The organism is Kitasatospora sp. NPDC015120, assembly GCF_043080305.1.
Lineage (GTDB): Bacteria > Actinomycetota > Actinomycetes > Streptomycetales > Streptomycetaceae > Kitasatospora.
Genome location: NZ_JBIBVJ010000004.1, coordinates 424,190 through 481,031, shown reverse-complemented (window position 1 = coordinate 481,031; position 56,842 = coordinate 424,190). Strand labels below are relative to the sequence as shown.

Below are 56,842 nucleotides of genomic sequence, written 5' to 3'. Positions count from 1 at the left end.
CGACCGGCAGGGCCGGCTGCTGCTGCAGCGCCGGGCGCTCGGCAAGTACCACTCCCCCGGCGTCTGGTCGAACACCGCCTGCGGTCACCCCTACCCCGGCGAGCAGCCGTTCGTGGCCGCCGCCCGGCGCACCGCCGAGGAGCTGGGCGTCGCCCCGGCGCTGCTCTGCGAGGCGGGCACGGTCCGCTACGACCTGCCGGACGAGGCGTCCGGGCTGATCGAGCGCGAGTGGAACCACCTGTTCGTGGGCCTGGTCACCGGGCCGGTGCGGCCGGCCCCGGAGGAGGTGGACGACTACGCCTTCGTGACCGCCGAGGAGCTGCGCGCGCTGCAGGAGGAGCGGCCGTTCTCGGTGTGGTTCCGGACCGTCTTCGAGGCCGCCCTGCCGGGGATCCGCGAGATCGCCGGGAACACCTGGTAGGTCCCGCCGGGCAGCCCCCCATTCAGGCGCGGTCCCCCCGGGGGAGCGGCAGCGAGGCCCAGATCACCTTGCCGCCCTCCCCCGCCTTCTCCACGTCGCAGACCCCGCCGGCCTGCAGCGTGACGCTCTTCACCAGCAGCAGCCCGCGCCCGCCGGTCCGCCCGGCGTCGGCCGCCAGCGCCTTCGGCCGGTACGGGTCGCCGTCCTGGACGGCGACCCGTACCCAGCCGCCGCGCACCGCCAGCTCGGTGGTCACCTCCGGCGACAGCTCGGCGGCGTGCGTCACGGCGTTGCCGACCAGCTCGGAGACGATCAGCAGCAGGTCGTCCACCAGCTCCTGGTAGCGGATCTCCGCCAGCCCCTGGGCCAGCAGCCGGTCGCGCACCGCGTGCCGGGTGCGCGGCACCGACGCCTCCTCGGCCGGCACGGTGAACCGCCACACCCCCTCGACGGGCCCGCCGCGTGCCGCCGCCTCGTCCTCGCTGATCCGCTCCACGTCCAGCCGTCCTTCGTCCGCGACCCTGGAATCAGGCGTTCCGCTCACGGCGCCCTCGGTCCACAGAGGCTAGGAGAGCGGCCCCCGGGCCCGGGGCACCGTCGACAACTTGCCCGTGTCGGACCACCTCCGCGCGTTCCCGACTGTTCACCGTCCACAAGTCGACCGTTTACCGCCGTCGAACCACCGCTTCGCGCACACCTGCGAGCCGTCCCCCGGACCCCCACCATCCCCACCGGGGAAACGCAGGTGAGAAGCACTCCGAAACCCTGGTAATGTTCTCTCTGTCGCCGAGGGGGCGCGCAGAAATCCCCCGAAGCACACACCCCGTCCGGGTGGCGGAATGGCAGACGCGCTAGCTTGAGGTGCTAGTGCCCTTTATCGGGCGTGGGGGTTCAAGTCCCCCCTCGGACACCATGGATTCCCCGTGGGAACTCGAAAGAGCTCCCACGGGGAATTTCCTTTTCCCGGCCATATTCCGGCCGGTTCCGGACCCGTTGCGGCCGCCTTCCCGCCGCTTTCCGGGCGCCCGCCCCGGCCCCGGCCACCCCCGCAGGCGACACCCCCGGCCACCCCCGCAGGCGTCGGCGCGGCATACCGCCAACAGCGTGATGGTGCGGGCACGGGATGACAACGATCAGGTGTTTTCGCTCGCATTTGAGGCTGATCTGAGGTTTCGCCCGATTTCGCCGTTTAGGCTGTCTCCGTTTGTCCGGAAAACCGCGTGACACCATGAGACAGAGGACCGATACGGTGAGTGAACCCGAGTCGACGACGGCATCCCATCAGCACTACCGCCGCTCGCTCGGCACGATCAGCCTCACCGCCGTGGGTCTGGGGTCGATCATCGGGTCCGGCTGGCTCTTCGGGGCCGAGCGGGCGGCACGGCTGGCCGGGCCGGCGTCGATCGTCGCCTGGGTGATCGGGGCGGCCGTCGCGCTGACCATCGCGCTCACCTACAGCGAGCTCGGGTCGATGTTCCCCAAGGCCGGCGGCATGGTCCGGTACGGGCAGTACTCGCACGGGTCGCTGGCCGGGTACCTGGCCGCCTGGGCCAACTGGATCGCCATCGTCTCGGTCATCCCCGGCGAGGCGACCGCCTCGGTGCAGTACATGAGCTCCTGGGACTTCGGGTGGGCCAGAGGGCTCTACGACGGGCAGGAGCTGTCGGTCAGCGGTGTGGCGCTGGCCAGCGTGCTGCTGCTGGTGTACTTCGCGCTGAACTGGTTCGCGATCACGCTGTTCGCGAAGACCAACACCGCGATCACCGTCTTCAAGGTCGTCGTCCCCACGCTCACCGCCGGCGCCCTGCTGTTCGCGCACTTCGACACCGGGCACTTCACCGATCACGGCGGCTTCGCCCCGAACGGCTGGAGCGCGGTCTTCACGGCGGTGGCCGTGTCCGGCATCGTCTGGGCGTTCAACGGCTTCCAGTCCCCGCTCAACCTGGCCGGCGAGGCCCGCAACCCCGGCAAGTCGCTGCCCAAGGCCGTGATCGGCTCGATCCTGATCGCCCTGGTGATCTACGTCGCGCTGCAGATCGCCTTCCTCGGCGCCGTCCCGACCGCGGACCTGGCCGACGGCTGGAGCGGCCTCGGCTACACCTCCCCGCTCGCCGACCTGGCCATCGCCTGGGGCCTGAACTGGCTCGCGCTGCTGCTGTACGCGGACGCCTTCGTCTCCCCCAGCGGCACCGGCATGATCTACGCCGCCACCACCTCCCGGATGATCCACGGCGTCCAGGAGAACGGCCACCTGCCGTCCGTCTTCGGCAGGGTCGACCCCAGGACCGGCATCCCGCGCCCGGCGCTGGTGCTCAACCTGGTCGTCGCCTTCGGCTTCCTCGCGGTCTTCCGTGGCTGGGGCTCGCTCGCCGAGATCGTCTCGGTGGCCACCGTCATCTCCTACATCACCGGCCCGGTCGCCGTGATGGCGCTGCGCCGCCTGGCACCCGAGCTGCCGCGCCCGGTCCGGCTGCGCGCGATGCCGGTGATCGCCCCGGTCGCCATGGTCTTCGGCTCGCTGGTGCTCTACTGGGCCCGCTGGCCGCTCACCGGCAAGGTCATCCTGCTGATGGCCGCCGGCCTGCCGATCTGGGCCTGGTACGAGCTGCGCAAGCCGTTCTCCGAGCTGAAGCCGCACCTGAAGGCGGGCGCCTGGATGATCGCCTACCTCTTCGTGATGGCCGGCGTCTCCTGGGCCGGCTCCGCCGACTTCGGCGGCCACGGCTACCTGCCGGAGGGCTGGGACCTCCTCGTCGTCGCCGTGATCGGCCTCGCCTTCTACGCCTGGGGCCTGCGCAGCGCCTGGCCCAACCCCACCCTCGCCGCGGTCAAGCGCGAACTCCTGGACACCGACGGCGCGCCCAGGCCCGCCCCGGAGGGGGCCGCGGTTCCCCAGGCCTGACCGCCACCGCACAGGGGAAAGCGCCGGCCGGGCGTCGTCCGGCCGGCGCTTTCCTCTGCGGGTTCAGGGGGGGCAGCCGTACGTATTTCGTTGGTCAGGGGGCAATAGTTTCATCATCTTCCATTCAGCCGGGGGCGGCTGCCAGCATCGGCGGACCGTCACCGCCTGAGGGAGATGCCGATGAACCGCCCCCGTCCTCTGCGTTGTCTGGCCGCGCTGGCGCTGGTGGCGCTGGCCGCCACCGCCTGCGGGCGATCCGACCAGGGTTCCGCCGCCGCACCGGGTGCGGGCGGCGGGGCCGCGGACACCGCCGGGAAGAGCTCGGCCGAGCTGGTGCCCGGAAAGTACAAGCAGGCCGGTGTGCTGAGAGTGGCGACCGCCGTCGGATACCCGCCGATGGAGATGTACAAGCCCGGCACCACCGAGCTGACCGGCGTCGACCCGGACCTCGCCGCGGCGATCGCGGCGAAGCTCGGGCTGAAGCTGGAGATGACCAACGCCTCGTTCGACGGGCTGATCCCGGGCCTCCAGGCCGGCCGGTTCGATCTGGTGATGTCCTCGATGACCGACAGCGAGCAGCGGCGCCAGGCCGTGGACTTCGTCGACTACTTCCGCACCGGCGGGGTCGTCATGACCACCAAGGACAATCCGCTGGGCATCAAGTCCCTGGAGGACCTCTGCGGCAAGCAGGTGGTGCTGGCCAAGGGCAGCTCCAACCTGGAGATCGGCGAGCAGCAGAACGGCAAGTGCGCCGAGAAGATGACCATCTCGCAGAGCGAGGACGCGCCGACCGGGCTGCTGCAGCTGGACAGCGGGCGGGCCGTCGCCACCATCGTGGACTACCCGGTGGCGCAGATGTTCGCGCAGAAGAACACCGCGTACCAGGTGCTGCCGGAGCAGTACGGGACGGCGCCGTGGGGCATCGCGGTGGCGAAGAAGGAGAGCGGGCTGCGCGACGCGGTGCAGCGGGCGCTCCAGGAGCTGATCGACTCGGGTGAGTACCGCAAGGTGCTCGACACCTACGAGGTCGGCGGCAGCGCGGTCACCAAGGCCACCGTCAACACGGTCGGGCAGTGAGTGCGATGGCGGGTGACGGCATGGGAGGGGCCACGGCGACCGCGCCCGTGGCGAAGGTGACCGAGGACGACCTCGCGCTGCGGGTCACCGGGCGGCCCCGGCCCGGCCGGTGGGTGGCCGTCCTGGTGGCGTCGTTCGTGGCGGTCTGGCTGGCGTACACGATCATCGTCAATCCCAACCTGCATTGGGACATCATCGCGAAGTACCAGTTCGACGGGGTGATCCTGGAGGGCCTGTGGGTCACCGTCCAGCTGACCCTCATCTCGCAGGTGGCCGGCATCGTGATCGGTGTGCTGGCGGCGGTGATGCAGCTGTCGGACAGCCCGGTGCTGCGGGCCACGGCCGGCGCGTACACCTGGTTCTTCCGCGGGACGCCGCTGCTGGTGCAGCTGATCTTCTGGTTCAACCTCGCGCTGCTGATCCCCGAGATCAGCATCGGGATCCCGTTCGACGGGCCGAAGCTGGTCAGCTGGCAGACGAACTCGCTGATCACCGGCTTCGTGGCGGCGCTGCTGGGCCTGTCGATCAACGAGGGCGCCTACATGTCGGAGATCGTCCGGGCCGGCATCCAGAGCGTCGACCCCGGGCAGCGGGAGGCCGCGGCGGCCCTGGGCATGTCCAACCGGCAGATCCTCGTCCGGGTGGTGCTGCCGCAGGCGATGCGGGTGATCATCCCGCCGTTCGGGAACCAGTTCATCTCGATGCTGAAGACCACCTCGCTGGTCTCGGTGATCGCGGGCGCCGACCTGATGACGGTCTCGCAGCACCTGTACCTGGCGAACTTCGAGGTCATCGCGCTGCTGGTGGTGGCGTCGATCTGGTACCTGGTGCTGACGACCATCGCGAGCGTCGCGCAGCACGCCGTGGAGCGGAGGTTCAACCCCGGGGCCCAGCCGGCGCGACCGGCGCTGGGGCAGCGGGTGCTGCGCAACCTGCGGCCCGGCGCGGGGAAGAGGGGCGCGAAGACGGACGTGAAGACGGACGTGAGGACCGGTGTGACGACGAAGGGGGCGGCGAAGTGACGGTGGCGACGGACGAGGTGATCCTCTCGGCGCGCGGCGTGCGGAAGCGGTTCGGCGAGCTGGAGGTGCTGCGCGGGATCGACCTGGAGGTGCGGTGCGGGGAGGTGCTCTGCGTGATCGGGCCCTCCGGCTCCGGCAAGTCCACCCTGCTGCGCTGCTTCAACCACCTGGAGAAGATCGACGCCGGGCGGATCGCCGTCAACGGCGAGCTGATCGGCTACGAGCCGGCCGGCTCCGGCGGCACCACATTGCGCGAGCGGCGGCCCAAGGACATCCAGCGCCAGCGCGAGCGGATCGGCATGGTGTTCCAGCGCTTCCACCTCTTCCCGCACCGCACGGCGGTGCAGAACGTGATGGAGGGACCGGTCGCCGTCCAGGGCCGCGGCCGGGCCGGGGCCGAACGGCAGGCCCGTGAGCTGCTGCACCGGGTCGGCCTCGCCGACCGGGCCGACCACTACCCCGGCCAGCTGTCCGGCGGGCAGCAGCAGCGGGTGGCGATCGCCCGGGCGCTGGCCATGGAGCCGACGCTGATGCTGTTCGACGAGCCCACCTCCGCGCTCGACCCCGAACTCGTCGGGGAGGTGCTGGGCGTGATGCGCGACCTGGCCCGCAGCGGGATGACCATGATCGTGGTCACCCATGAGATGGGCTTCGCCCGCGAGGTCGCCGACCGGGTCGTCTTCATGGACCAGGGCGCGGTCGTCGAGGCCGGACGCCCGGACGAGTTCTTCACCGCCCCGCGCCACGAGCGCACCCGGGCCTTCCTGGCGACGGTGCTGTGATGGCGGCCGTGGAACTCCTGGTGCGCGGCGGCCTGCTGGTGGACGGCACCGGCGCGCCGGCGCGGCCCGCCGACCTCGCGGTGGCGGACGGGCGGGTCACCGTGCTGCCGCCCGGGGGCGGTGCGGGCGCGGCCGGCGACCACCGGGTGCCGGTCATCGACGCGACCGGACTGGTCGTCACCCCCGGGTTCGTCGACGTGCACACGCACTCCGACGCGCTCGCCGCCGTCGGCGGGCCGGACCCGGCGCAGGGCGCCGCCCCCGGGGACACCGCGTGGGACGCCCTGGAGGAGCTGCGGCTCGCCCCGCTCCTCCAGGGCGTGACCACCGAGATCAGCGGCAACTGCGGCAGCAGTCTCTTCCCCTGCCTGCCCGAACGGCTCCCGGAGCTGGCCGAGCACCTGCGGGTGACCTTCGGCATCGGCCCGGTCGGCCCGGCCGAGGACTTCGCCGCCTTCGCCGCCGCCCAGCGGCCCGCCCTGCGCCGCAACCACCTGGCCTCGCTGGTCGGCCACGGCACGCTGCGCGCCGGGGTGATGGGCTTCGCCGACCGCCCGCCGCGGCCGGACGAACTGGCCGCGATGTGCGAGCTGCTCGACCGGGCCCTCGCCGAGGGCGCGGCCGGGTTCTCCACCGGACTGATCTACCCGCCCGGCACGTACGCCGACACCGCGGAGATCGTGGAGCTCGCCCGCGTCGCGGCCCGGCACGGCAAGCCGTACGTCACCCATCTGCGGGACGAGATGTCCCAGGTGGAGAAGGCCCTGGAGGAGGCGCTGGAGATCGCCGAACGCTCCGGCGCGCCGCTGCAGGTCTCCCACCACAAGACGGCCGGCCGGCACGCCTGGGGCGCCACCCTGCGCACCCTGCCCCGGCTGGAGCAGGCCCGGGCGGACGGCCTCGACGTGCTGTGCGACGTCTACCCCTACACCGCGGGCAGTACGGTGCTGCACGCGATGCTGCCGCCGTGGGCCAGCGAGGGCGGGATCGGCGCGCTGCTGGAGCGGCTGCGCCGCCCGGAGGTGCGCGAGCGGATCCGGGCGGACATCGCGGGCGGCGTGGACGGCTGGGAGAACACCGTCGGCAACGGCGGCTGGGACCTCATCGCGGTCGCCGCCGCCCCGGCCCGCCGCGCGGCGGAGGGCCACCGGATCGCCGGGCTGGCGGCCGCGAGCGGCGCCGACCCGGTCGACTACGTCTGCGACCTGCTGCTCGACTCCCAGGGGGAGGTGACCATCATCAGCCACTCGATGCGCGAGGACGACGTCCGCCGGGTGCTGGCCAGCCCGCTGTCGATGATCGGCTCGGACGGCGTGCCCAAGCCCGGGCGGCCGCACCCGCGCTGGGCGGGCAGCTTCGCCCGGGTCCTCGGCCACTACGGCCGGGACGAGGGGCTGCTGTCGCTGGAGAGCGCGGTGCACAAGATGACCGGGCTGCCGGCGCAGCGGTTCCGGCTCACCGGGCGCGGGGTGGTCCGCGACGGTGCGGTGGCGGACCTGGTGGTGCTGGACCCCGGGGCCGTGCGGGACGCGGCCACCTTCGAGCGGCCGCTGCTGCCGCCGCAGGGGGTGGCGGCGGTGCTGGTCGCCGGGCAGGTCGCGGTGCGCGACGGGCGGGCGACGGACGCCCGGGCCGGAGAGGTGGTACGGGTCCGATGATCCTGGCGCAGGTGGCGGCCGCCGCACGGTCGGCGGCCGCACTGCCGATGACCCTGGCGGTCGCGGCGGTGGACGTGGACGCGGACCTCGACGCGGAGCCGGTGCCCGGCACCGGCGGGGAACCGGCCGGGGGCCGGGGCGCGAGCTGTGGCACGGGTCACGGCCGGGGTTCGGTCGGGGTGGACGACACGGTGGTGCTGCCGGTCGCCAGTGCCTCCAAGCTCCTGCTGCTCGCCGAGGTGGCGCGCCGGCTGGACGCCGGGGAGCTGCGGGCGGACGCGGTGGTGCCGATCGAGGACGAGGACGTGACCGGGGGCACCGGGCTGCTGCGCCGGCTCTCGCGCACGGGTGCGGGCGCGGCGGGGGGCGCGGGCGGGAACGCGTGCGGCTGGACCGTCGAGGACCTGGCCTGGCTGACCGCCTCGGTCAGCGACAACACGGCCACCAACGCGCTGCTGCGCACGGTCGGCCTGCCCGCCACCGAACGGCTCGCCCGGGACCTCGGGCTGGCGGACCTGACCCTGCATGACCGGGTCCGGGACGTCCGCGGGCCCGGGGTGCCGCCGGTGTTCGCCACCGGGACGGCCCGGGACCTCGCGCGGCTGGTCGCGCTGGCCGTGCGGGGCGACCTCGTCTCGCCCGGCGCGTCGGCGCGGCTGCTGGAGTGGATGCGCTCCAACACCGACCACGGTCTGGTGCCGGCGCTCGTCCAGCACGACCCGTACGCGGAGTGCTTCCCCGACCCGCTGCCCGGCGGCCTGCTGGTCGCCAACAAGACCGGGACCGACACCGGGGTGCGGGCCGACGCCGGGGTGCTGGTCGGCACCCGGCGGGTGGCGTACGCGGTGATCGCGCACTGGGACGTGGCGCTCGGGCCGAGCACGGAGCGGGCGGCGGTGCACGCCATCCGCGAGGTCGGGCGGGCGCTCGCGGCGGGCGCGCAGCGCGGTGAGCCGGCGACCTGCGCGCTGGTGCGGCAGCCGGGCGGGTGAGCGCGGGAGCCCGGGCCCGGTGGTGAGCGGCCGCCGGGGTGGTCAGGACCACTGGAGTTCGAGCAGTGACCTGACCTCCCCGGCGGCCGCGCGCAGTTCGCCGAGGAAGGCGCGGACGGCGGGGTTGCGGTTGGTGGCCCGGGTGGCCACGCCGACCCGGCGGTGCAGCTGGGGGTGGTCCAGGCGGCAGACGTGCACGCCGGCGGTGTCGGCGAGGCCGAGGGCCGGGATCAGGGCGACGCCCATGCCGGCCCGGGCGAGGTTGATCGTCACCTGGTAGTGGTCGCTGCGGCAGCGCACCCGGGGGCGGAACCCCTCGGCGGCGCAGGCGCGTTCCAGCACCGGTTCGCCGGTCGAACCGCCGTGGGTGCCGATCCAGCTCTCGCCGTCGAGCTCGGCGAGCCGGACCAGGGCCCGCCGACCCAGCCGGTGGCGCAGCGGCACGATCAGCAACTGCGGCTCTTCGAAGTAGAGTTGGACCTCGGCCACGCCCTGGCGGCTCGCCTGCCGGATCCACGGGTCGAGCGGGTGCTCGAAGACCACCGCCGCGTCCAGGCGGCCGGCCTCCAGGTCAGGGAGCAGTTCGTGCGGCTGGCCCATGATGAGTTCGAGCTCGACCTGCGGGTGGCGGGCGGAGAACGCGGTGAGCGCGCGGGGCAGCAGGTCGAGGCCGGCCGAGGCGAAGAAGCCGAGGCGCAGCACACCCGCGGTGCCCTCGGAGTGGGCGCGCAGGTCGTCCTGGGCGACGGCCATGAGGTCGGCGATCGCCTGGGCGTGCTCGGCCAGGCGGACGCCCGCCGGGGTCAGCCGCAGGGACTGCGGCTGGCGTTCGACCAGCGCGACGCCCAGCTCCTGTTCGAGGCGGGCGAGCTGGTGGGAGACGGCGGAGGGGCTGAGGTGGAGCGCCTGCGCCGCGGCCACGATGGTGCCCCGGCGGGCGATCTCCAGCAGGACGAGCAGACGGGCGCTGTTCAGCATCGGGCCAGGGTAGGTCATCGTGGCTGGTCAGGGGCGGAGGGCGGCTCGGCGGGCCGCCGGGCCGCGTCCTCGGCGCGGGGGTCCCCGGCGCAGGGTCACCGGCGCTGGGGTCCTCGGCGCAGGGTCACCGGCGCTGGGGTCCTCGGCGCGGGAGGTTCGGTGCGGGAAGCAGCAGAGCAGAGCAGACCGGTCCACCTGGTCCGTCGGGAGAGCTCGCGACGGGTGGACCGGTCTGCGGACGGCCGCCGGATCAGGCCGCCGGGGCGGGGGCGGCAGCAGCGGCGGCGGGGGCCGGGGCGGGGCCGTCGGCGTCGAGGCGGAGGAGGTCCTCCTCGGTCTCCCGGCGCACCACCACCCTGGCGTCGCCGTCCCGGACGAAGACCACGGCCGGGCGCGGCAGCTTGTTGTAGTTCGAGGCCATCGCGTACCCGTAGGCGCCGGTGACCGGGGTGGCGAGCACGTCGCCGATCCGCAGGCCGGCCGGGAGGGCGGCGTCGTCGACGATGACGTCGCCGCTCTCGCAGTGCTTGCCGACCAGCCGGACGCGCAGCGGCCGCGGCTCCTGGGGGCAGCGCGGCAGGAAGGCCTCGTAGCGCGCGCCGTACAGGGCGGGGCGGAGGTTGTCGCTCATCCCGCCGTCGACGCTCACATACGTCCGGACGCCGGCGATCCGCTTGACCGTGCCCACCTCGTAGAGGGTCATTCCGGCCCGCGCGGTGATCGAACGCCCCGGCTCGACGCCGACCTCGCCCGTCCAGCCGGCCCCGCGGACGGCCGCGCGCACCCGGTCCGCCCACACCGCGAAGGACGGTGCGCTCTGGCCCGCGAGGTACGCCACGCCGAGTCCGCCGCCCACCGTCAGCCGGGCGACCCCGGTGTCCACCGCGAACCGGGCCACGGCGGCGGCGCCGTCGGCGAGCTCGGCCGGGTCCAGGACCTGCGAGCCGACGTGGGCGTGGACGCCCTCCAGCCGGATCGCCGGGGAGGCCGCGGCCCGGCGGACGGCGGCCTCGGCGGCGCCGTCGGCGAGGCCGAAGCCGAACTTGGAGTCGTGCCCGCCGGTCCGGATCGCCTCGTGGGCCCCCGCGGCGACCCCCGGTGCCACCCGCAGCTGGACGCGGGCCGGCGGCAGGCCCTCCTCGGCGACCAGGCGCTCGATCCGGTCCAGTTCGTCGAAGCTGTCGACGACGACGTGCCGCAGTCCGGCGGTGAGGGCGGTGCGCAGTTCGGCCGCGCTCTTGTTGTTGCCGTGCAGCACGATCCGGTCCGGGGCGACCCCGGCGTGCAGGGCGGTGCGCAGTTCGCCGCCGGAGGCGACGTCCAGCAGCAGGCCCTCCTCGGCGGCGAGCCGGGCCATCGCGGTGCAGAGGAAGGCCTTCGAGGCGTAGGCGACGTTGTCCGGGCCGAAGGCGGCGACGGCCTCGCGGCAGCGGCGGCGCAGGTGCTCCTCGTCGTAGACGAAGAGCGGGGTGCCGAACCGGCGGGCGAGTTCGGTCAGCGGCACGCCGCCGACGGCCAGCCCGGCGGGGCCCGCCCCGGCGGTGAGCGGCAGCAGCCCGGCGTCGACGGGCGGCGCGGCGGCGGGCTGGAGATCGGCGGACCGGACGTCGGCGGACGACGCGGCGGCGGGCGAGACAGGCGACACGGATTCCTCCCGGCGGGCTGGTTCGCCTGCCATCCTCGGCCGGGCGGGAGGAGTCGGAAAAGCGCATTCTTCCGACCCTGAGCGGTACCGCTTTCGATGCTCCGCCGTCAGCACGCCCCCGCGCCCGGGCACGGCGGCGCGCCGGCCGCGCAAATCCCGCCGACGGGGTTTGCGCGGCCGGCGGCCGAGGGGCTGGAGCGTCAGCCGCGCCGGGCGCGGCGGATGGCGGAGGTGACCACGGGCGGCAGCAGGTCGCCCACCGCCCGCTTGGCGACATTGGCCGGACGGCGGCGCTCGGCGGCGCGGGCCCGGCGCTCGGCGAGGGCGCGGACGGCCTCGTCGCGCTCGCGCTCGGCGGCGCGCAGGGCCTCCTCGGCGGCCCGCGCGCGCTCGCGGCGCTCGGCCTCGACGGCCAGCCGGGCGTGGTGGCGGGAGAGCCGGAACGGCTCGGCGCCCTCGTCGCTGCCGCTGATCCGGACCAGCCGGTGCCCGGCGAGCGTCTCGGTGGTGATGTCGCAGTGGGGCAGGGTGCCGCGGCGGGCCAGCAGGTCGAGCTGGGCGGGCTCGGGGTCGCCCCAGGTGCCGTAGAACTTGCTGTCGGTGAGCACGACCGGCCGCAGGCCGTGGTTGAACACCGCCTCCCAGGTGGCGGCGGCGACGCCCGGGGTGTGCGCCGAGCGGTAGTCGTCCAGCACCACGATCCCCTCCGGGGCGAGCGCGGTCCGGGCCACCTGGAGGTCGCCGGCGACGTGCTCGTAGAGGTGCGAGGCGTCGATGTGGATGAACCGGAACGCGGCGGGCGGGATACGGCCGTCGGCCAGCGTCGAGGTGGTGGCCTGGATGATCTCCGGCAGCCGGTCGTGGAAGGAGAGGTAGTTGGTCTCGAAGGCGGTGCGGGTCAGCGTCCTGCGGTAGGAGTAGTCCATCTCGGCGGCGTTCTCGTCGTCCGGCGCGTCGGAGTCGAAGAGGTCGCAGACCGTGAAGGTCTCGGCCGGCTGGAGGTGCGCCCCGATGACGATCGCACTGCGGCCCAGGTAGGCGCCCATCTCCAGGAGGTCCCCGGTGAAGCCCGCCTTCTCCTGGCGGCCGAGGAACCAGTCGAAGAGGTGACGGTCGTGGTCCCAGAACCAACCGGGCACGTCGTCGAGCACCGCCGGCTCCGCCGGCTGCTGGTCGGCACTGCGTGCGGCGTCGTTCACGAGGCGGCTCCTAAGACGGTACGAACGACCATGGGCAGGATCTCCGGGCTCGGAGGGGCCGGTCCCCGGCGGCCGGCGGCCGGCGGTCCTCGCCGGTACCGGGCCAGGGCGGGGTGGTGCCCGGGCGCGTGGACAGGACCCGGCCTGCCGCCAACCGTAGTCCGGCACGCCCGAGTGCGCTGCAATCTACTCGCCACCGAGCGGAGTTGGGCGGACTCGTGACGAAGAATTCCGCCGCCCGGCCATTTGTGGGCGTACTTGACGGATCCGCGGCGAACGGCCTGCGGTTCGTCCATACTGCAACCGGGCCACCCGATTTGTCATCATCAGAGGAGATGACCTTCACCCGGTCGGCGTCCCCGGGGAGGGCCGGTCCGGCACCGACCGGGCCCGGGAGCGGCCCGGTCCTTGCACCCCCGGTGCGCGCGCCGTTGACTGGTCCGGGGCCGGCCGTACGGAGGGCCGGCGGGGATCGCGGGGGCCAGTGGAAGCCAGTGGAAACGGCACGAAGGGGCAGCACATGGCGGGCGAGACGGACCGGGCCGAGGGGTACGCCGAGTACACCGATCAGTACGTCGACGGCGCCTGGCGGCCCGCCCTGGACCAGGGGTCGATCCCGGTGCTCGACCCGGCGACCGAGCGCCTGCTCGCCACCGTCCCGGCCGGCGGCGCGGCGGACGTCGACGCCGCCGTCGCGGCGGCCCGCCGGGCGGCCCGCGCCTGGGGCACGACCACCGTCGCCGAGCGGCTGGTGCCGCTGACCCGGCTGCGGGACGGCCTGGCCGCGCACCAGGAGGAGATCGCCGCCACCGTGTCGGCCGAGCTGGGCGCGCCGATCGGCTTCGCGACCTCGGTGCAGGCCACGCTGCCGCTGACGGTCACCGAGTCGTACCTGGAGCTGCTGGCCGGGTACCCGTTCGAGGAGCGGATCGGCCACTCGGTGGTGCACGCCGAGCCCGCCGGGGTGGTCGCGGCGATCACGCCGTGGAACTACCCGCTGCACCAGATCGCCGCCAAGGTGGTGCCCGCCCTGGGGGCCGGCTGCCCGGTGGTGCTCAAGCCCGCCGAGGACACGCCGCTGGTGGCCCGGCTGTTCGCCCGGCTGGTGGACGCGGCGGGCTTCCCCGCCGGGGTGTTCAACCTGGTGACCGGGACCGGCGCGGTGGCGGGCGCGGCACTGGCGGCCCATCCGGACGTGGACGTGGTGTCGTTCACCGGTTCGACGGCGGTCGGGCGGACGGTCGCCGAGACGGCCGGGCGCGGCATCAAGCGAGTGGCCCTGGAGCTGGGCGGCAAGTCCGCCAACGTGGTGCTGCCGGGCGCCGACCTGGCCCGCGCGGTGAAGGCCAACGTCGCCAACGTGTGCGCCAACTCCGGCCAGACCTGCAGCGCGTGGAGCAGGCTGCTGGTCCACCGCGACCAGTACGAGGAGGCCGTGGCGCTCGCCGCGAAGGCGGCCGACGGTTACGTCCCGGGCGACCCTGCGGACCCGGGCACCCGGATCGGGCCGGTGGTCAACGCCCGCCAGCGCGAGCGGGTGCGCGGCTACATCAACGGCGCGCTCGCCGAGGGCGCGCGCCTGGCGGCCGGCGGCGCCGAGGCCCCGGACGGGCTGACGACCGGGTTCTACGTGCGGCCGACGGTGCTCGCCGACGTCACCCCGGACATGACGGTGGCCCAGGAGGAGGTGTTCGGGCCGGTGCTGGCGGTCCTGGCGTACGAGGACGAGGACCACGCCGTCGACCTGGCCAACGGCACCGAGTACGGCCTGGCCGGCGGGGTCTGGGCGGCCGACACCGACACCGCCGCCCGCTTCGCCCGCCGCCTGGACGCCGGCCAGGTCCACCTCAACGGCGCCCGCTTCAACCCCCTGGCACCGTTCGGCGGTTACAAGAACTCGGGCCTCGGCCGCGAGCTGGGCCGCCACGGCCTGGAGGAGTTCCTGCAGTACAAGTCGCTCCAGTACTGACACCCCAGGAGTAGTGACCTACGTCTCCCCCGAGCGGCACCACGCTGGGCAGCCTCCGCGATCGCGCATCCACAGAATGGGGCTCTCGCCGCGCCCGCGTAGGACTCAGCAGAAGGGGACGAACATGCAAACGGGCACACCCGCTGGACCGGGCCACCGACCGGTGACCCGGTCCACCACCCCGTTGACCTCGTCCACCATCGAAGTCATCGGCGAACTACAGCGCACCGATGCCAAGGCCGCCGGGATCGGAGCGACCTCGGCGGCCGGTCTCACCACCGCTGCCGCCCTCTGCAGGACGCTGCCGCCCTTGACCTGGACTACGACCGCGATCGTCGCCGTCGCCGTCACCGCCCTGGCCGGCGCACTCGGGCTGGCTCTGGTCGCCGTCCGGCCGCACCTCAAGCACGGGCAGCACCTCGCCGTCTCTTACCTCGACTTCGCCCGCCTCACGCCCGACCAAGTGCTCGAAGCGGTCGCCACGCACCACAACGCCGACGCACTGGACGCTTCGCACGCGCAGAGGCTGGTGGCACTGTCCCGCCTCGCCCGCCGCAAGTACCGGCTCCTTCGTCTCTCGGTGGACCTCCTGTGCGGCGGGCTGGCCCTCGGCGCGACAGTCATCACCCTCTCCTTGCCGAGCCACTGACGGCCGGTCAACCACGTACCATCGTTCCGCGCCCCCGACTGTCTGTGGACAGCAGCACCAGCCCGGCCTTGGCGCGGGTCCGGACCGCATCACGGGAGGCCACGATGCCGACGTCCCACCGAGAGGCCCTCGGCAAGAACCACTGGGAGACGCTCCGGGAGCTCACGCCGATCCGCTTCCGCCCCGCGCAGAGCGAGCTCCTGCGGCAGAACCAGGCCGGCACCTGCGTGATGCTCCTGGAGACCGGGAGGGTGATGGTGACCGCGACCGGGCCACTCGGCCGGGAGCAACTGATCGCCGTCCGCGAGAGCGGCGAGATCCTGGGCGAGATGGCCGTGTTGACGGACATCAAGCGCAGCGCGACCGTACGGACCCTCACCTCCTGCCAGATCCATGTCATCCCCGCCGACGAGTTTCGCGCCTTCGTGGCCGAGCACGGGCTCCTCCAGCCGCTGCTCCAGCACTCCTACGGCCGGATCCGCGAGTCCGAGCAGAGCAGGCTGGAGCTGGCCACCGGTTCGGTCGCGCTCCGGCTCGCCTGCCTCCTGACGAGGCTTGCGGGGACGGCATCCGCCGACGCCCCGGCGCGGATCAGCCTGGGCCAGGAGGCCTTCGCCCAGTTGATCGGCGCCTCGCGCAACGCAGTCGGGAACGCGTTGAAGGAATGGCGTGACCGCGGCTGGCTCACGACGACGCCCAGTGGCGGAATCACCGTCACCGACATCGCCGCGTTGTACGACCACGCGACCACTCCGTAACTCGGGGCCGCCGCCGGTCCCGACCGCGTGGCACAGCTCACCCGCCGCATGCCCAGCAATGGGCAGCGCGGTCGCTCGGTCAGCGGTGATGATCGAGTCATGGTCACCGAGTGACCTGGATCTCCGACCGGAACGGAACACCACCATGGCCCAGCAGACCGCCGCGAACTCTCGCGACCTTCCCCCCGACGTCGCGCTCTTCGTGGTCGACATCGTCGGCTACAGCAAGGTCCACGAGACCGGGATGCCGAAGCTGCGGTCCGCGCTCGACAACGCGCTCGCGGAGTCGTTCGACCAAAGCGGCCTCTCCGACGAGTGGGCGGACCGGGCCACCGCCCGCGACACGGGCGACGGGTGGATCAAGATCCTGCCGGCCGCCCACGTGGCACAGCTCGTGGATCCGGGCATCGCCCTCCTGGAGGAGGCGCTGCACCGGCACCACTGGCAGCGTCGCGCCTCGGCTCCCGTGCTTCGCACCAGGGTGAGTGTTCATCTGGGGCCGCTGTCCGCGGACTACCGGGGCGACGCGATCAACGATGCCTGCAGGCTGGTCGACAGCGATGCGGTACGGGCCGCGGCCGAAGTCGCGGCCGCGCACGAGTCGTTCACGGCGGCGATCCTTTCGGACGAGGTGTACCGCCGGGTCGTCGCGGCCCGCCGTACCGTCCACCTGTCTGAGCGGGACTTCCTCGAAGTGTCCGCCACGGTACGGCACAAGCAGTTCAGCCGCACCGCATGGGTGCACGTCCCCCGGCTCTCCCCCGCCGTGCTGACGGTCGGCGAGCCGGGGCCCGATCCCGTATCGCCCGCTCCGCCTTCCCCGGGAGGCGCGATCCACATCGCAGGGAACGTCGGAACGGTAGCCAACTCGATCGGGGCCATGACCGTCGGAGACATCAACTTCGCATGACAGAGCACGCCCTGGAACGCCAGCTGGCCTTCCTGCCCGCGCCGAAGAGGGGCACACCGCACGGCCCTGCGCCGAGCCCCGACCAGGTGGTCGCCTCGACCGCCGTCGCGGAAGCCGTGCCCGGTGGTAATGGGACGTTCCACGTCGGCAATGCGGGTGTCGCCGCCTGGCACATCGGCACCGTGGTCCAGGAGGTGCGGCGGGACCTCCTGTGGGCCAGGCCGCTCAACCGGGGGGAGATCCTCGGCTCCCGCACCTTTGCGCGCCCGGCCGGCTGGAACGGCGCATGGGATCAGGGGTGGGCCGCCCTCGCCGACCCCGACATCCGGGTGATCATCGTCGTGTCGCCACGGGGTTTCGGTTCGACCACCTTCGCCCACCAGTTGCTGGCCGCTCGGACGCCGGGGCGGATGCCACTCGTCCAGCTCGAACCGGACTGGCCTCGCCCTCAGGTCGAGAAGCTCCACCTCGAACCCTTCCATGCCTATCAACTCGATCTCAAGAACCCGGAGAAGGACCGGCCCTCCCAGGCGTTTCTGACGGACCTGGCGAAGAAGGTGGAGAAGCTGAGGTCCGACAGGTCGCTCTGGGTCCTCACCGTGGCCGCCGAACTGTGGGCGAGCCATTGGGCCTGGTCGGCGCCAGGTGTCCAGGTCATCGAACTCCGGTCGCCACCGGAGCCCCAGGCCGTCGTGGAGAACGCGCTCGCCGCTTCCGGGCATCCCTGGCTCACCGAGTACGTCCGGACGCCGGCCGCCCGAATGCAGTTGTCGGCGGTCCGGGATGCCGTCCAGGCCGTCCAGGTCGCTTCCTCGGTCATCGGCCAGTGGCGGGAGTACCGCCATGAACGGCCGCTGGAGGCCCACGCCATCGCGGTGAGCCGCCCGGTCGAGACCGGCCGACCGCCGGGCAACGGTCTCGACACCGATCTCCGGCAGCGAATCGAGAACGCGCTTGGGGACTGGCGCGCTGAGTTGGACGAGACCTTCGCCGGGGGCGGCGCCGGAAGGACGCTGTCACTGGAGGACCGTTGCCTCCTGCTCTCGCTCGCCGTGCATCGCCGCGCGCCCGCGGCGGTGATCTACAGGGACGCGCGGCTGCTGGAGAAGTTGATCGCCGAGTCCGACCGCACCACGCCGCCGACCAACCTCGGACGGGTTTTCGCGGGCCGGGGGCTGCGCCAGCGGCTCACCGACCTACAGGCCGACGTGAACTCCCAGGACGTCGTCGACTTCCACCGCCCCGGATTCGACGGCGCCGTCCTCGGCTACGTCTGGGATAATTACGAGGGCATGCGTCCGGTGCTGCTGCGCTGGCTCGTGGAAATCGCTCCGCCGGGCAATCGTCGCTCCGACCTGGGCATCGCCTCGCTCACTGCCCTGGCCGTCCGGCACCAGGATCCAGCGGTACTGACGGACATCCGCGATGCCGCTTCGGGCCTCGGCCGGCCGGACGTGTGCGCTGAGGTCATGTCCCACGCCCTGCGGGCCGAGCGCATGGAGTGGGCCGTCTGGGCCAGGCTCTACGACTGGGCAGACCACCGGGCGGAGACACAGCTCCTCGTCGTGGCCGTGGCCGACCGCGTTCTGGCCGACCCCGAAGGCACACCGACCGCCCGCCGCAAGGCCGTCACCCGGCTTCGCCGGGTCGCATCGACCTCGAAGGACGTATCGGTGCTCCGCGCGGTCCACGAAACCTATCGACAGCTGGGCGCCGAAGAATCCGGACGGGATCTGCTGCTGTCCGAGGTGGTGCTGTGGAAGCTCGAACGAAAGGCTCCGCTGCCCGGAAAGATCGCGCTGCTGGCCCTGGCGATGGATCAGCACACGACGGACCACGCGCTGCCCTGGCTGCTCCGCATCGACAACCAGGAGGTACGACCCGCCGTGGAGGACGGACTGCGTGAGCTGCTGTCGGACCCGGCCTTCGAAGCCGATGCGGTGGAGGCGATCGCCAGGTGGCTGCAGACCGCCGCCGGCGACCTGTCGGCATACCGGGTGGTCCTCAAACACGCGGTGCCGCTGCTGCGAGGCCGCCCGTCGCGGACCGCGGGTGTCCATCTGATGCGCAGTATCGAGGGACTGGTCCTGCCCGACGGCACCAGTGTCGGGGACGACGTGTGGGACGCGCTCTCGGCCGTGCCCTGACGGCGTGACGGCCCTCTGGCCGTCACGCCGCGGGCCAGGGTCAGGCCAGGTCGACGCCCGGGTAGAGCGGGAAGCCGGAGAGCAGGTCGGCGGCGCGCTTGGCGATGCCCTCGGCGACCGCCGGGTCCAGGGTGTACTGGGCCTTGGACGGCGCGCCGGAGGCGGTGAGGGCCGGGGTGGTGGCGCGCAGCACGGTGTCGATGAGGGCCGCGATCTCGTCCATCTCGGCGGTGCCGAGGCCGCGGGTGGTGAGCGCCGGGGTGCCGATCCGCACGCCGGAGGTGTACCAGGCGCCGTTCGGGTCCTGCGGGACGGAGTTGCGGTTGGTGACGACGCCGGAGTCGAGCAGCGCGGCCTCGGCCTGGCGGCCGGTCAGGCCGTGGCCGGAGACGTCGGCGAGCACCAGGTGGTTGTCGGTGCCGCCGGTGACGAGCGTGCCGCCGCGGCGCAGCAGGCCCTCGGCGAGCGCCTGCGCGTTGTCGACGACCTGCCGGGCGTAGGTGCGGAACTCGGGGCGGCGGGCCTCCGCGAAGGCGACCGCCTTGGCGGCCATGACGTGCGAGAGCGGGCCGCCGAGGACCAGCGGGCAGCCGCGGTCGACGTGCTCGGCGAGTTCGGAGGTGCACAGCACCGCGCCGCCGCGCGGGCCGCGCAGCGACTTGTGGGTGGTCGTGGTGACGATGTCGGCATGCGGCACCGGGTCAAAGTCGCCGGTGAGCACCTTGCCCGCGACCAGGCCGGCGAAGTGCGCCATGTCGACCATCAGGGTGGCGCCGACCTCGTCGGCGATCTCGCGCATCCGGGCGAAGTCCACCAGCCGCGGGTAGGCGGAGTAGCCGGCCACCAGGATCAGCGGGCGGAACTCGCGGGCGGTGGCGCGCAGCGCGTCGTAGTCGATCAGGCCGGTGGCCGGGTCGGTGCCGTAGCTGCGCTGCTCGAACATCTTGCCGGAGATGTTGGGGCGGAAGCCGTGGGTGAGGTGGCCGCCGGTGTCCAGGGACATGCCGAGCATGCGCTGGTTGCCCAGCTCCCGGCGCAGTTCGGCCCAGTCCTGCTCGGTGAGGTCGTTGACGTTGCGGACCTTGGCGCGCTCCAGGGCGGGGCTCTCGACCCGCTGGGAGAGGACGGCCCAGAAGGCGGTGAGGTTGGCGTCGATACCGGAGTGCGGCTGGACGTAGGCGTGGTCGGCGCCGAAGAGGGCGCGGGCGTGCTCGGCGGCGAGGGTCTCGACGGTGTCGACGTTGCGGCAGCCGGCGTAGAAGCGGCGGCCGGCGGTGCCCTCGGCGTACTTGTCGCTGAGCCAGTTGCCCATGGCGAGCAGGACGGCCGGGGAGGCGTAGTTCTCGCTGGCGATGAGCTTGAGCGAGGCGCGCTGGTCGTCGATCTCCTGGCCGATGGCGGCGGCGATCCGCGGCTCGACCTCGCGGACCACGTCGAGGGCGGAGCGGAAGGCGGTGTTGGCGGCGGGGGTGGCGGCCGTGTGCGGCTGCGGGGCCATGGCGGTCTCCTGGTGGGGAGGTCGGGGGGCCCAGGCGCTCGGCAACTGCGTCGTGATCCGGCACGGGGCCGCTTCCCGATGGTCGATTCCATCCGTGCGCGCCAGTCGCGGCCCGCCGGAATCGTACCAATGCCGGACGGCCTGTGGCGGACATCTCACCATACGGGACGGCAGCGGACATGACATGCACTTTGCCCGGCTATGTCCGTTCTCCTGCTACGGCAGTATTGCGACGGAATGAAGCCGTCACAATTCCCGAAACAAAGGGCCCGAACCACTCCCGGACCACCTTCGGAATGATTTGCGAAACCCCCCTCCGGTCCGATCTGATGACGCCTGCCGGCCCTCCGGGAAACCCCCGGAAGGACCGGCCGGAAATGCACGTCGACGCACCCTCACCCACGGGGCGGCACAGAATTCGGGGAGTACGCCTCTCATGGCAGTGGTCGAACAAGTCGCAGCGCCGGACGCCCCGGCACCGCCCCCGGCGCCCGCCCCGGCGGGACTGCTGCGCCGCGTGTGCCGCGACCGCACCGGAGCCGTCGCGCTCGGCGTGGTCCTCCTGTTCCTGCTGCTCGCCCTGGCGGCCCCGCTGATCGCCGCGCTGTACGGCAAGAACCCCACCGAGCACTACGGCCAGAACACGCCCGGCCTGCTCAGCGACGGCGGCCTGCCCGTCGCGCCGAACGGCGGCATCTCCGGGGAGTTCTGGTTCGGCCTGGAGCCCGGCCTGGGGCGCGACGTGTTCACCCAGCTGCTGTACGGCATCCGCACCTCGCTGCTGATCGCCTTCGTCTCGGCCGCCGTCACCACCACCCTCGGGGTGCTGGCCGGTGTCGCGGTCGGCTACCTCGGCGGGATCACCGACCGGCTCTTCGGCTTCCTGTCGAACGTCCTGCTGGCCTTCCCGACGCTGCTCCTGCTGCTCGCGCTCAGCCCGGTGGTGCAGTCCCGGCTGGTCGATCCGGGCACCGCGGAACCGGAGTGGATGCAGTTCCTGGTGCTCGTCCTGGTCTTCTCCGCGTTCGGCTGGATTCCGCTGGCGCTTTCCCTGCGCGCCACCGTCCGGTCGCTGCGCGAAAGGGATTTCGTGCAGTCCGCCCGGGCCCTCGGGGCGAGCGGATTCCACATCGTCCTGCGCGAACTCCTGCCGAACGTCCGGGCGCAGCTGCTGGTGCACGCCACCATGGCGGTGCCGGCCTTCGTCGCCTCCGAGGCGGTGCTGTCCTTCCTCGGCGTGGGCGTCAACGAGCCGGTCCCGGACTGGGGCCGGATGATCTCCCGCGGCTCCGAGGTCTTCCAGGCCGACCCGACGTACATGGTCTTCCCCGGCGCCGCGCTGCTGCTCTTCGTGCTCGCCTTCAACCTGCTCGGCGACGCCGTCCGGGACGCCCTGGACCCGCGCGCCGCCCGCTGAGGCCCCACGCCACCGTCCCCCGTTCCACCCGTTCCCTCCGTTCCCTCCGTTCCACCCTTTCACCCGACCCGCCCCGGAGCCCCGGGGCAAGGAGAGATTCGCCATGCGCTGGATCAGACCGTCCCTCGCCGTCCTCGCGACCGCCCTGCTGGCGACCTCCTGCTCGGCCGGCGCCGGCACCGGCTCCTCCGGCGCCACCGGCGCGGCCAAGGACACCTCGCCGCTGACCGCCGCGCTCGGCACCGAGCAGGAGAGCGCAGGCCCGGCCCCCGCCGTCGCCGGTGCCCGCCCGGGCGGCACGGTGAACGTCTACAACGCCACCGACTTCCGCCACCTCGACCCGCAGAAGGTGTACGCGGGCGCCACCTACAACACCTCGCTGCTCTGGGGCCGCCAGCTGACCCAGTACCAGGTGGTGGACGGCAAGGCCAAGCTGGTCGGCGATCTCGCCACCGACACCGGCACCCCCGGCGACGGCGGCCGCACCTGGACGTACCGGCTGAAGGAGGGCGTGGCCTGGGAGGACGGCCAGCCGATCACCTCCCAGCAGGTGAAGTACGGCATCGAGCGCTCCTTCGGCAAGGGCTACGAGGTCGGCCCGCCGTACTGGCCGCAGTGGCTCACCGGCGAGGCCAGCTACGAGGACGCCCGCAAGAAGTACGGCGGCCCGCAGGACGGCGACCTCGCCGCGATCGAGACCCCGGACGAGCGCACCGTCGTCTTCCACTTCCCGCAGCCGCAGGCCGACGTGCCGTACATGGCCGCGCAGTCCTCCTCCTCGCCGGTGCGCCAGGACAAGGACACCGGCACCGACTACGACCGCCAGCCGTTCGCCACCGGGCCGTACCGGATCGTCGAGCACGTCCAGAACACCCGGCTGGTGCTGGAGCGCAACCCGCACTGGAAGCCGGAGACCGACCCGATCCGCAGCCAGTACCCGGAGAAGTTCGTCTTCACCTTCGGGAAGGAGGCGCTGAACATCAACCAGGAGATCCTCTCCGGGCGCGACGGCGGCGAGAACGCCACCACCGCGGCGACCGTGCTCTCCCCTGAGCTGTACCAGACCGTGGACACCGACCCGAAGGCCAAGGACCTGGTCGTCTCCGGCCGCCAGGGCGCCTTCGTCACCTATCTGATGGTCAACAACGAGCGGGTCGCCGACGTCGAGGTCCGCAAGGCCCTCAACCTCGCCTACCCGCGCCAGCAGGCCCGCCAGGTCCAGGGCGGCACCCGGGCCGGCGAGCTCGCCACCACGCTCAGCTCCCCCGCCCTGGTCGACTGGCAGAAGTACGACCTGGACCCGGCGAAGCCGGAGGGCGACCCGGAGGCGGCCAAGTCCGCGCTCGCCAGGGCCAAGCAGGCACCCGGCCCGCTCACCTACGCCTACGCCAACACGCCCAACGGGCAGCGGGTCGCCCAGGTGCTGGTCGACGGCTTCGCCAAGGCCGGCCTCACGGTCGTGCCCAAGCCGGTCGACCCCAAGGCGCTGCTGGACGAGGTGCACCGCGCCGACTCCCCGTACGACCTGTGGGAGGAGACCAGCTCGGTCGACTGGCCGACGCCCTCCACCCTGATCCCGTTCTCCTTCGACGGCCGCGCCGGCACCGACCTCAACTCCGCCCGCTACCGCAACCCCGCGGTGGACAAGGAGATCGACCGGATCAACCAGATCGGCGAGCCGCACGCCAAGGCCAAGGAGCTGTACGCCCTGGAGCAGACCGTGATGAAGGACCTGCCGGTCCTGCCGTTCACCTACCCCACGGTCAACCAGCTGCGCGGCTCCAACGTCGGCGGCGCGTTCATCCACCCGATCTACGGGACGGTCAGCCTCGCCTGGCTCTACCTGAAGTCCTGACCCGCCCGAACTCACCGGACGGTCCCGCCGCGCGCCTCCCCCGGGAACGCGCGCGGCGGGGCCGCCGCCCCGACGCCCACCGAACCCGGACCGGCCACCATGCTCTCCTTCGCCCTGCGGCGGATCCTCCAGGCGCTCGCCGTCCTGGCCGCGGTCTCCGCCGCCGCCTTCGCCCTCTTCTACGCCGGCCCCGCCGACCCCGCCCGGGCCGCCTGCGGCCCGCGCTGCGACACCGGCCAGGTCGCGGCGGTCCGCACGAGCATGGGCCTGGACCAGCCGCTGCTCGCCCAGTACGCCGACTACCTCACCGGGATCGTCGCCGGCCGGGACATCCAGGACGTCGACGGCTCCACGATCCACTGCGAGGCGCCCTGCCTCGGCTACTCCTACCGGCTGCACCAGCCGGTCACCGAGGCGCTGGCCGACCACCTGCCGGTCACCGTGTCGCTGGCGGCGGGCGCGCTCGCCGTGCTGGTCCTGTTCGGGCTCGGCACCGGCTTCGTCACCGCGCTGCGGCACGGCACCCGGACGGACAAACTGCTCTCCGGCTTCACCCTGGTCGGCGCGAGCGTGCAGATCTACTTCCTCGGGTACGTCGCCCAGTGGGGGCTGGTCTACACCACCGGGCTGCTGCCGCTGCCCTCCTACACCCCGCCGGCCACCGACCCGGCCGCCTGGGCCGGCGGGCTGCTGCTGCCCTGGATCGTCCTCGGCTTCGTCAACTCGGCGGTGTTCGCCCGGCTGTCGCGCTCCCAGCTGCTGGAGACGATGAACGAGGAGTACGTCCGCACGGCCCGCGGCAAGGGCCTCGGGCGGCTGCGCGCCCACCTCAAGTACACCTCGCGCGGGGCGGCCGGGCCGCTGGTCCAGCTGCTCGGCCTGGAGGCGGGGGCGCTGCTCGGCGGCGCGGTGATCACCGAGACGGTGTTCGGGCTGAACGGCGTCGGCCGCTTCGCCATCGAGGCCGTCGAGGGCCAGGACCTGCCGGCCGTGGTCGGCGCCGTCCTGCTGGCCGCCTGCTTCGTCGTGCTGTTCGTCGCGCTGGCCGACCTCGTGGTGGCCTGGCTCGATCCGCGCATCCGCCTCGGCTGACCGTCCCCGTCCCGCTCTGGAGCCCTCCCCGTGACCACCTCCACCTCCCCCGCCCCCGCCTCCGGGCCGGACGCCGAGCCGGTGCTCAGCGTCCGGGACCTGCGCGTCGGCTTCGCCGACCCGCGCGGCGGCGCCCCGGTCGCCGCCGTGCGCGGCCTCTCCTTCGACCTCGCCCGCGGCGAGGTGCTCGGCCTGGTCGGCGAGTCCGGCTCCGGCAAGTCCGCCACCGGGCTCGCCGTGCTCGGCCTGCACGACCCGCGCACCACCACCGTCACCGGCTCGATCCGGCTGGCCGGGCAGGAGCTGGTGGGCGCCGGGGAGTCCGCGCTGCGGCGGGTGCGCGGCGGCCGGGCGGCCCTGGTCTTCCAGGACGCCCTCACCTCGCTCAGCCCCTTCCACGGCGTCGGCGCGCAGCTCGCCGAGATGTACCGGCTGCACCACCCCGGCGCGGGCCGCGCCGAGGCCCGCCGGCGGGCGGCGGCGATGCTCGACCGGGTCGGCATCCCGGCCGCCCGGGTGCGCGACTACCCGCACCAGTTCTCCGGCGGCATGCGCCAGCGCGTGATGATCGCGATGGCGCTGATGAACGACCCCGACGTGCTGATCGCCGACGAGCCGACCACCGCGCTCGACGCCCGTGTCCAGCGCCAGGTGCTGGACCTGCTGGGCGAGCTGCAGCGCGAGCACGGCACCGCCGTGCTGCTGGTCAGCCATGACCTCGGGGTGGTCGCCGGCATCACGGACCGCACGCTCGTGCTGCGCGACGGCCGGCCGGTGGAGAGCGCGCCGACCGCCGCCCTGCTGGCCGCGCCCCGCGAGCCGTACACCCGGGCCCTGGTGGGGGCCGCGCTCACCCTGGACTCCGTCCCGGGCACGCCGCTGCCGACCGTCGACGACCCCTCGCCCGCGCCCCGGGCCGCCGTCCGCCCCGAACCGGCCGCGGCGCCGTCCGGCCGCTGGCTGGCCGAGGTCGAGGACCTCTCCGTGCACTTCCCCGGCCGCCGCGGCCGCCTCCCGCTCCCGGGGCGCGGACGGCCCGAACCGGTCCGGGCGGTGGAGGGCGTCAGCCTGCGCATCGCGCCCGGCGAGACGCTCGGCCTGGTCGGCGAGTCCGGCTCCGGGAAGTCCACCACCTCCCGGGTGCTGGCCGGCCTCCAGCCCGCCACCTCCGGCACCGTGCGCTACGACGGCGTGGACGCCACCGCGCCCGGCCGGGCCCTGCGGCGCCGGCTCGCCAAGGAGGTCCAGCTGGTCTTCCAGGACCCGTACTCCTCGCTCAACCCGCGCCGCACCGTCGCCCAGACACTGGACACCCCGCTGCGGCTGCACACCGCGCTGGACGCCGGGCAGCGGCGCGAGCGCTCCGCCGAGCTGCTGGAACAGGTCGGCCTGCCCGCCGCCCACCTGGACCGCTACCCGCACGAGTTCTCCGGCGGCCAGCGCCAGCGGATCGGGATCGCCCGGGCGCTCGCCCCCGAACCGCGGCTGATCATCGCCGACGAACCGGTCTCCGCCCTGGACGTCTCGGTCCAGGCCCAGGTGCTCAACCTGCTGATGGAGCTGCGCGAACGCCTCGGCGTGGCCTTCCTGTTCGTCTCGCACGACCTCGCGGTGGTCCGCCACTTCTGCGACCGCGTCGCCGTGATGCACCGCGGCCGGCTGGTGGAGTCCGCCGACCGCGACCGGCTCTTCGCCGCCCCGCACACCGCGTACACCCGCGAGCTGCTCGCCGCCGCCCGCTGAGCGGCGGGCAGGGGGCGGCGGGCAGGGGGCGGCGGGCGGACGGCAGGCGGTGTCGCTCCCCCGTCCGCGCGGACGCTGCGCCTACGATCGGTCACCGACCGTGCGTGCACGGCCACCCGTCCCCCGTCCCCGGAGAAGGGGTCTTCCGATGACCACGCTCGTCCGCCGATCCGTCACCCTGGTCGCGCTCGTCGGCCGCCTCAATCCCGCGGCCCTGGACGGACTGATCCCCCACGAGGCGGGCCACGGCGTCCTGGACGGCCTCCTGGCGGCCCGCGCCGAGGACGGCGGCGAGGCGGCCGGGCTGAACCCGCAGCCGCTGCCGCCCGTCGCCGCCGCGCTGCGGCTGTCCGTCGCCCGCACCGTCACCGCCGTGGCCAACGCCGCCATCACCGCGCAGGTCTCCGGCGGCGACGCCCGGCAGGTGCTCGCCGAGGTGGGCGACGACTGGTGCGGCACCCCGCACGGGCGGATTCCCTGGCCCCGGCACTGGCCGCTGCCCTGGCCGCCGACCGGCCCGCTGCCGATCGACGCCGGCTACGCCACCCCGGCCGTCCAGGCGCAGGCCGCGCTCGCCTTCCAGGGCTACGCCAACGGTGTCTCGGACGGGCAACTCCAGGAGGTGTTCGGCGAGTTGGCCGAGAGGCTGGCGGACGCGGCGCTCCAGAACGCGGGCTGAACGGCGGCCCCGGGAGCCGGCCGGGTGCCACTTCGCGGCTTCGGCTGCGCACCCGGCACCCGGCGGGTTAGCGTGCTGCGTCCGACCGTTGTGACTGCTTCTGTTGTGATTGCCGGGACCGACCAGCCGGGGGATGACGGGTGTCCGAGGAACTGCTGCTCGCCAGGATCAACCACGGGTTCGACCACCTCGACGCCGACGGGGACGGCCTGCTCACCGAGCACGACCACGTCCTGATGGGCCGTGCGGTGGCCCGGTCGCTGGGCCACGCGGAGGGGTCGGCCACCGAACAGCGGATCGTCGCCGCCTACCTGGCCATCTGGCGCGACCTGCACGTCTCCCACCTGCCGGTCGGCACCACGGCGATCAGCCGCCGCCAGTTCGTCGCCTCGACCCGCGCGCTCGCCGACGACCCGGTGGCCGCGCGGACCGTCTTCGGGGCGCTCGCCGAGGCGTTCCTCGCCGTCGCCGACGTGGACGGCAGCGGCACGGTGGACGCGGGCGAGTTCTTCGTCTTCCAGCGCGGCCACTTCTCCGCACTCTCCCGCGACGACGCGGACGAGGCCTTCCACCGCCTCGACCTGGACGGCGACGGCACCCTCTCCGCCGAGGAGTTCATCTCCGGCCTCATCGAGTTCTGGACCGGCCGCACCCCCGACGCCCCCGGCCACTGGTGGGCCGGCCGCCCGCCCTACCTCGCCTGACGGCCCGCCGCTCGACCGCAGCCCCGGGAGCCGCGCAGCGGGCGGGGGGTGGTACCGGCGGAGAAGCGTGGCCGGGCCCGGCCGGGTGCGGCGTGCACCGCCCGCAAGGAACCGCCCGCAGGTCCAGCACCACCCCACCGCGCACACCACGCCCGCCGCGCACGTCAGCCGCCCGGCGCTCGCCCTCGGCCCGTACACCGTGCCGGCCGAGCGGATCCGCGGGGACATCCTCGCCCGCACCCACCGCACGCCTCCGGCCCTGCGCGGGGCCCGGGGCCGGATGGTTCCGCCGGCCGCCCGGCGGAGCGCGTGGCACTCCCCGGTCCCCCGGCGGTTCCGGGCGGGACCTAGGCTGGCCCGCATGCTCCTGTGGATCAACGGACCGTTCGGCGGCGGCAAGACCCAGGTGTCGCACGAGCTGCGGCGGCGGCTGCCGGGCAGTGTCGTCTGCGACCCCGAGGAGGTCGGCTTCGGCCTCCACCGGATGACCCCCAAGCCGCTGCGCGGGGACTTCCAGGACCTGCCGGCCTGGCGCCAGGGGGTGTTCGAGGTGCTGGATCGCACGCTCGCCCGCCACCGGGGCACGGTGATCGTCCCGATGACGGTCACCGAGCCCGCGTACTTCGACGAGACCGTCGGCCGGCTGCGCGAACGCGGCCACGACGTCCGGCACTTCGCGTTGCTCGCGGAGCGCGCGGAGGTGCTGCGGCGGCTGCGCGAGCGCGGCTTCGGGCGCGCCGTGCAGCTGGTCGCCGGGAAGCAGGCGCCGTTGCGCCGGGAGTCCTTCGCGGTCTCCCGGCTGGACCACTGCCTGGAGCGGCTGAGCGGCGCCGGGTTCGGCGAGCACGTGCACACCGACCACCTGACCGTCGCCGAGGTCGCCGACCACCTCGCCGCCTCCGCCGGTCTGGCCCTCGCCCCCGACACCGACGGCCCGCTGCGCGCCCGGCTGCGGCGCGCCGCGGTCGGCGCGCGCCACATCCGCCTCGGCTGAGCCCGCCCGGTTCAGCCCGCCGGGACGGTGCGGGCGACCAGGGTGTCGACGAGGGCCGGGAGGTTCTCCGGTCCGAGCACGTCGGGCAGGGTGAGGTGCTCGACGAGCAGGCCGGTCATCGCGAGATAGAGGACGACGACGGTCTCGCGGTCGCCGGGGAAGCCCTCGTCCAGGTGGTAGGCGATGTTGGCCTCCAGCTCCTGCCGGACGGTGGCGGTGAGCCGGGCCCGCACCTCGGGGCGGCGGGTGGCCTCCAGGCGCAGTTCCAGCATCGCGAGGTAGCCGGAGCGGTCGGCGTCGATGCGGCGCAGCAGGTCGTGCATCAGGGCGGTGACCAGGGCCCGGTCGCGGGGCGCGTGCAGCAGTGCCCCGATGACCGCCGGGTCCGGGGTGAGCCGGTGGTGGATGTGCCGGGCGGTGTGGTCGAGCAAGTCGTCGCGGTCGGCGAAGTAGTGGGACGCGGTGCCGGCCGGCACGCCCCCGGTGGCGATCGGCGCCGGAGTGCCGCTGTTCCGCGCGGACTTCGCCCCGCACGCGTTCGCGCTCACCGACACCCGCGTCTTCCCCAACGGGGTCGTCGTGCGGACCTACGAGCGGACGGGCGCGCCGACGAACGGCTGACGCTCACCACCAGGCAGACGCCCGCGACCACGATCGCCCCGCCCAGCACGGTGGGACCGGTCAGCGGCTCGGCCAGCACCAGCCAGCCCAGCAGCACGGCCACCACCGGGTTCACATAGGCGTAGGTGGCGACCAGGGTCAGCGGCGCGGAACGCAGCAGCCAGGCGTACGCGGTGAAGGCGACCAGCGAGCCGAACACCACCAGGAAGCCCAGCGCCAGCCAGGAGCGGGCGGAGATGTCGCCGGGGTGCAGGCCGTGCTGCTCCCCGCGGAGCAGTCCGATCAGCGCGTTGCCGAGGCCGCCGGCGAGCATCTGGTAGGCGCTGGAGGCCAGGACGTTGCCGGGCATCCGGATGCGCTTGGCCGCGAAGGAGCCGGACGCCCAGGTCAGGGTGCCGCAGAGGATCGCGACCACCCCGGCGGGCGCGATGTCCCCGCCGATCGCGGGGGCGGAGAGCACGGCCAGGCCGGCCAGCCCGAGCAGCACCCCGCCCAGTTCGGCCGGCCTCGGCCGGTCACCGCCCGCCGCCGTCAGCAGCACCATCCACAGCGGCACGGCGGCGACCAGCAGCGCGGCGAGGCCGGAGGGGATCCAGGTCTCGCCGAGCACCACCAGCCCGTTGCCGCCGGTCAGCAGCAGGCCGCCGACCAGGGCGGCGGAGCCCAGCTGCCGCAGGTCCGCCCGCAGCCCGGCGCGGCCGTGGCGGACGGCCACGAACCCGGCGAGCAGCGCTCCGGCGGTCAGGAAGCGCGCGGCGGCGGAGAGGAAGGAGGGCATGGTCTCGACCGCGATCCGGATCGCCAGGTACGTCGAACCCCACACCACGTAGACGATGGCGAGCGCCACCCACACGCCCGCCCCGAGCCGGCCGGTGGCGGGCGCGGCCCCCGCCGCCACCGGGGCGTCGGCGGGCGCGGCCGGGGTGCGCTCGGCGCGAGCTGTCATGGGTGTCCCCCTTGGACGGTACTGGCAGGTGCACCCGCCATGACACCGCATCGGCCGCCCCCCGCGCCAGTGGGTATCACCGGTCGGGGAGCATCGACCGTCGACCGGCCCCCGTCCAGGAGGAACCCCTCGTGCCCGAGCACCCCGCCACCCTGCCCTTCTTCGTCTACGGGACCCTGCTCACCGGGGAGCGCAACCACGCCGCCTTCCTGGCCGGCCGGTGCGCCGGGGTGCGGGCGGCGGTGCTGGAGGGCGCGGCGCTGCACGCGGGACCGGGCTTCCCGTACGCCGTGCCGGACCCCGCGCCGGGGCGGCGGATCACCGGCGAACTGGTCACCGTCCGCCCGGAGGCCTACCGGCGGACGCTCGCGGCGCTGGACCGGCTGGAGGACTGCCGGCCGGACGGCCTCGGCACGTACGTGCGCGAGCGGCGCGCCGTCCGTACGGCGGACGGCGCGCCGGCGGAGGCCTGGGTGTACCTGGCCGGACCGGCGGTCGCCGCCCGGCTGCGCGCGCACCCGGCGCCGATCGCCTCCGGCGACTGGCGCCGGTACGGCCGGGACCACGGCTGAGGGCGCGGGCCCAGCTGGACCCGCACCCCCGGCGCCGGCCCGTCAGTCCTTGCCGACGCCCTTGGCGACCCGGTCGCCCAGCGCCTTGTCGACATTGCGCCAGTACTGCACGGCCCGCTCCAGCACCGGAGCGCTCACCCCGCCCTGGAGGTGGTTGACGATGTTGGAGACCAGCCGGTCGCGCGCCGCGTCGTCCAGCACCTCCCGCACCATGGTGCCCGCCTGCCCCCAGTCGTCGTCCTCGGCGTGCAGCGAGTACGCCTCGCGCACCATGTCGCCCGAGCTCTGCCAGCCGGCCGCCGGGTCGTCGTACACCTTGGGGTCCGCGGCCGGCCCGCCGTAGGAGTTCGGCGCGTAGGGCGCCGCCGTCCGGGCCGGGTCGAAGCGCATCGGCCCGTCCTTGGCGTAGGAGTGCACCGGCACGTGCGGCCGGTTCGGCGGCAGCTGGGCGTAGTTGGGCCCGATCCGGTACCGGTGGGTGTCCGGGTAGGAGAAGATCCGGCCGAGCAGCATCTTGTCCGGCGAGACGCTGATGCCCGGCACCAGGTTGGCCGGCTCGAAGGCGGCCTGCTCGATGTGGACGAAGTAGTCCTCGGGGTTGCGGTTCAGCGTCAGCGTCCCGACCGGGATCAGCGGGTAGTCGCCGTGCGGCCAGACCTTGGTCAGGTCGAACGGGTTGAACCGGTAGCCGGGCGCGTCGTCGAACGGCATCACCTGCACGTACAGCGTCCAGGACGGCGGGTTGCCGCCCTCGATGGCCTGCCAGAGGTCCTCGCGGTGCAGGTCCGGGTCGGAGCCGGCCAGCCGGTCGGCCTCCGCCTGGGTGAGGAAGTCGATGCCCTGGTCGGTCTTGAAGTGGTACTTCACCCAGAACCGCTCGCCGCTCGCGTTGTACCAGAGATAGGTGTGCGAACCGTAGCCGTTCATGTGCCGGTACGACTTCGGGATGCCGCGGTCGCCCATCAGCCAGGTGACCTGGTGCGCGGACTCCGGCGAGAGCGTCCAGAAGTCCCACTGCATGTCGTGGTCGCGCAGACCGTTGTCGGGGCGGCGCTTCTGGGAGCGGATGAAGTCCTGGAACTTGATGGTGTCGCGGACGAAGAAGACCGGCGTGTTGTTGCCGACCAGGTCGTAGTTGCCGTCCTCGGTGTAGAACTTCAGCGCGAAGCCGCGCGGGTCGCGCCAGGTGTCCGGGCTGCCCTGCTCACCGGCCACGGTCGAGAAGCGGGCCAGCATCTCGGTCCGCCTGCCCGGCTGGAAGAGGGTCGCCCGGGTGTACCGGCTGACGTCCTCCGTCGTCTTGAAGACGCCGTACGCCCCGGCCCCCTTGGCGTGCACCACCCGCTCCGGCACCCGCTCCCGGTTGAACTGGGCCATCTTCTCGATCAGGTAGTGGTCGTGGAGCAGGATCGGGCCGTCCCTGCCCACCGTGAGCGAGTTCTCGTCGCTCGGCACCGGGACGCCGGCGTTGTTGGTGGTGTACGGGACCGCTGACTCGGACATGGTGTCCTCCGTTGCGTGCTGAGGCCCCCCGGAGGTGTTCCCGGCACGACGCTAACCCCGGGCGTCCGGGCCCGCACCCTGGCTGACGGCCCGCCGCGGACCGCCAGGTAGGCTGCCCACGCCCCCGTCCACGACCCGCCCCAGGAGCCCGCCGGTGCCCCAGCAGTCACCCCCGATCACCGTCGTCGGGATCGGGGCCGACGGCTGGCCCGGCCTCGGCGGCGCCGCCCGCGCCGCGCTGCGGGAGGCCGGCGCCGTGATCGGCGGCCCCCGCCAGCTCGCCCTGCTGCCCGCCGACGAGGTCACCGCCGAACGGGTGCCCTGGCCGTCCCCGCTGCGGCCCGCCGTGGCCGGACTGCTCGACCGCCACGCCGGGCGCCCGCTCGCCGTGCTGGCCAGCGGCGATCCGATGTTCTACGGCATCGGCCGCACCCTCGCCGAGACCGCCGGGCCCGACCGGCTGCGCGTCCTGCCGCACCCCTCCTCCGTCGCGTACGCCTGCGCCCGGCTCGGCTGGCCGCTGGAGTCCACCGAGGTGGTCAGCCTGGTCGGCCGCCCGCTCGACACCCTGCGGCTCGCCCTCAACCCCGGGCGCCGGCTGCTGGTGCTCAGCGCCGGCGCCGACACCCCCGCCGCCGTCGCCGCACTGCTCACCGGGGCCGGCCACGGCGGCGCCCGGCTGCGCGTCCTCGAACAGCTCGGCGGCCCCGGCGAACGGCGGCTGGACGGCCCCGCCGACGGCTGGCCGTACCCGCCCGGCGACCCGCTCAACGTCATCGCCGTCGACCTGCCCGCCGACGCCCCCCGCGTCCCCGTCGTCCCCGGGCTGCCCGACGGCGCCTACGAGAGCGACGGCCAGCTGACCAAGCGGCACGTGCGCGCCGCTACCCTCGCCACCCTGGCCCCCGTCCCCGGCGAACTGCTCTGGGACGTCGGCGGCGGCTCCGGCTCGATCGCGGTCGAATGGCTGCGCGCCCACCGCGACAACCGGGCCGTCACCGTGGAGCGCGACCCGGTCCGCGCCGCGCGGATCGCCCGCAACGCCGCCGCCCTCGGCGTGCCCCGGCTGCGGGTGGTCACCGGCGCCGCACCAGACGCGCTCGCCGGCCTGCCCGCCCCGGACGCGGTGTTCGTCGGCGGCGGACTCACCGCGCCCGGCCTGCTGGACGCCTGCTGGGCCGCGCTGGCGCCCGGCGGCCGGCTGGTCGCCAACACGGTGACCCTGGAGTCGGAGGCGCTGCTCACCACCTGGTACCGCCGGCACGGCGGCGAGCTGCTGCGGCTCGCCGTGGCGCACGCCGTCGCGGTCGGCGGCTTCACCGGCTGGCGCCAGGCGATGCCGGTCACCCAGTGGTCCGCCGTCAAGCCCGCCGCCGCGCCCCTCACCCCTCAGGAGAACGCCTCGTGACCGTCCACTTCATCGGGGCCGGCCCCGGCGCCGCCGACCTCATCACCCTGCGCGGCCAGCGGATCCTCGCCCGCGCCGAGGTCTGCCTGTACGCCGGCAGCCTGGTGCCGCGCGAACTGCTGGCCGAGTGCCCGCCCGGCGCCCGGCTGGTCGACACCGCCAACCTCACCCTCGACGAGATCACCGCCGAGCTGGTCCGGGCGCACGCCGCCGGGCAGGACGTCGCCCGGCTGCACTCCGGCGACCCGTCGGTGTTCAGCGCCGTCGCCGAGCAGATGCGCCGGCTGGACGCGGCCGGGGTGCCCTACGAGGTGGTGCCCGGCGTGCCCGCCTTCGCCGCCGCCGCGGCCGCGCTCAAGCGCGAACTGACCGTGCCGACCGTCGGCCAGACCGTCATCCTCACCCGGATCGCCAAGCGCGCCACCCCGATGCCGGAGGGCGAGGACCTCGCGACCCTCGGCCGCAGCGGCGCCCTGCTGGTGCTGCACCTGGCCGCCGGGTACATCGACGACGTGGTCGAGCAGCTGCTCCCGCACTACGGGGCCGACTGCCCCGCGGCCGTGGTCGCGATGGCCAGCCGGCCCGAGGAGCTGGTGCTGCGCGGCACCGTCGGCGACATCGCCGGACAGGTGAAGGCCGCGGGCGTGGTCCGCACCGCGGTGATCATCGTCGGGCGGACGCTGGGCGCCGGGCAGTTCCGCGACAGCCACCTCTACTCCGCGGACCGCGAGCGCCCGCACCAGCCCTGCGGCGCGTGAGCGGGTGACGGCGCACGTCCTGCTGCTCGGCGGCACCACCGAGGCGCGGGCCCTGGCCGCCGCGCTGGCCGCCGAACGCCCCGCCCTGCGGGTCACCAGCTCGCTCGCCGGGCGGGTCGCCGAGCCCCGGCTGCCCGCCGGCGAGGTGCGGATCGGCGGCTTCGGCGGCCCCGGGGGGCTCGCCGCGTGGCTGCGCGCCGAACGGGTGGACGCCGTGGTGGACGCCACCCACCCGTTCGCCGCCGCGATGTCGCGCAACGCCGCCGAGGCCGCCGCCGCCACCGGCGTGCCGCTGCTCGCCCTGCGCCGCCCCGGCTGGACACCGGTGCCGGGCGACCGCTGGCACCGCGTCGCCTCGCTGGACGCCGCCGCCGCGCTGCTGCCGTCCCTCGGCCGGAGGGTGCTGCTCACCAGCGGCCGGCAGGGCATCGCCGCCTTCGCCCGCCTCGACGGCCTGCACGTCGTCGCCCGCTCGGTCGACCCGCCCGAGCCGCCGCTGCCCGCCTCGCTGACCGTCCTGCTCGACCGCGGCCCGTTCACCCTGGACGGCGAGCGGGCGGTGCTGCGCGAGCACCGGATCGACGTCGTGGTCACCAAGGACAGCGGCGGCGCGGCCACCGCGCCCAAGCTCACCGCGGCGCGCGAACTCGGCCTGCCCGTGGTGGTCGTGGACCGCCCGCCGGCGCCGGCCGGCGTCCCGGTCGCGCCGAGTGTCGAGGCCGCCCTGGACTGGCTCGCCGCCCGGTAATCCCCGTGCCGGCCGGAGCCGCACCTGCCACCATGTCCCGATGACCGACGCCTACGCCCTCGCCGACGCCGCCCGCACCGAGATCCCCCGCTTCGGCGACGAACGCGCCACCCTGACCGCCTACCTGGACTACCAGCGCGACACCTTCGCGATGAAGTGCGCCGGGCTGAGCGCCGAGCAGCTGCGCGCCCGCCCGCTGCTCCCCTCCACGCTCTCCCTGCTCGGCCTGGCCCGCCACCTCGCCGAGGTCGAGCGCAGCTGGTTCCGCAACGGCCTCGCCGACGAGGCCCGCCCCGGCTTCTGGAAGCACCCGGACGGCAGCTTCGCCGAGTTCGACGTCGACGACGCCGACCCCGGCGAAGCCTTCACGATCTGGCGCGGCGAGTGCGCCCACGCCCGGGAACTCGTCGCCGCCGCACCGTCGCTGGACGTGCCCGGGTACCTTCGGCCCTCCGGCGAGCAGAGCTGGTCGCTGCGCTGGATCCTCCTCCACATGATCGAGGAGTACGCCCGCCACAACGGCCACGCCGACCTGCTGCGCGAGCGCCTCGACGGCCGCACCGGCGAATGACCGCCCGGGCCGCCGGACCGCCCGGCGGATGAACGCCGGTGCCCGGCCCCGGGGTTCCGGGGCCGGGCACGGTGGCGCGCCCGAGGGCGGGCGGGGGCTCAGATGTCGCGGAAGGTCTCGATCTGGGCGCCCACGGAGTTGAGGCGCTCGGCGAGGTCCTCGTAGCCGCGGTTGATGACGTAGACGTTGCGGAGCACCGAGGTGCCCTTGGCGGCGAGCATCGCGAGCAGGATGACGACGGCGGGGCGCAGCGCGGGCGGGCAGACCATCTCGGCGGCGCGCCAGCGGGTGGGGCCCTGGACGAGCACGCGGTGCGGGTCGAGGAGCTTGATGTCCGCGCCGAGCCGGGTGAGTTCGGTGAGGTAGATGGCGCGGTTGTCGTAGACCCAGTCGTGGATCATCGTGGTGCCGTGGGCGGCCGCGGCGATGGCGGCGAAGAACGGCACGTTGTCGATGTTGATGCCGGGGAAGGGCATCGGGTGGATGGTGTCGATCGGCGCGGTGAGCTTGGAGGGGCGCACGGTGAGGTCGACGAGCCGGGTGCGGCCGTTGTGGGCCGGGTACTCGGGGGTGCGGTCGTAGTCGAGGCCCATGCCCTCCAGCACGGCGAGCTCGATCTCCAGGAACTCGATCGGCACCCGGCGGATGGTCAGCTCGGAGGAGGTGACCACGGCGGCGGCCAGCAGGCTCATTGCCTCGACCGGGTCCTCGGCCGGGGTGTAGTCGACGTCACAGGTGATCTCGGGGACGCCGTGCACGGTGAGGGTGGTGGTGCCGATGCCCTCGATCCGCACGCCCAGCTTCTCCAGGAAGAAGCAGAGGTCCTGGACCATGTAGTTGGGCGAGGCGTTGCGGATGACGCTGACGCCGTCGTGGCGGGCGGCGGCGAGCAGGGCGTTCTCGGTGACGGTGTCGCCGCGCTCGGTCAGCACGATCGGACGGTCCAGCGGGACGCCGGGCTGGACGGAGGCGTGGTAGGCGCCGCCCGTGGTGGCGACCTCCAGGCCGAACCGGCGCAGCGCGGTGAGGTGCGGCTGGACGGTGCGGGTGCCGAGGTCGCAGCCGCCGGCGTACGGGATGGCGAAGGAGTCGGCGCGGTGCATCAGCGGGCCGAGGAACATCAGCACGCTGCGGGTGCGGCGGGCGGCCTCGACGTCCATGCCGGCGAGGTCGAGCTCGGCGGGCGGGGTGAGTTCGAGGTCACGGCCGTCGTTGGTCCAGCGGCTCCTGACGCCGATGCTGGTGAGCACTTCGAGGATGCGGTAGACCTCCTCGATGCGGGCGACGCTGCGCAGCGTGGTGCGGCCGGTGGTCAGCAGCGAGGCGCAGAGGATGGCCACGCAGGCGTTCTTGCTGCTGCGGACGTCGATCGCGCCGGAGAGGGTGGTGCCGCCGGCGACCCTCAGGTGCATCGGGCCGGCGTAGCCGAGGGAGACGATCTCGCTGTCGAGCGCTTCGCCGATGCGGGCGATCATCTCAAGGCTGACGTTCTGCTTGCCCTGTTCGATGCGGTTGACCGCGCTCTGGCTGGTGCCGAGGGCGTCGCCGAGCTGGGCCTGGGACCAGCCGCGGTGCTGACGCGCGGTACGGATGAGGGTGCCGATACGGGTGAGGTAGTCGCCTGTCACTCGCCAGACCATATCTCATGACTGAGATAGCGCCAGAACCGACCCCGGGCGTGGCGCGACTTTTGTCCGTTTCTCACCCCGTATGCGCGTCAGATCTTCACATCACGGCGGCGTTCCCGGGACACGCCCGGGACGAAAGCCGGCCGCGACCGCGGGCCGTTCACGGCCCCAGCGGCTCCGCCCGGCCGACGATCGTGCCGGCCCGGTCGATGCAGAGGACGTCCACCGCGACCGGGGAGCCGACCAGCACCCCGAGCGCGGTGGCCCTCGCCGCCTCGGCCACCAGATCGCCCAGCGGCACCCCGGCCGCCCGGCAGAGCTGGATCGCCTCCAGCGCGGTGTTGGCCGCCGCGACCGCCGCCGTCAGCTCCTCGTCCGCGCCGCCCGCGCGGGCGAGCCGGGCCAAGTAGCCCTTGTCGACCTGGGAGCGCGCCGAGTGCAGGTCGAGGTGGCCGGCGGCGAGCTTGGAGAGCTTGGCGAAGCCGCCGGCGATGGTCAGCCGCGGCACCGGGTGGCGCTTGAGGTACTTGAGCACCGCGCCCGCGAAGTCGCCCATGTCGAGCAGCGCGTCCTCGGGCAGGCCGTGCACGGCGACGGCCGCCTTCTCCGAGGTCGAGCCGGTGCAGCCGGCCACGTGGGTGCGCCCGGCGGCCCGCGCCACGTCCACCCCGCGCCGGATCGAGTCGATCCACGCGGAGCAGGAGTAGGGGACGACCACACCGGTGGTGCCGAGGATGGAGAGGCCGCCGAGGATGCCGAGCCGGGGGTTCCAGGTGGAGCGGGCGATCTCCTCGCCGTGGTCGACGGAGAGCTCCACCACGACGTCCCCGCTGGCGCCGTACGCGGCCGCCACCTCGGCGACCACCTCCCGGATCAGCTGCCGGGGCACCGGGTTGACGGCCGGCTCGCCGACCGGCAGCGGCAGCCCGGGCTTGGTGACGGTGCCCACCCCGGGCCCGGCCCGGAACACCACGCCCGTGCCGGGCCCGCCCGCCCACACCGTGGCGCGCACCAGCGCGCCGTGGGTCACGTCGGGGTCGTCCCCCGCGTCCTTCACCACCCCGGCCATCGCCCGGCGCCCCGCCGCCCCCTCGGTGATCCCCTCGACCGCGAGCGCGAACGCCGGCCGCTGCCCCTTCGGCAGCACGATCTCCACCGGGTCCGGGAACTCCCCGGTGAGCAGCGCCCGGTACGCCGCCTTGGCCGCCGCCGTGGCACACGCCCCGGTCGTCCAGCCGTGCCGCAGCCCACTGCTCCTCAGCTGCCCGGCCCGCCCACCGACCTCACCCATGCCGCACCGTTCCCTGACTCCGACTACCGATCGAGACCCTACGGCCCCCGGCCAGGATCCACCACGACCGGCCCGGGGCCCGGGGTCCGGTGCGGAGGGCCGGGCGGCCTTCCGCACCGGGTGGTCAGGCCTCCGGGTAGCGGCGGGGGGTCCAGGTGACGTCCGGGTGCGGGGCGCGGGAGACGTGCTGCGTCTGGGAGGAGCCGACGAGCAGGATGGTGCGCATGTCGACCTCGGCCGGGTCGAGGTCGGCCAGGCGGACGGTGCGCACCCGTTCGGTGGGGCCGCCGACGTCGCGGGCCATCACCACCGGCGTGCCGGGGGCCCGGTACTCCAGCAGCAGGTCACGGGCGCGGCCGACCTGAGTGGTGCGGGACTTGGAGCCCGGGTTGTAGAGGGCGAGCACGAGGTCCGCCCCGGCCGCGGCGCGCAGGCGGGCGGCGACGACCTCCCAGGGCTTGAGGCGGTCGGAGAGCGAGACCACCGCGTAGTCGTGGCCGAGCGGGGCGCCGGCCCGGGAGGCGGCCGCGTGGGCGGCGGTCATGCCGGGCACGATCCGCACCGGGACCTCCCGGTACTCCTCCTCGCAGGCGACCTCCAGGACGGCGGTGGCCATCGCGAAGACGCCCGGGTCGCCGGAGGAGACCACCACCACCCGGTGGCCGCGGCGGGCCAGGTCGAGGGCGAACTCGGCGCGCTCGGACTCCACCTTGTTGTCGGAGCCGTGCCGCGCCTGGCCCGGGCGCACCGGCACCCGGTCCAGGTAGGTGGTGTAGCCGACCAGGTCGGTGGCGGCGGCCAGCGCGCCGCGCGCCTCGGGGGTGAGCCAGAGCGGGCCGGCCGGGCCGGTGCCGACGACGGTGACGCTCCCCGGCCCGCCGAGGTCGGGCGCCGGGGGCTCCAGCGGGGCGACCTTGCTGGGCAGCACGGCCACCGAGAAGTACGGGACGCCCTCCGGGTCGACCGAGGCCAGCGGCGCCGTCCGCTCGCCCGCCATGAACGCCCGCTCGACGTACTGGGCGTCGGCCAGCCGGCCGGCCCGCTCCAGGGCGCGGCGCACGGTGGGGAAGGTGCGGCCGAGCTTCATGACGACGGCGGAGTCGGCGGCGGCCAGCCGCGCGGTCAGCTCCTCCTCGGGCAGCGTGCCGGGGATGACGGTGAGCGTCTCCTCGGCCTCGGTGAGCGGCTGCCCGAGCCGGGCCGCGGCCGCGCTGACCGAGGTGACGCCGGGCACCACCTCGGTCGGGTAGCGGTGCGCCAGGCGCTTGTGCATGTGCTGGTAGGAGCCGTAGAAGAACGGGTCGCCCTCGGCGAGCACCACGACGTCGCGGCCGGCGTCCAGGTGGGCGGCCAGCCGGGCGGCGGCCTCCTCGTAGAAGTCGTCCAGCGCGCCCCGGTAGCCGCCGGGGTGGTCGGTGGTCTCGACGGTGACCGGGTAGACCAGCGGCTCCTCGATCTGATCGCCCGTCAGGTAACGCTCGGCGATGGACCGGGCGATGGACCGGCCGTGGCGGGCGCTGTGGTACGCCACCACGTCGGCCTTGCCGATGAGCTCGGCGGCACGGACGGTCACCAGGGAGGGGTCACCCGGGCCGAGGCCCACTCCGTAGAGCCGGCCGGCCTGCGGACCGTTCTGCTGATGCTCCGTCATTCTTCCTCGCTCGCAATCGCGTTGATCGCGGCGGCGGCCATCGCGCTACCGCCGCGCCGGCCGCGGACCACCAGGTGCTCCAGGCCGGCCGGGTGCACGGCGAGCGCCTCCTTGGACTCGGCCGCGCCGATGAAGCCGACCGGCACGCCGATCACCGCGGCCGGGCGCGGGGCGCCGGCCTCGATCAGCTCCAGCAGGCGGAAGAGCGAGGTCGGCGCGTTGCCGACGGCGACCACGGCGCCCTCCAGGCGGGGCAGCCACAGCTCCATCGCGGCGGCGCTGCGGGTGTTGCCCATCGCCCGGGCCAGCTCGGGCACCGACGGGTCGGTGAGGGTGCAGATCACCTCGTTGTCGGCGGGCAGCCGCTTGCGGGTGACGCCGCTGGCGACCATGTTGACGTCGCACAGGATCGGCGCACCGGCGTGCAGGGCGGCGCGCGCGGAGGCGACCACGCCGGGCGAGTACACCAGGTCCTCGACCAGGTCGACCATGCCGCAGGCGTGGATCATCCGCACCGCGACCTGGGCGACGTCCGCGGGCAGCGCGGCGAGGTCGGCCTCGGCCCGGATGGTGGCAAAGGACTGGCGGTAGATGGACGCGCCGTCCTTCTCGTACTCGATCACGTGGTGGTCCTCCGGGCCGCGGCGACCGCCGCGGCCATCTCCTCGTTCGTCACTTCCACGGCGGTTCCCCGCCCCGGCGGCCCGCCTTCGACCGCCACCCGGTACCCCTGCCCGGTCGCCAGCACGTCCACCCGGCGTCCGGCCGGGTGGCCGCAGCGGCGCTCGCAGCCCGACCAGTGCACCGGCAGGCCGCCGGCGCCGCCGGGCGCGCCGTCCAGTGCCCGGGCGGCGTCGGCCCGGACGTCGGCCAGGGACTTCGCGCAGCCCGGCAGCCCGGTGCAGGCGCTCGCGCCGTCCCAGGCCGTCCCGGACGCGGTCCGGAAACCGGCCGCCGCGAGCCGCGCCAGCCGTCCGGCGGGCGCGCCGGGCAGCACCGCGCCGCGCCACGGGGTGAGCCGCAGCTCGCCCTCGGCGGCCCCGGCCAGGATCCGCCACTGCCCGGCCGTGGCCAGGCCGAACCGCAGCCCGACGTGCAGCCCGGCGTGCGGCCCGGCCGGCGGGCCGCCCCCGGGCAGAGCGCCCAGCGGCGGGCGGGTCCCGGGCAGCACCGGCATCGGCAGCGGCCCGGGCGGCAGCAGACCGGGCACCTCGCGCAGGTGCCAGGCCCGCACCCCGGCGGCGCGCTGCGCCTCCAGGAACTCGCGGGCGGCCTCCAGGGCCGCGCACGGCGCCTGGCCGGCGGGCACCGGCCGCACGGTGGCGGCCCGGCCGAGGCGCAGCAGGGCGGTGCCGTCCGGGCCTGCGATCAATGTCACATCGGCGTCCAGCGCGGCGACGTCGCCGCTGCCGTCGTCCAGGGCGAACAGGAACTTGCCGGACAGGGCGGTCGCCCAGGGGCTGGCGCACAGGGCGAGGTCGAGCGAGCGCGCCCAGGCCCGCACGTCGGCGAGGCCGGTGGCGGGGCCGGGCGAGGCGACGATGTTGCGGACCCGCTCGTGGGTGTCGGAGGGCAGCAGGCCGGTGGCGCGCAGCCGCCCGCCGAGTACGCCGCCGCAGTCCGAAGCCAGGCCGCGCAGCTGGAGGTTGCCGCGTGAGGTGATCTCCAGCCGGCCGTCGCCGAGTTCCTCCGCCGCGTCGGCCAGCGCGAGGGCCTGAGCGGGCGTCAGCAGTCCGCCGGGCAGCCGGACCCGGGCCAGGGCGCCGTCGTCGGCGGTGTGCAGACGAAGGGCCCCCGGGCAGGCGTCCGCCCGCGCCCGGTCGGGCACGGCGGCGCCCGGCGCGGCGGCGTCGGGTTCGGGAGACATGGCGGCGAGCATACAGATGATCCGATGGGTTGCCGCCGTACCGTCGCTCACACCTCCGGCCCCGCCCGGCGCCCCCGTCACCTGCACTCCCCCGGTGCGGCCGCACCCCGTACGATGCTCGCGGACGGTCCCCGCGGACCGTCCGACGCCAGCGACGGCGCAGGGGAGGAAACCGGTGCGAACCCGGTGCGGTCCCGCCACTGTGACCGCGGTTCACCGGGCCTGCCGGTGGAGCGCGGGAGCCAGGAACTCCTGCCGTCCTCCACCGGCCCGGGGCGCGGACCCCGAGGAAGGCTCGAACGCCATGCGCCGCCGCATGCCCGCGACCCCGCGGTCGCCCGTGCCCACGCCCGTGCCCCTGCACACGCGCCCGCCCGCCGCCGGGCGCCCGAAGCCGCCGTCGACGCTCTTCGCTCCGGCCCTGCTTCCTTCGTCAGTCGCTTGTCACCCATCACTGTCAACGCCGGCGCGCCCTTCGGCTCGGGGCGGCTCCGAGGCCGGGAGGGCCTTCGCATGATCCTGCTGCTGTCGACGTCCGACACCGACCTGCTGAGCGCCCGTGCCTCCGAGGGGCCGGTCCGCTACCGGCTCGGCAACCCCGCCCGCCTGGCGCCCGAGGAGCTGCCCGCCCTGCTGGAGGGCACCGACCTCGTCGTGGTCCGTCTGCTCGGCGGCCGCCGGGCCTGGCAGGAGGGCCTGGACGCGCTGCTCGCCGGCCCCCGCCCGGTGGTCGTGCTGACCGGCGAACAGGCCCCCGACGCCCAGCTGATGGAGCTGTCCACCGTCCCGGCCGGCATCGCCGCCGAGGCCCACGCCTACCTGGCGCACGGCGGCGCGGCCAACCTCGCCGAGCTCGCCGCGTTCCTCTCCGACACCGTGCTGCTCACCGGCCACGGCTTCGCCCCGCCCGCCTCCGCCCCGGCCTGGGGCCCGCTGGAGCGCACGGCCCGCACGGACGCCGGCCCGACCGTCGCGGTGCTCTACTACCGGGCCCACCACATGAGCGGCAACACCGCGTTCGTGGAGACCCTCTGCCGGGCGATCGAGGACCGGGGCGCGCAGGCCCGTGCGTACTACTGCGCCTCGCTGCGCGGCGCCGAGCCGGAGCTGCTGGCCGCCCTCGGCGGGGCCGACGCGATCGTCACCACCGTGCTCGCCGCCGGCGGCACCCGCCCGGCCGACGCGCAGGCCGGCGGCGACGAGGAGGCCTGGGACGCCGGCGCGCTGGCCGCGCTGGACCGGCCGATCCTCCAGGCGCTCTGCCTGACCTGGTCGCGCGCCCAGTGGGAGGCCAGCGACGACGGCCTGTCCCCGCTGGACACCGCCACCCAGATCGCGGTGCCGGAGTTCGACGGCCGGCTGATCACCGTCCCGTTCTCCTTCAAGGAGCTGGACGAGGACGGCCTGACTGTCTACGCCGCCGACGAGGAGCGCGCCGCCCGGGTCGCCGGCGTCGCCGTCGCGCACGCCCGGCTGCGGCACGTCCCGGCCGCCGAGCGCCGGCTCGCCCTGGTGCTCTCCGCGTACCCGACCAAGCACGCCCGGGTCGGCAACGCCGTCGGCCTGGACACCCCGGCGAGCGCCGTGCGGCTGCTGACCGCGCTGCGCGCGGAGGGCATGGACCTCGGCAGCGACCTGCCGGGCCTGGACACCGACGGCGAGCACGATCACGAGGGCGACGCGCTGATCCACGCGCTGATCGCGGCCGGCGGCTACGACCAGGACTGGCTGACCGAGGACCAGCTGGCCCGCAACCCCGTGCGCATCCCCGCCGCCGACTACCGCCGCTGGTACGCCACCCTGCCCGAGGGCCTGCGCACCCAGGTCGAGGAGCACTGGGGCCCGGCCCCCGGCGAGCTGTACGTCGACCGCTCGCAGAACCCGGACGGCGACATCGTGCTCGCCGCGATCCGCTCCGGGAACCTGCTGGTGCTCATCCAGCCGCCGCGCGGCTTCGGCGAGAACCCGGTCGCGATCTACCACGACCCGGACCTCCCGCCGTCCCACCACTACCTGGCCGCCTACCGCTGGATCGCCGCCGCGGAGGCCGACGGCGGCTTCGGCGCGCACGCCGTGGTCCACCTCGGCAAGCACGGCAACCTGGAGTGGCTGCCCGGCAAGACCGCCGCGCTGTCCGCCGAGTGCGGCCCGGACGCGGTGCTCGGCGACCTGCCGCTGGTCTACCCGTTCCTGGTCAACGACCCCGGCGAGGGCACCCAGGCCAAGCGCCGCGCCCACGCCACCCTGGTCGACCACCTGGTGCCGCCGATGGCCCGCGCCGACTCCTACGGCGACATCGCCCGCCTGGAGCAGCTGCTCGACGAACACTCCTCGATCGCCGCGATGGACCCGGCCAAGCTGCCCGCGATCCGCGCCCAGATCTGGACCCTGATCCAGGCCGCCAAGCTGGACCACGACCTCGGCCTGGCAGAGCGCCCGGAGGACGACGGCTTCGACGACTTCCTGCTGCACGTCGACGGCTGGCTCTGCGAGATCAAGGACGCCCAGATCCGCGACGGCCTGCACGTCCTCGGCCAGGCGCCGGCCGGCACCGACCGGGTCAACATCGTGCTCGCCATCCTGCGCGCCCGGCAGATCTGGGGCGGCGTCAGCGCGCTGCCCGGCCTGCGCGAGGCGCTCGGCCTGGACGAGGCCGCGCTCACCCTCGGCGCCACCGACGCGGCCGAGGCGAAGGCCCGCGAGCTGGTCGAGGCGATGGAGGCGGCCGACTGGGCGCCCGAGGCCGCCGCGAAGGCCGCCGAGGGCCTGCCGGACGCGGTGCGCGAGGTGCTGGAGTTCGCCGCCGTCCAGGTGGTGCCGCGACTGGCCGCCACCACCGACGAGCTGGACGCCGTGCTGCACGCGCTGCGCGGCGGCTTCGTCCCGGCCGGCCCGTCCGGCTCCCCGCTGCGCGGGCTGGTCAACGTGCTGCCGACCGGCCGCAACTTCTACTCCGTCGACCCCAAGGCGGTGCCCAGCAAGCTCGCCTGGGAGACCGGGCAGGCGCTCGCCGCCTCGCTGGTCGAGCGCTACCGGGCCGACAACGACGGCGCCTACCCGCCGTCGGTGGGCCTGTCGCTCTGGGGCACCAGCGCGATGCGCACCGCCGGCGACGACATCGCCGAGGCGTTCGCGCTGCTCGGCGTGCGCCCGGTCTGGGACGACGCCTCGCGCCGGGTCACCGGCCTGGAGGTGGTGGCCCTGGAGGAGCTGGGGCGCCCGCGCATCGACGTCACGCTGCGGATCTCCGGTTTCTTCCGGGACGCCTTCCCGCACGTCGTCGCCCTGCTGGACGACGCGGTGCGCCTGGCCGCCGCCCAGGAGGAGGCCGACGCCGACAACTACGTGCGCGCCCACGTGCAGGCCGACCTCGCGGTGCACGGCGACGAGCGCAAGGCCACCGTACGCGTCTTCGGCTCCCGCCCCGGCACCTACGGCGCGGGTCTGCTCCAGCTGATCGACAGCCGCGACTGGCGCACCGACGCCGACCTCGCCGAGGTGTACACGGTCTGGGGCGGCTACGCCTACGGGCGCGGGCTGGACGGCCGGCCGGCCCGCGAGGAGATGGAGACCGCGTACAGGCGGATCACCGTCGCCGCGAAGAACACCGACACCCGCGAGCACGACATCGCCGACTCGGACGACTACTTCCAGTACCACGGCGGCATGGTGGCCACCGTGCGCGCGCTCACCGGCAGGGCGCCGACCGCCTACATCGGCGACTCGACCCGCCCGGAGACCGTCCGCACCCGCACCCTGACCGAGGAGGCGGCCCGGGTCTTCCGCGCCCGGGTGGTCAACCCGCGCTGGATCGAGGCGATGCGCCGGCACGGCTACAAGGGCGCCTTCGAGATGGCCGCGACCGTCGACTACCTCTTCGGCTACGACGCCACCACCGGCGTGGTCGCGGACTGGATGTACGAGAAGCTCACCCAGGAGTACGTGCTGGACCCGGTCAACCGGGAGTTCCTGGCCGGCGCCAACCCGTGGGCGCTGCACGGGATCAGCGAGCGGCTGCTGGAGGCGGCGAGCCGGGGGCTGTGGGAGCGGCCGGATCCGGAGCTCATCGAGCAGTTGCAGGCGGCGTTCCTGGAGACCGAGGGGGACCTGGAGGGCGAGGAGGGCTGACCCGCCGTCGGCCGTTGAGCCGTCCGGGTGATCGAGGGGCTGGTGACGGGGGCGCGCCAAGCGGACAATACGGGGCATGCCGCGCCCTTCCCTGCTCACCGACCCCGACGGCCCCTCCGGCCCGCTCGCCCCGGCTGCCGCCGCCGTCCCCTCCCGCCCCGGGCGGGCCGCCGCCCGCTACCGGCCCCGGCTGGCGGCGCTCGCCGCCGGGGCCCTGCCGGTGCTCGCCTTCCCCGCGCCCGGGGTGGCGGCGCTCGCCTGGGTCGCGCTCGTCCCCGGCCTGCTGCTGATGCAGCGCGCGCCGGGGGCGCGCGAGGCGGCGGTGCGCGGCTGGTGGTTCGGCGCCGGGTTCATCCTGACCGGGATGTCCTGGCTGCTGTCCTCCGTCGGGCCCGCCCTGCCGCTGATCGCCGTGGTGTTCGGGTCGCTGCAGGCCGGGGTGGGCGTCGCGGTGTGGCGGCTGCTGCGCCCGCCGCTGACGGTCCGCCGGGCGCTGCTCGCGCCGCCGGTGGTCGCGGCGGTCTGGCTGACCACCGAGTACGCACGCTCCTGGCCCGCGCTGGGCGGGCCGTGGGCGCTGCTCGGTGCCACCCAGTGGCAGCACCCGGCCGTCCTGGCGCTGGCCTCGGCGGGCGGGATCTGGCTGGTCAGCGCCGCCGTGGTGGCGGTCAACACCGCCGTGCTGGTGCTGCTCACCGCCGTCGACCCGCGCCCCCGGGCGGCGGCCGCGCTGCTCGCGGCGGCGGCGCTGGCGGCCGGGCCGCTGCTGTTCGCGCTGCGCCCGGCGCCTGCGGCCCCCGCCGCCGGTGAGCCGCGGGAGGTGCGGATCGCGCTGGTCCAGCCCGGCATCGTCGAGGATCCGCAGGCCCGCTTCGAGGCCAGTGCCCGCGCCACCGCCGCCCTGGTCGGGCAGCAGCCGGTGGACCTGGTGGTCTGGGGCGAGTCCAGCACCACCGCCGACCTCGACCGCGACCCGGCGGCGCTCGGCCGGCTGCGCGCGCTGTCCGCCGCGACCGGCGCCGGACTGTTGGCGGGCGAGGACGCCCGCAAGGCGGACGGGCGGATCTCCAAGGACGCCGTGCTGGTGTCGCCGGACGGCGTGGCCGACCGGTACCGGAAGATCCGGCTGGTGCCGTTCGGCGAGTACATCCCGCTGCGCCCGGTGCTCGGCTGGATCGCCGGGGTCAGCCGGGCGGCGGGCGAGAACCGGGCGCCCGGCAGCGCTCAGCACCTGCTGCCGGCCGTGGACCGCTCGGGACGGCCGCTGCCGGTGGGCGCGCTGGTCTGCTTCGAGTCGGCGTTCCCCGACATGGCCCGCACGGCGGCCCGGGACGGCGCCCGGGTGCTGGTCTACCAGTCGTCGACCTCGACCTTCCAGCGGAGCTGGGCGCCCGAGCAGCACGTCTCGCTGGCCGCGATCCGGGCCGCCGAGACCGGGCGGCCCGCCGTGCAGGCCTCGCTCACCGGGGTGTCGGCCGCCTTCGACGCGCAGGGGCGGGAGCTGGCGCGGCTGGGCACGGACGACACCGGCGCGCTGGTGGTGGACCTGCCGCTGACCGCGCCCGCCACGTCCACCTGGTACCTGCGGGTGGGGGACGCGGTGCCGCTGACCGCCGTCCTGGTGACGGCCGGGGCCGCGGCGGCGGCCGTGCGCCGGCGTCAGCCCGCTCCCCTGGTCGCCGAGCGGAAGTAGAGGCCGAACGCCGCGCCCACCGGGTCGCGCAGCACGGCGGTCCGCAGCCCGCCGCCCGGCAGGTCGGCGGGCGCCACCAGCACGGTCGCGCCGAGGTTGCCGGCCCGGAACGCCGAGACGTCCACGTCGGCGACCGAGAAGTACGGCAGCCAGTGCGGCGGCACCTGCGGCGGGAAGTCCTCGCCCATGGCCAGCATGCCGCCGAAGTCGCCGTCGGCCAGACCCCACTGGCTGTACGGTCCGGCGGGGCCGGCCGTCCAGCCGAACACCGCCGGGTAGAACGCGCGGGCGCCGTCCGGGTCCCGGGTGAGCAGTTCCACCCAGCCGAGCGCGCCGGGCACGTTCAGCACCTCGGCGCCGCGCAGCCGGCCCGCCTGCCAGATCCCGAACACCGCGCCGGACGGGTCGGCCGCGATCGCGAACCGGCCGTGGTCCAGCGCGTCCGTCGGCCGCACGACCAGGGTGCCGCCCGCCTCCACCACCCGGCGGGCGGCGGCGTCGGCCTCCTCGACCAGGAAGGAGACGCTCCAGGCGGTGGGCCGGCCCTCGCCGTAGAGCGGGGCGACGGAGGCGGCCACCGCCCCGTCCAGCCTCATGAACGTGTAGCCGCCGGCCTCGGGGCGCTCGTCGGGCTCCGGCTGCCAGCCGAACAGTTCGCCGTAGAACCGCTGCGCCGCCGCCGGGTCGGCACTGCCGTGCTCGACCCAGCACGGGCCGCCGGTGGTCACCGTCCGCTGCTTCATCGCGCCCCTCCCTCAGCCGATCTCCAGGACGACCTTGCCGCGCGCGTGCCCCGACTCGACGAGGGCGACGGCCTCGGCGGCGCGGGTCAGCGGGTAGCGGCCGGCGATGTGGGGGTCCAGCTCGCCCGAGGCCACGAGTTCGGCCAGCGCGGCGAGGGTCCCGGGGCTGGTGGAGCGGGTGAGGTAGCGCCCGCCGAGTTCCTCGGCGGTGGTCGGGTCGGCGGTGGACACCAGCCGGGAGCGGTCCTCCAGGGTCACCGCGGCGGCGCGGGCGTCGTCCCCGCCGACCAGGTCGAGCAGGCCGTCCACGCCGTCCGGCGCGGCCGCCCGGATCCGGTCGGCGACGCCCTCGCCGTAGCGGATCTGCACCGCGCCCAGCGACTCGACGTACCCGCGGTTGGCGTCGCCCGCCGTGCCGATGACCCGGACGCCGCGGCTGCGGGCGATCTGGGCGGCCACGCTGCCGACGCCGCCGGCGATGCCGAGGATCAGCAGGGTCTGCCCGGCGCCCACGCCGACGTCGCGCACCGCGTCGTCGGCGGTCGCGGCCGCCACGGGCAGGGTCGCGGCCTGGTCGAAGCCGACCTTGGCCGGCTTCACCGCGCTCGACGCGGCGGCCAGCAGCGTCTGCTCGGCGAACGCGCCGGCCGCCGCGATGCCGAACACCTCGTCGCCCGGGGTGAACCCGGTGACGCCGGGCCCGACCCGTTCGACCACCCCGGCCGCCTCGGTGCCCATGACGGCGGGCAGCTCGCGCACCTGGCCGAGCCAGCCCCGGCGGATCTTCCAGTCGACCGGGTTCACCCCGGCCGCGCGGACGGCCACCGCCAGCTGGCCGAGGCCGGGCTCCAGCACCGGCCGGTCCAGGAACTCCTGCATCTGCGGCCCGCCGTAGTCGACGAACCCGAACGCCTTGGGCATCCCCGCTCCACTCTCCGCTCGACGGCCCCCGCCCCAGCATGGGGGCGGGAGCCGTCGGGAGGCGGTTCCTACTGGTCCGAACGGGCGCCCGCCCGGACGACCGGGATCCAGAGCTCGGCCCCGGCCTCCTCGCCGCCCGGCCGGACGTCCACCCGCAGGATCTCCGGCCCGCGCCGGAACTCGTACGGGTTGGACGGGAACCACTGGGTGAAGACGTCCCGCCACATCTCCTGCAACGCCCGCGGGTACGCCCCGGTGGTGGCGAACACCGCCCAGGTGCCGGCCGGGACCTCGCGGACGTCCAGGCCCTGCGGCACCTCGGCACCGGTGCCGGTCACCACCGCGTGGTAGTAGTCCAGCGGGACGCCCTCCTCCCGGCTGTCCGAGAAGAACTCGGTGGCCGCGACGATCCCCGCCGGCTCCTGGTCCGACAGGGACGCGATCCGGTCGGTCTCCTCCCGGCCGAGGCCCTTGACGAACGCGGCGATCGCCGGATTGACCCCCTCGTGGACCAGGGGGACCCGCGCCCGCCGGCCCACGATCCGGAAGGCCTGCCGTTCGACGACCCGGTACTCCATGCTGCTGCTCCCTTCGATGACGAGGCGGAAGGACATCCGGGGCTGGGAGACGAGCACCGCGCCCGAGCGCCGGGCCTCGCCGGGGCCGACCCCGTGCATCGCCCGGAACGCCCGGGCGAACGCCTCGCCCGAGCCGTAGCCGTGGCGGACCGCCACGTCGAGCAGCGTCCGCTCCCCGGCCAGCACCTCCGCCCCGGCCAGGGTGAGCCGGCGCCGGCGCAGGTACTCCGACAGCGGCATCCCGGCGAGCGCCGAGAACAGCCGCCGGAAGTGGTACTCCGAGGTGACCGCGATCCGCGCCAGTTCGGCCGCGTCGACCGTGTCGTCGAGGTGCTCCTCGATGTACTCCATCGCCTGGTTCAGCCGGTCCAGCACCGTTCCCCGCCCCCGTCCTTCCTTCTGACGCCTTCACCGTAGGCAGCCGCCGCCCGCCCGGACCCGACATCCCGTGCCCGCTCCGGTCGGGTGGCCGGGGGCGTGTCCCGCGGCCACGGCACGGCGCCTCCCCGGCCGGAGCGGTCCGCTCCGGCCGGGGAGGCGCGGTGGTGACCCGGGGTCAGATCAGGCCCTGCGCCAGCATCGCGTCCGCCACCAGCTCGAAGCCGGCGATGTTGGCACCCAGCACGTAGTCCCCGGGACGGCCGTACTTCTCCGCGGTGGTGTAGCAGGCGGCGTGGATGTTCCGCATGATCGCGGCCAGCCGCTCCTCGGTCCGCTCGAAGGACCACACGTCGCGCGAGGCGTTCTGCTGCATCTCCAGCGCGCTGGTGGCGACACCGCCCGCGTTGGCCGCCTTGCCCGGCCCGAAGGCCACCCCGGCCTCCAGGAAGACCCGGACCGCCTCCGGGGTGGCCGGCATGTTGGCGCCCTCGGCGACCGCCCGCACCCCACCGCGGACCAGCGCCAGCGCGTCCGACTCGTCCAGCTCGTTCTGGGTCGCGCAGGGCAGCGCCACGTCCACCGGGACGCTCCAGACGCCGGTGCCCTCCTGGTAGCGGACGTGGCTGCCGCGCTGCTCCGCGTACTCGGTGAGCCGGCCGCGCCGGACCTCCTTGATCTCCTTCAGCAGGTCGAGGTCGATGCCCTTCTCGTCCACCACGAAGCCGGTGGAGTCGGAGGCCGTCACCACGGTCGCGCCGAGCTGCTGGGCCTTCTCGATCGCGTAGAGCGCGACGTTGCCGGAGCCGGAGACGGAGACCCGCAGGCCGTCCAGCTCCTCACCGCGGGCGCGCAGCATCTCCTGGGTGAAGAGCACGCAGCCGTAGCCGGTGGCCTCGGTGCGGGCCTGCGAGCCGCCCCAGCCGATGCCCTTCCCGGTCAGCACGCCCGACTCGTAGCGGTTGGTGATGCGCTTGTACTGGCCGAACAGGTAGCCGATCTCCCGGCCGCCGACGCCGATGTCCCCGGCCGGGACGTCGGTGTGCTCGCCCAGGTGGCGGTGCAGCTCGGTCATGAAGGACTGACAGAAGCGCATGATCTCGGCGTCCGACCGGCCCTTGGGGTCGAAGTCGGAGCCGCCCTTGCCGCCGCCGATGGCGAGGCCGGTCAGCGCGTTCTTGAAGATCTGCTCGAAGCCCAGGAACTTCACGATCCCGAGGTTCACCGAGGGGTGGAAGCGCAGGCCGCCCTTGTACGGGCCGAGCGCGCTGTTGAACTCCACCCGGAAGCCGCGGTTGACGTGGATCCGGCCCTGGTCGTCGGTCCACGGCACGCGGAAGATCACCTGGCGCTCGGGCTCGACGATGCGCTCCACGATGCGGGCGTCGGCCAGCTCGGGCCGGCGCTCCAGGACGGGGCCGAGGGTCTCCACGACCTCGTGCACCGCCTGGTGGAACTCGGGCTCACCGGGGTTGCGGCGGAGCACCTCGGCGTAGAGCGACTCAATGGCGGGGTTCCCGGCGTCGTGGGACGCAGCGGGCACGGGGGTAGCCGACATCTTCTGAGGACCTTCCATGGTCTGAAGCGACAGACAGGGCGCCTCCCCCGTCGTCCCGGGGGAAAGGCACCGGCGGTCCCCTCGCCATTGAGGGCGTCACGGCGCATTGAACACCAGCGCGGCAACTCCTGGACCGCTCGCGCGCGCACAGTCTCTCACTGCCACCCCCCGTTTGTCCGCCCCTACCCCCTCGGTTTCCGTCCGGCAACCCGTTCGTGAGCTGCACCGACCCTTCGGGGACCCCCTTCGGGAAGGTTGTTCAAATTGGAACTACCTAGTACCGTCAGCAGTCGAGCCCCACCCGAACCGCCCGTCACGAAAGGCCCCCGCCATGCCGCAGGTGCAGCCGCCGCAGCAGCAGACCGATTCCCCGCGGGCCGACGGCGCCGCGCGGGTGCGGGCGCGGGTGCGGATCCCGCTGGTGTTCCCGGACGGGTACCGGGCGCAGGCGGAGGCCGTCACCTTCCACGGGCTGGCCGACGGGGCGGAGCACCTGGCGCTGGCGCTCGGCACGGTGGACGACGGCGCGACCCCGCTGGTGCGGCTGCACTCGGAGTGCCTGACCGGGGACGTGTTCGGCTCCGCCCGGTGCGACTGCGGGCCGCAGCTGCGCGAGGCCGTCGAGCGGATCGCCGACGCCGGCGGGTACCTGCTGTACCTGCGGCAGGAGGGGCGCGGCATCGGGCTGTACAACAAGCTCGACGCCTACGCCCTCCAGGACGCCGGGCTGGACACCTACGACGCCAACACCGCGCTCGGGCTGCCGGAGGACGGGCGCGACTACACCGCCGCCGCGCAGATGCTCGGGGCGCTCGGCGTCGGCGGCGTCGAGCTGCTCAGCAACAACCCCGACAAGGCCGCCCAGCTGGCCGCGCTCGGCGTCGCGGTGGAGCGCCGGGTGCCGACCGGTGTGCACGTCTCGGAGAGCAACGTCCGCTACCTGCGGGCCAAGGCGGAGCGCACCGGGCACTCGATCGAGCTGTCCCGGCTGGTGGGCTGAGCGGCCGGGTGCCCGTCACGGCCGCCGGGCGCTTCATCCGGCGAGCGGGCGCCCGCGCGGCTCCTCGGTGATCCGGCGGACGATCTCGGACGGGCGCACCGGGCGCCCGAAGTGCCAGCCCTGCGCCCAGTCGCAGCCGATGACGCGCAGCCGCTCGGCGTCCCGTCCGGTCTCCACGCCCTCGGCGGTGACGGTCAGTCCGAGGGCGTGCGCCATCGACACCAGGCCGCTGACGATCCGCCAGCCGGTCCCCTCGTCCTTGGCCGGGTCGTGCAGGTCGCCGACGAAGGAGCCGGCGATCTTCAGCCCGGAGACCGGCAGGTCCCTCAGGTAGGCGAGGTTGGACCAGCCGGTGCCGAAGTCGTCCACGGCGAGCGAGACGCCGAGGCCGACCAGCCCGTGCAGGGTGCGCAGCGCCTCGTCCTCCGGGCCGACCACGGTGGACTCGGTGATCTCCAGCTGGAGCCGGGACGGGTCGAGGCCGGTGGCGTCGAGGATCCGGCCGAGGTCGCCGACCAGGGCGGCGCTGCGGGCCTGCCGCACCGCCAGGTTGACGTTGAGCTGGGGCGCGGCGTCGCCGAACCGCTTGATCCAGTCGGCGGCCTGGCCGCAGGCCTGCTCCAGCACCCAGCGGCCGAGCGGCATGATCAGCCCGGTCTCCTCGGCGGTGGTGACGAACTCGTCCGGGCCGAGCACGCCGAGCTGCGGGTGGCGCCAGCGCACCAGCGCCTCGACGGCGGCGAGCCGGCCGTCGGCGAGCGCGTAGAGCGGCTGGTAGTCGATGAAGAACTCGCCGCGGTCGAGGGCGGCGGGCATCCGCACCGAGACGGCGTAGCGGGAGACGGCGCGGGCGTTCTCCTTGGGGTCGAAGAGCGTCCAGCGGCCCCGGCCGGCCTCCTTGGCGCGGTAGAGCGTGAGGTCGGCGGCGCGGACGGCGGCGCCGGGGGTGGTGGTGGACACCCGCCGTTCCAGGACACCGACGCTGGCGCCGACGGCCAGTTTGTGGTCACCGATCAGGACCGGCCCGGCGAGCGCCTTCAGCACGGTCTTGGCGGCGGCGACCGCCTCCTGCTCACCGCGGCTGTTCTCCAGCAGGACGACGAACTCGTCGCCGCCGAGCCGGGCGACCAGGTGGCCGAGCGGGCCGAGCGCGGCCTTCAGCCGGGCGGCGACGGCGCACAGCAGCTGGTCGCCGGTGTCGTGGCCGAGGCTGTCGTTGACCACCTTGAAGCCGTCGAGGTCGACGTAGCAGAGGCCGAACCGGGCGCCCGGGTCCGGGTCCTCGAAGAGCTTCTCCAGCCGTTCGAAGAACGCGGCCCGGTTGGGCAGTCCGGTCAGCGGGTCGTGGGTGGCCTGGTGGCGCAGCCGCTCCTGGAGCCGGTAGCGGTCGGTGACGTCCTCCAGCATGGCGACCTGGTACACCGGGCGGCCGTCGTCGTCGCGGATCAGCGAGACCGTCAGATGGGTCCAGACGATCTCGCCGTCCTGCCGGTAGTACGGCTTGTCGAACTGGAAGTACTCGCGCTTGCCGCTGATCAGCTCCTCGTAGGCCTCCCAGACGCCGTCGGTGTCCTCGGGGTGGACGAGGTCGCCGACCCGGCGGCCGATCATGTCGTCCGGGCCGGCGCCGAAGAGGTCCTGCAGGGCCTTGTTGGCGGCGAGGATGTTGCCGTCGGTGTCGCCGATGCCGATGCCGATGGCGGCGCTCTCGAACAGCGCGCGGAAGCGGGCCTCGGAGGCCCGCAGAGCCTTCTCGGCCTCCTTGCGGGCGAGGTCGGCGGCGGTGCGGATGGCCTCCTGCTCGCGCAGGGTGCGCTCGCGCAGCGCGGCCGCCCAGCCGGCCGCGAAGGCGCCGCTCAGGGCGGGGCCGCGGCCGTCGGCGGCGGGGTGGCGCTGGAGCAGTTCGACCGCCCGGGCGAGCACCACCGGGTCGGTGAACTGGGCCTCGACCAGTTCGGCCCCGGCGGCGGCGGCCAGCCGCGGTTCGAAGGGCTGGTCGAGCTGGGCGCGGTGGAGCAGTCCTGCGGTGCGCGAGACGAGCCGGCCGAGCAGCCCGGGGTGGATCGCCGTGCCGTGGTCACCGGAGAGCAGCCGTGCCCAGTCCTCGTGGAACCGTTCGGCGCTGCTGCTCGGTTCCGGTGCCTCCGTCACGGACGGAACCCCACGCCCGCCACCCCGGCCATCCGCTCGGGGTGCTCGCCGACCGTCTCGGGCTGGTCCGGGCGCCACTGCGGCAGGTAGACGACGCCGGGCTCGACCAGGTCGAAGCCCTCGAACATCGCGGTGATCTGCTCGTGGGTGCGCATGGTCAGCGGGGTGGGCGTCATCCGGTAGAGCCGCTGGTGGTCCTCGGCCTGGTCGGGGCGGCCCTCCAGGGAGGCGTGCGAGAGGACCAGGGCGCTGCCCGGCGGGAGGGCGTCGCGGATCACCGCGATCAGCTTCCACGGGTCCTCGGCGTCCTGGACGAAGTGCATGACGGCGACCAGCAGCACGGCCACCGGCTCACCGGCGGCGAGCAGGGCGGTCACCTCGGGGCGGGACATCAGGTCCTCGACGTCCCGCACGTCGGCCTGCACGACGGAGCTGCCCGGGTCGTCCTCCAGCAGCAGGCGGCTGTGGGCGACGGCGACCGGGTCGCGGTCCACGTAGACGACCTGCGCCTCGGGGCGGATGGCGCGGGCGATCTCGTGGACGGCGCCGAAGCTGGGGATGCCGGAGCCGATGTCCAGGAAGCGGCCGATGCCGCGCTCGGCGGCGAACTGGACGGCGCGGCGCAGGAAGGCCCGGTTGGAGCGCATGATCTGCGGCAGTTCCGGCCACAGCTCGATGGCCTTGCGGGCCATCTCCCGGTCGACCTCGAAGTTGTGGGAGCCCCCGAGGTAGTAGTCGTAGACGCGTGCGGCGTTCGGTTTGTCCAGGTCCGTACCCTCCGGTACCCAGTTCGGTCGCCGCATCCTCAGGACTCCTTCGCTCCGGTTCCGGTGGACCAGCCACCGGATGGGGCAGCTGTGACTGATGAGACTACAAGCACAAAAGATCCTCCTCTGCACGCCGAACGCATGCAAGCGGAGTGCACCCTTCCTGCGGGCGCCGCCCCGGGCGTCCCGGTGCCCGCCGCTACAGTGCCCCCGTGGACCCCAACCACTACCGGTTCCAGGGGGTGTGGCGGCTGCCCGCACCGCCGCGGG

47 protein-coding genes, 1 tRNA gene and 2 riboswitches (2 of these 50 cut by a window edge) are annotated in these 56,842 nt (G+C 74.4%); of the genes, 29 read left to right on the top strand and 19 right to left on the bottom strand.

What is annotated here, in order from left to right:
- Window positions 1-421, top strand: partial view of an isopentenyl-diphosphate Delta-isomerase gene (gene idi / locus ACF1AK_RS13825; protein WP_391498999.1) — the 3' portion only. The gene continues 299 nt to the left of window position 1, outside the view; only the last 421 of its 720 coding nucleotides appear in the window; its start codon lies off the left edge, out of view; its stop codon occupies window positions 419-421.
- A 22-nt stretch (window positions 422-443) separates the two neighbouring features.
- Here the strand turns inward: idi and ACF1AK_RS13820 are convergent, their stop codons facing one another.
- Window positions 444-923, bottom strand: coding sequence for an ATP-binding protein (locus tag ACF1AK_RS13820; RefSeq protein ID WP_391499064.1), 480 nt, complete (start codon window positions 921-923; stop codon window positions 444-446).
- Between the two features lie 323 nt (window positions 924-1,246).
- Here ACF1AK_RS13820 and ACF1AK_RS13815 point away from each other — a divergent pair.
- From ACF1AK_RS13815 to ACF1AK_RS13785, 7 genes are all read left to right on the top strand, one after another.
- Window positions 1,247-1,334: transfer RNA gene (locus ACF1AK_RS13815), tRNA-Leu, on the top strand.
- Between the two features lie 336 nt (window positions 1,335-1,670).
- On the top strand, window positions 1,671-3,323 hold the full coding sequence (locus tag ACF1AK_RS13810) for an APC family permease (RefSeq protein ID WP_391498998.1): 1,653 nt from the start codon (window positions 1,671-1,673) through the stop codon (window positions 3,321-3,323).
- A 180-nt stretch (window positions 3,324-3,503) separates the two neighbouring features.
- Window positions 3,504-4,400, top strand: a complete 897-nt coding sequence (locus ACF1AK_RS13805; RefSeq protein WP_391498997.1) for an ABC transporter substrate-binding protein — start codon at window positions 3,504-3,506, stop codon at window positions 4,398-4,400.
- Between the two features lie 20 nt (window positions 4,401-4,420).
- A complete protein-coding gene (locus ACF1AK_RS13800) occupies window positions 4,421-5,422 on the top strand; it encodes an amino acid ABC transporter permease (protein ID WP_391498996.1) in 1,002 nt (333 codons plus the stop codon).
- A gap of 20 nt (window positions 5,423-5,442) precedes the next feature.
- Window positions 5,443-6,204 carry an amino acid ABC transporter ATP-binding protein gene (locus ACF1AK_RS13795; RefSeq protein ID WP_391499063.1) on the top strand — a complete coding sequence of 254 codons (762 nt, stop codon included), beginning with the start codon at window positions 5,443-5,445 and terminating at the stop codon, window positions 6,202-6,204.
- On the top strand, window positions 6,204-7,862 hold the full coding sequence (locus tag ACF1AK_RS13790; protein ID WP_391498995.1) for an amidohydrolase family protein: 1,659 nt from the start codon (window positions 6,204-6,206) through the stop codon (window positions 7,860-7,862). Before ACF1AK_RS13795 ends, ACF1AK_RS13790 begins: the two co-directional genes overlap by 1 nt.
- The gene (locus tag ACF1AK_RS13785; protein ID WP_391498994.1) at window positions 7,859-8,854 is read left to right on the top strand and encodes a serine hydrolase; all 996 of its coding nucleotides are present in this window, start codon (window positions 7,859-7,861) and stop codon (window positions 8,852-8,854) included. Before ACF1AK_RS13790 ends, ACF1AK_RS13785 begins: the two co-directional genes overlap by 4 nt.
- A gap of 42 nt (window positions 8,855-8,896) precedes the next feature.
- Here the strand turns inward: ACF1AK_RS13785 and ACF1AK_RS13780 are convergent, their stop codons facing one another.
- The 3 genes from ACF1AK_RS13780 to ACF1AK_RS13770 all read right to left on the bottom strand — a co-directional run bounded on the left by ACF1AK_RS13780 (window position 8,897) and on the right by ACF1AK_RS13770 (window position 12,676).
- Complete coding sequence (locus ACF1AK_RS13780) at window positions 8,897-9,832, bottom strand: LysR family transcriptional regulator (protein ID WP_391498993.1); 936 nt, start codon at window positions 9,830-9,832, stop codon at window positions 8,897-8,899.
- A gap of 250 nt (window positions 9,833-10,082) precedes the next feature.
- A complete protein-coding gene (lysA, locus tag ACF1AK_RS13775; RefSeq protein ID WP_391498992.1) occupies window positions 10,083-11,477 on the bottom strand; it encodes a diaminopimelate decarboxylase in 1,395 nt (464 codons plus the stop codon).
- Window positions 11,478-11,677: 200 nt separating this feature from the next.
- The gene (locus tag ACF1AK_RS13770; protein WP_391498991.1) at window positions 11,678-12,676 is read right to left on the bottom strand and encodes a class I SAM-dependent methyltransferase; all 999 of its coding nucleotides are present in this window, start codon (window positions 12,674-12,676) and stop codon (window positions 11,678-11,680) included.
- Between the two features lie 520 nt (window positions 12,677-13,196).
- On the opposite strand from ACF1AK_RS13770, the gene ACF1AK_RS13765 reads away from it, so the two are divergent.
- From ACF1AK_RS13765 to ACF1AK_RS13745, 5 genes are all read left to right on the top strand, one after another.
- Window positions 13,197-14,645, top strand: a complete 1,449-nt coding sequence (locus tag ACF1AK_RS13765) for an aldehyde dehydrogenase family protein (protein WP_391498990.1) — start codon at window positions 13,197-13,199, stop codon at window positions 14,643-14,645.
- Between the two features lie 310 nt (window positions 14,646-14,955).
- Window positions 14,956-15,294: a Pycsar system effector family protein gene (locus tag ACF1AK_RS13760; RefSeq protein WP_391498989.1), complete on the top strand. Its 339-nt coding sequence runs from the start codon at window positions 14,956-14,958 to the stop codon at window positions 15,292-15,294.
- 104 nt (window positions 15,295-15,398) lie between these two features.
- Window positions 15,399-16,052 (top strand): Crp/Fnr family transcriptional regulator, encoded by a 654-nt coding sequence (locus ACF1AK_RS13755; RefSeq protein WP_391498988.1) that lies wholly within the window; start codon window positions 15,399-15,401, stop codon window positions 16,050-16,052.
- A 145-nt stretch (window positions 16,053-16,197) separates the two neighbouring features.
- Entirely contained in the window at window positions 16,198-16,962 is a 765-nt protein-coding gene (locus tag ACF1AK_RS13750) for a hypothetical protein (protein WP_391498987.1), read from the top strand.
- A complete protein-coding gene (locus ACF1AK_RS13745; RefSeq protein ID WP_391498986.1) occupies window positions 16,959-19,109 on the top strand; it encodes a hypothetical protein in 2,151 nt (716 codons plus the stop codon). Before ACF1AK_RS13750 ends, ACF1AK_RS13745 begins: the two co-directional genes overlap by 4 nt.
- 40 nt (window positions 19,110-19,149) lie before the next feature.
- Here ACF1AK_RS13745 and ACF1AK_RS13740 read toward each other — a convergent pair whose 3' ends face one another.
- Window positions 19,150-20,607 (bottom strand): glycine hydroxymethyltransferase, encoded by a 1,458-nt coding sequence (locus tag ACF1AK_RS13740; RefSeq protein WP_391498985.1) that lies wholly within the window; start codon window positions 20,605-20,607, stop codon window positions 19,150-19,152.
- A gap of 21 nt (window positions 20,608-20,628) precedes the next feature.
- Window positions 20,629-20,726, bottom strand: a riboswitch (ZMP/ZTP riboswitch).
- 317 nt (window positions 20,727-21,043) lie between these two features.
- Between ACF1AK_RS13740 and ACF1AK_RS13735 the strand changes: the two genes are divergently transcribed.
- The 7 genes from ACF1AK_RS13735 (at window position 21,044) to ACF1AK_RS13705 (ending at window position 29,091) form a co-directional block, all read left to right on the top strand.
- Window positions 21,044-22,024 (top strand): ABC transporter permease, encoded by a 981-nt coding sequence (locus ACF1AK_RS13735; protein ID WP_391498984.1) that lies wholly within the window; start codon window positions 21,044-21,046, stop codon window positions 22,022-22,024.
- Between the two features lie 103 nt (window positions 22,025-22,127).
- Window positions 22,128-23,879 (top strand): ABC transporter substrate-binding protein, encoded by a 1,752-nt coding sequence (locus tag ACF1AK_RS13730; RefSeq protein WP_391498983.1) that lies wholly within the window; start codon window positions 22,128-22,130, stop codon window positions 23,877-23,879.
- Window positions 23,880-23,978: 99 nt separating this feature from the next.
- Window positions 23,979-24,971, top strand: coding sequence for an ABC transporter permease (locus tag ACF1AK_RS13725; RefSeq protein ID WP_391498982.1), 993 nt, complete (start codon window positions 23,979-23,981; stop codon window positions 24,969-24,971).
- Window positions 24,972-25,001: 30 nt separating this feature from the next.
- Window positions 25,002-26,714 (top strand): dipeptide ABC transporter ATP-binding protein, encoded by a 1,713-nt coding sequence (locus tag ACF1AK_RS13720; protein WP_391498981.1) that lies wholly within the window; start codon window positions 25,002-25,004, stop codon window positions 26,712-26,714.
- A gap of 148 nt (window positions 26,715-26,862) precedes the next feature.
- Complete coding sequence (locus ACF1AK_RS13715) at window positions 26,863-27,393, top strand: hypothetical protein (protein WP_391498980.1); 531 nt, start codon at window positions 26,863-26,865, stop codon at window positions 27,391-27,393.
- 140 nt (window positions 27,394-27,533) lie between these two features.
- Complete coding sequence (locus tag ACF1AK_RS13710; RefSeq protein ID WP_391498979.1) at window positions 27,534-28,097, top strand: EF-hand domain-containing protein; 564 nt, start codon at window positions 27,534-27,536, stop codon at window positions 28,095-28,097.
- Between the two features lie 361 nt (window positions 28,098-28,458).
- Window positions 28,459-29,091: an AAA family ATPase gene (locus tag ACF1AK_RS13705; protein WP_391499062.1), complete on the top strand. Its 633-nt coding sequence runs from the start codon at window positions 28,459-28,461 to the stop codon at window positions 29,089-29,091.
- An 11-nt stretch (window positions 29,092-29,102) separates the two neighbouring features.
- Here the strand turns inward: ACF1AK_RS13705 and ACF1AK_RS13700 are convergent, their stop codons facing one another.
- Together ACF1AK_RS13700 and ACF1AK_RS13695 are read right to left on the bottom strand one after the other, a co-directional pair.
- Window positions 29,103-29,639 carry a TetR/AcrR family transcriptional regulator gene (locus tag ACF1AK_RS13700; RefSeq protein WP_391498978.1) on the bottom strand — a complete coding sequence of 179 codons (537 nt, stop codon included), beginning with the start codon at window positions 29,637-29,639 and terminating at the stop codon, window positions 29,103-29,105.
- Entirely contained in the window at window positions 29,636-30,658 is a 1,023-nt protein-coding gene (locus ACF1AK_RS13695; protein WP_391498977.1) for an EamA family transporter, read from the bottom strand. Before ACF1AK_RS13695 ends, ACF1AK_RS13700 begins: the two co-directional genes overlap by 4 nt.
- A gap of 131 nt (window positions 30,659-30,789) precedes the next feature.
- Between ACF1AK_RS13695 and ACF1AK_RS13690 the strand changes: the two genes are divergently transcribed.
- Window positions 30,790-31,230 carry a gamma-glutamylcyclotransferase family protein gene (locus ACF1AK_RS13690; protein WP_391498976.1) on the top strand — a complete coding sequence of 147 codons (441 nt, stop codon included), beginning with the start codon at window positions 30,790-30,792 and terminating at the stop codon, window positions 31,228-31,230.
- Window positions 31,231-31,272: 42 nt separating this feature from the next.
- Here ACF1AK_RS13690 and ACF1AK_RS13685 read toward each other — a convergent pair whose 3' ends face one another.
- Window positions 31,273-32,733: a catalase gene (locus tag ACF1AK_RS13685; protein WP_391498975.1), complete on the bottom strand. Its 1,461-nt coding sequence runs from the start codon at window positions 32,731-32,733 to the stop codon at window positions 31,273-31,275.
- 154 nt (window positions 32,734-32,887) lie between these two features.
- Here ACF1AK_RS13685 and cbiE point away from each other — a divergent pair, with 154 nt between their 5' ends.
- Genes cbiE through ACF1AK_RS13665 form a run of 4 tightly spaced genes read left to right on the top strand, consistent with a single transcriptional unit; the run spans window position 32,888 to window position 36,218 of the window.
- Entirely contained in the window at window positions 32,888-34,141 is a 1,254-nt protein-coding gene (gene cbiE / locus ACF1AK_RS13680; protein ID WP_391498974.1) for a precorrin-6y C5,15-methyltransferase (decarboxylating) subunit CbiE, read from the top strand.
- Entirely contained in the window at window positions 34,138-34,899 is a 762-nt protein-coding gene (gene cobM, locus ACF1AK_RS13675) for a precorrin-4 C(11)-methyltransferase (protein WP_391498973.1), read from the top strand. The genes cbiE and cobM overlap by 4 nt, the downstream gene beginning before the upstream one ends.
- A 4-nt stretch (window positions 34,900-34,903) precedes the next feature.
- The gene (locus tag ACF1AK_RS13670; protein WP_391498972.1) at window positions 34,904-35,647 is read left to right on the top strand and encodes a cobalt-precorrin-6A reductase; all 744 of its coding nucleotides are present in this window, start codon (window positions 34,904-34,906) and stop codon (window positions 35,645-35,647) included.
- 40 nt (window positions 35,648-35,687) lie between these two features.
- On the top strand, window positions 35,688-36,218 hold the full coding sequence (locus ACF1AK_RS13665; RefSeq protein WP_391498971.1) for a DinB family protein: 531 nt from the start codon (window positions 35,688-35,690) through the stop codon (window positions 36,216-36,218).
- 98 nt (window positions 36,219-36,316) lie between these two features.
- Here ACF1AK_RS13665 and ACF1AK_RS13660 read toward each other — a convergent pair whose 3' ends face one another.
- The 5 genes from ACF1AK_RS13660 to ACF1AK_RS13640 form a co-directional block, all read right to left on the bottom strand.
- A complete protein-coding gene (locus ACF1AK_RS13660) occupies window positions 36,317-37,846 on the bottom strand; it encodes a UDP-N-acetylglucosamine 1-carboxyvinyltransferase (protein WP_391498970.1) in 1,530 nt (509 codons plus the stop codon).
- Between the two features lie 160 nt (window positions 37,847-38,006).
- Window positions 38,007-39,137 carry a cobalt-precorrin-5B (C(1))-methyltransferase gene (locus ACF1AK_RS13655; protein ID WP_391498969.1) on the bottom strand — a complete coding sequence of 377 codons (1,131 nt, stop codon included), beginning with the start codon at window positions 39,135-39,137 and terminating at the stop codon, window positions 38,007-38,009.
- Window positions 39,138-39,261: 124 nt separating this feature from the next.
- Window positions 39,262-40,788 (bottom strand): precorrin-2 C(20)-methyltransferase, encoded by a 1,527-nt coding sequence (locus ACF1AK_RS13650; protein ID WP_391498968.1) that lies wholly within the window; start codon window positions 40,786-40,788, stop codon window positions 39,262-39,264.
- Window positions 40,785-41,411, bottom strand: a complete 627-nt coding sequence (locus tag ACF1AK_RS13645) for a precorrin-8X methylmutase (protein ID WP_380287471.1) — start codon at window positions 41,409-41,411, stop codon at window positions 40,785-40,787. The genes ACF1AK_RS13650 and ACF1AK_RS13645 overlap by 4 nt, the downstream gene beginning before the upstream one ends.
- Window positions 41,408-42,655 (bottom strand): cobalamin biosynthesis protein CobG, encoded by a 1,248-nt coding sequence (locus tag ACF1AK_RS13640; protein ID WP_391498967.1) that lies wholly within the window; start codon window positions 42,653-42,655, stop codon window positions 41,408-41,410. The genes ACF1AK_RS13645 and ACF1AK_RS13640 overlap by 4 nt, the downstream gene beginning before the upstream one ends.
- 165 nt (window positions 42,656-42,820) lie before the next feature.
- Window positions 42,821-42,907, top strand: a riboswitch (cobalamin riboswitch).
- Between the two features lie 261 nt (window positions 42,908-43,168).
- Here ACF1AK_RS13640 and cobN point away from each other — a divergent pair.
- Both cobN and lnt read left to right on the top strand, forming a co-directional pair.
- Window positions 43,169-46,783 (top strand): cobaltochelatase subunit CobN, encoded by a 3,615-nt coding sequence (gene cobN, locus ACF1AK_RS13635; protein WP_391498966.1) that lies wholly within the window; start codon window positions 43,169-43,171, stop codon window positions 46,781-46,783.
- Between the two features lie 76 nt (window positions 46,784-46,859).
- A complete protein-coding gene (gene lnt / locus ACF1AK_RS13630) occupies window positions 46,860-48,476 on the top strand; it encodes an apolipoprotein N-acyltransferase (RefSeq protein WP_391498965.1) in 1,617 nt (538 codons plus the stop codon).
- Here lnt and ACF1AK_RS13625 read toward each other — a convergent pair.
- The 4 genes from ACF1AK_RS13625 to gdhA form a co-directional block, all read right to left on the bottom strand.
- Window positions 48,443-49,219 carry a VOC family protein gene (locus ACF1AK_RS13625; protein ID WP_391498964.1) on the bottom strand — a complete coding sequence of 259 codons (777 nt, stop codon included), beginning with the start codon at window positions 49,217-49,219 and terminating at the stop codon, window positions 48,443-48,445. The two genes, lnt and ACF1AK_RS13625, sit on opposite strands and share 34 nt — an antisense overlap.
- Window positions 49,220-49,231: 12 nt before the next feature.
- On the bottom strand, window positions 49,232-50,140 hold the full coding sequence (locus tag ACF1AK_RS13620; protein ID WP_391498963.1) for an NADP-dependent oxidoreductase: 909 nt from the start codon (window positions 50,138-50,140) through the stop codon (window positions 49,232-49,234).
- 68 nt (window positions 50,141-50,208) lie between these two features.
- Window positions 50,209-51,093 (bottom strand): GyrI-like domain-containing protein, encoded by an 885-nt coding sequence (locus tag ACF1AK_RS13615; protein ID WP_391498962.1) that lies wholly within the window; start codon window positions 51,091-51,093, stop codon window positions 50,209-50,211.
- A 181-nt stretch (window positions 51,094-51,274) separates the two neighbouring features.
- Window positions 51,275-52,654, bottom strand: a complete 1,380-nt coding sequence (gene gdhA, locus ACF1AK_RS13610; protein ID WP_391498961.1) for an NADP-specific glutamate dehydrogenase — start codon at window positions 52,652-52,654, stop codon at window positions 51,275-51,277.
- A gap of 331 nt (window positions 52,655-52,985) precedes the next feature.
- Between gdhA and ribA the strand changes: the two genes are divergently transcribed.
- Complete coding sequence (gene ribA, locus ACF1AK_RS13605; RefSeq protein ID WP_391498960.1) at window positions 52,986-53,654, top strand: GTP cyclohydrolase II; 669 nt, start codon at window positions 52,986-52,988, stop codon at window positions 53,652-53,654.
- Window positions 53,655-53,687: 33 nt separating this feature from the next.
- Here the strand turns inward: ribA and ACF1AK_RS13600 are convergent, their stop codons facing one another.
- Window positions 53,688-55,805, bottom strand: coding sequence for a putative bifunctional diguanylate cyclase/phosphodiesterase (locus tag ACF1AK_RS13600; protein ID WP_391498959.1), 2,118 nt, complete (start codon window positions 55,803-55,805; stop codon window positions 53,688-53,690).
- The gene (locus tag ACF1AK_RS13595; RefSeq protein ID WP_391498958.1) at window positions 55,802-56,608 is read right to left on the bottom strand and encodes an SAM-dependent methyltransferase; all 807 of its coding nucleotides are present in this window, start codon (window positions 56,606-56,608) and stop codon (window positions 55,802-55,804) included. The genes ACF1AK_RS13600 and ACF1AK_RS13595 overlap by 4 nt, the downstream gene beginning before the upstream one ends.
- A 176-nt stretch (window positions 56,609-56,784) precedes the next feature.
- Between ACF1AK_RS13595 and ACF1AK_RS13590 the strand changes: the two genes are divergently transcribed.
- Window positions 56,785-56,842, top strand: partial view of an SRPBCC family protein gene (locus tag ACF1AK_RS13590; RefSeq protein ID WP_391498957.1) — the start only. 407 nt of this gene lie beyond the right edge of the window; only the first 58 of its 465 coding nucleotides appear in the window; the start codon lies at window positions 56,785-56,787; its stop codon lies beyond the right edge, outside the window.

What these genes read in the sequence shown, in the direction of transcription:
- ACF1AK_RS13765 (WP_391498990.1), top strand. Translation starts at nt 13,197, where the DNA reads ATGGCGGGCGAGACGGACCGGGCCGAGGGGTACGCCGAGTACACCGAT.
- ACF1AK_RS13655 (WP_391498969.1), bottom strand. Translation starts at nt 39,137, where the DNA reads ATGGGTGAGGTCGGTGGGCGGGCCGGGCAGCTGAGGAGCAGTGGGCTG.
- lnt (WP_391498965.1), top strand. Translation starts at nt 46,860, where the DNA reads ATGCCGCGCCCTTCCCTGCTCACCGACCCCGACGGCCCCTCCGGCCCG.
- ACF1AK_RS13665 (WP_391498971.1), top strand. Translation starts at nt 35,688, where the DNA reads ATGACCGACGCCTACGCCCTCGCCGACGCCGCCCGCACCGAGATCCCC.
- ACF1AK_RS13715 (WP_391498980.1), top strand. Translation starts at nt 26,863, where the DNA reads ATGACCACGCTCGTCCGCCGATCCGTCACCCTGGTCGCGCTCGTCGGC.
- ACF1AK_RS13805 (WP_391498997.1), top strand. Translation starts at nt 3,504, where the DNA reads ATGAACCGCCCCCGTCCTCTGCGTTGTCTGGCCGCGCTGGCGCTGGTG.
- ACF1AK_RS13725 (WP_391498982.1), top strand. Translation starts at nt 23,979, where the DNA reads ATGCTCTCCTTCGCCCTGCGGCGGATCCTCCAGGCGCTCGCCGTCCTG.
- cobN (WP_391498966.1), top strand. Translation starts at nt 43,169, where the DNA reads ATGATCCTGCTGCTGTCGACGTCCGACACCGACCTGCTGAGCGCCCGT.
- ACF1AK_RS13705 (WP_391499062.1), top strand. Translation starts at nt 28,459, where the DNA reads ATGCTCCTGTGGATCAACGGACCGTTCGGCGGCGGCAAGACCCAGGTG.
- ribA (WP_391498960.1), top strand. Translation starts at nt 52,986, where the DNA reads ATGCCGCAGGTGCAGCCGCCGCAGCAGCAGACCGATTCCCCGCGGGCC.
- ACF1AK_RS13695 (WP_391498977.1), bottom strand. Translation starts at nt 30,658, where the DNA reads ATGACAGCTCGCGCCGAGCGCACCCCGGCCGCGCCCGCCGACGCCCCG.
- ACF1AK_RS13685 (WP_391498975.1), bottom strand. Translation starts at nt 32,733, where the DNA reads ATGTCCGAGTCAGCGGTCCCGTACACCACCAACAACGCCGGCGTCCCG.
- ACF1AK_RS13780 (WP_391498993.1), bottom strand. Translation starts at nt 9,832, where the DNA reads ATGCTGAACAGCGCCCGTCTGCTCGTCCTGCTGGAGATCGCCCGCCGG.
- ACF1AK_RS13790 (WP_391498995.1), top strand. Translation starts at nt 6,204, where the DNA reads ATGGCGGCCGTGGAACTCCTGGTGCGCGGCGGCCTGCTGGTGGACGGC.
- ACF1AK_RS13625 (WP_391498964.1), bottom strand. Translation starts at nt 49,219, where the DNA reads ATGAAGCAGCGGACGGTGACCACCGGCGGCCCGTGCTGGGTCGAGCAC.
- ACF1AK_RS13740 (WP_391498985.1), bottom strand. Translation starts at nt 20,607, where the DNA reads ATGGCCCCGCAGCCGCACACGGCCGCCACCCCCGCCGCCAACACCGCC.
- ACF1AK_RS13750 (WP_391498987.1), top strand. Translation starts at nt 16,198, where the DNA reads ATGGCCCAGCAGACCGCCGCGAACTCTCGCGACCTTCCCCCCGACGTC.
- ACF1AK_RS13650 (WP_391498968.1), bottom strand. Translation starts at nt 40,788, where the DNA reads ATGACGGAGCATCAGCAGAACGGTCCGCAGGCCGGCCGGCTCTACGGA.
- gdhA (WP_391498961.1), bottom strand. Translation starts at nt 52,654, where the DNA reads ATGTCGGCTACCCCCGTGCCCGCTGCGTCCCACGACGCCGGGAACCCC.
- ACF1AK_RS13800 (WP_391498996.1), top strand. Translation starts at nt 4,421, where the DNA reads ATGGGAGGGGCCACGGCGACCGCGCCCGTGGCGAAGGTGACCGAGGAC.
- ACF1AK_RS13755 (WP_391498988.1), top strand. Translation starts at nt 15,399, where the DNA reads ATGCCGACGTCCCACCGAGAGGCCCTCGGCAAGAACCACTGGGAGACG.
- ACF1AK_RS13745 (WP_391498986.1), top strand. Translation starts at nt 16,959, where the DNA reads ATGACAGAGCACGCCCTGGAACGCCAGCTGGCCTTCCTGCCCGCGCCG.
- ACF1AK_RS13785 (WP_391498994.1), top strand. Translation starts at nt 7,859, where the DNA reads ATGATCCTGGCGCAGGTGGCGGCCGCCGCACGGTCGGCGGCCGCACTG.
- ACF1AK_RS13730 (WP_391498983.1), top strand. Translation starts at nt 22,128, where the DNA reads ATGCGCTGGATCAGACCGTCCCTCGCCGTCCTCGCGACCGCCCTGCTG.
- ACF1AK_RS13640 (WP_391498967.1), bottom strand. Translation starts at nt 42,655, where the DNA reads ATGTCTCCCGAACCCGACGCCGCCGCGCCGGGCGCCGCCGTGCCCGAC.
- ACF1AK_RS13595 (WP_391498958.1), bottom strand. Translation starts at nt 56,608, where the DNA reads ATGCGGCGACCGAACTGGGTACCGGAGGGTACGGACCTGGACAAACCG.
- ACF1AK_RS13620 (WP_391498963.1), bottom strand. Translation starts at nt 50,140, where the DNA reads ATGCCCAAGGCGTTCGGGTTCGTCGACTACGGCGGGCCGCAGATGCAG.
- ACF1AK_RS13735 (WP_391498984.1), top strand. Translation starts at nt 21,044, where the DNA reads ATGGCAGTGGTCGAACAAGTCGCAGCGCCGGACGCCCCGGCACCGCCC.